Origin of the sequence: Mammaliicoccus sp. N-M50, assembly GCF_022386995.1 — a bacterium.
Taxonomy (GTDB): domain Bacteria; phylum Bacillota; class Bacilli; order Staphylococcales; family Staphylococcaceae; genus Mammaliicoccus; species Mammaliicoccus sciuri_A.
On sequence record NZ_JAJNJA010000009.1, the window covers coordinates 1 to 57,671 of the forward strand.

Genomic DNA, 57,671 nt, shown 5'->3' on the forward strand with positions numbered 1-57,671 from the left:
TAAGCTCATTTTTGATTGGTTAAGCCAATCACTCTGAAGTACTTTCAGTACTCAATTATTGGAATTAACGTTGACATATTGTCATTCAGTTTTCAATGTTCATCTAATTTGCGTCTAAACAATATTGTACTAAAAACAATGTTTGTTTTCAACTAATTTTGTTAACTTATTTTTAACACGTTTATAAATATATAACATTTATTTCGTATTAACAAGAGTCAATTTTACACTTTCAAGAAAAAGTTTTGATAACTTTTTTCGTTGTTGTGCTGTCGTTTTCAGCGACTTTTATATAATATCAAGTGAGGTTTTAAAAGTCAACACTATTTATCATCTTTTTTAACAAAAAATTAAAAAGCACAAGATTAAGGTGTAAATAGAATTTAATCTTGTGCTTTTTATCATTTCTTCAATGATTTACCGTCTTTATTCAACTTTGATTTTTTTGCTTTTCTCTCTTCAAGAGACAACGCATTATATTTAGGTAATGTAATTAATTGATAAGCATTACATAATAATAATCCAAAGATTGTAAGATAAATCCAACTTGTATCTTCTACTCTTAAAAATGGTATAAGTTCTACAGTTGTCATAACAACCATGAAAAACATAGATGGAATCCATAAATTCTTTTTAGATTGTTTGTTTTTTATATTACTTGTAATGATTGCAAAAATAACGACAACGATTGGTAGCCAAATAAATGATATGATTTGATCTGTTCCACCAAATCTTAAAAATCTAAAATACACTAAATCAAATATAGCAAATACTGTTACAACGATTTGTACATGTGGCCATATCTTACCAAAGATACCTATGCCTAATTGATTAATGAATAAATAGATGAAATATGCAAGCTGACTAATAGTTGCTACAAGTAGTCCTACAACTAAGAACCATATTGAAGCTGCTACAAACTCACCTATTTCTCCAGCAAATAAATATTTCGTTACTTTATCATATCCAAAGATAAGTGACGCAATATATGTCACAACTACACCTATCAACAGTGTATTTCTGTAAAATTGAATTAAATATTTTAAAGTCACTTGCTTACCTCCGCACTAATCTTCATCTGTTATATTAATGATATTCTTAGCAATTTGACTATAAACTTTACCTAAATCTTCATGTTCTTTATAGATAGAAGGTGAAAAGTTATTTTCATCCCACTCAGGTTGACTTAATGGAAGCTCACCTAATAACGTCGTTTGAAGTTCTTGTGCTAATTTAGCACCGCCGCCTTTACCGAATACATATTCTTTATTTCCTGTTTCTTTACTTTGGAAATAAGACATATTTTCGATTACACCTAAAATAGAATGTTCAGTATGTTTAGCCATTGCACCTGCTCTTGCTGCAACAAATGCTGCAGTTGGATGAGGTGTCGTTACAATAATTTCTTTACTTGAAGGTAACATTGTATGTACATCTAAAGCTACATCACCAGTACCTGGTGGTAAATCAAGTATTAAGTAATCTAATTCTCCCCATTTAACTTCTGTAAAGAAACTTGTGATCATTTTTCCTAACATTGGACCTCTCCAAATGACAGGTGCATTTTCTTCAACGAAAAATGCCATAGAAATAACTTTAACGCCTTCACGCTCAACAGGAATAATTTGTTCGCCTTCTACTTCTGGTTTTTCTTGTATACCCATCATATCTGGAACACTAAATCCATATATATCAGCATCAACGAGTCCTACTTTTTTACCTTCTCTAGCAAGAGATACTGCTAAGTTAACGGCTACTGTTGATTTACCAACACCGCCTTTACCTGAGGCAACTGCAATGAATTCAACTGGATTATCTTTAGATAATAGTCCTTCTATCGTTTGTTCTTCCATTATACCTTTGAATTTTTCTAATGCTTCATCAGATAATTCATCAAATCTTATCCCTACAGTTTTCGCACCATTTTCTTTTAATAGATCTACAATTTCCATTTGTAAATCTAGTTGTGGTTGTCCGCCAAGCTTAGCTATCGCAACTTTGACACTCACATGCTCTTTTTCTTCTTTGATGCTAACTTCAACTATGCCGCCTGTTTCTTTAAGTGGTACATCTACAATCGGATCATGTAACGCTCCCACAAGTTCTTTAACCTGTTCTACTGATAACAAAATCTACGACTCCCCTTCTAAAATAATTATCTACTTATCATTATATTCAGTGTAACAAAAAATTTAAACATACAGGTAGTTTATTGTTTAAAAAAGGGAGCGGGACAGAAATCTAATTTATATAAATAGATTTCGTAGTCCCACCCCGGCAAGGATGACTAGAGTTGAAAAAAGCTTGGTACAAGCGCATTTTCAATTCAGACATCTACTGCCAAGTTGTAAAAAGAGACTGAAACATTACATTATGTCTCAGTCTCTTTAAATCTTCTTATTTAGAATGGTTCGGTATTCTTGTATTACTATGTTTGTTTTCTGATTTAATAAATATAGATAATACAACTCCGAAAAATACAATAACAGTTAATACTAAGAAAGCAATATTAATACCGTGAATCATTGCTTCAGATTGTAATATCTTCGCAGTATTACCTGCATTGGCATGTTCTAATTGTGTCTTTGAAGGTTCAAAGTTCTTAGCACCAATCGACATAATCGTTACTAATATACCTGTACCAATTGAACCTGAGATTGTTCTTAGTGTATTCATCATTGCTGTACCATGGGATAATACTTCGTTTGGAATCGCATTTAATCCTGCAGTATTAACAGGCATCATTATCATAGAGACACCAAACATTCTAATTGAATAAACAACAATTAAATAAAGTAGTGATGTACTATCATTTAAGAATGCAAGCATGAGAGTTGTGACTGTAATGATTGTAAATCCGATGATTGCCAACCATTTCGCACCGTATTTGTCGAACAAACGACCTGTTACAAGTGACATAACACCTGTAATGATTGCACCTGGTAATAATAGTAAACCAGAAATTAATGCTGAATATCCTCTTGCATCTTGCATATACATTGGCATTAATAGTGATGGTCCAATTAAAGAAACCATTGAGAAAATACCTATGATTGTTGTTAATGCAAATGTTTTATATTTGAATACTCTTATATTCAATAATGGGGTTTCTAATTTCAACTGTCTTAATACGAAGATTACTAACGTTACGATACCTACAATTAATGTAACGATAACAATTGGTGATGTGAATCCTAGAGATCCTGCGCTACTGAATCCATATAATAAAGATCCAAAGCCTACTGTAGATAGAATAATAGATGGTACATCTAAGTGAACATCTTTTGGTTTAGAAATATTCGTTAAGTATTTCGCACCAAAAGCTAATGCTACAACCGCGAATGGAATGATTGTGTAGAATGGACTTCTCCAACTAAAGTTATCAACGAGATAACCAGATAACGTTGGACCTAATGCTGGGGCGAATGAGATAACGAGACCTGCCATACCCATCGCAAAACCACGTTTTTCTTTAGGGAATAAATTAAAGAGTACAAATTGCATAAGGGGCATCATAACACCTGCACCCATTGCTTGAAGTACTCTTGCTAACATTAATATTCCGAAGTTTGGCGATAAAGCGGCAACTAAAGTACCGATTGTAAATGATAACATCGCCATTAAATAAAGTGGTCTTGTATTAAATTTATCCATCAAAAATGCTGTAGCCGGTATCATAACACCGTTGACTAACATAAATCCTGTCATTAACCATTGACCTTGGTTGGCATCGATTTTTAAATGTACCATGATTTCAGGTATTGCTGTATTTAATAAAGTTTGGTTTAAAATCGCCACAAAGGCACTTACTAACATTACAGCTACTACTAAATTTCTTTGACCTTTTGAAATGTCCTGAACATTCATGGTTTCAACTCCTTCCAAATATACCTTTGCTATTATGCACTATTTTATTTCGGAAATCAAAATAAATGTTTCATCGGTTTAAATTTTTGCTATCTGGATAGAAAATTTCAGTACATATATATAAAACAGTGATAATCACTAAAATGACCCAAAAGTCAATTTTGATTTGTGAATAATATATATGTACTGTGAAATAAAACATAATCGTGCTAACAGTAATTGTTAATAAATGAAAAGTCATACCCTTGAAATACGGATTATCATTTAGTCTATTTTTAAATCTATCTAATAAAAATTCTATAGCGACAAGTGTAAAGTAGCCAAACAATATATAACTACCATAATAGAACAAGTTATCTATCATACTTTTATTGTAGTTGAATTCTGCTAAGCCATAATAAATTAAAATTCTGCTTAATCCAAACATACCAAAAGAAAGTAGTACAATAAAAATTGCACCAGACAATGTGAAAATACTTATAATAATCAATATGGACAATAAATGAAAAATATCAAAACGCTTATTTTTTCTTTTCATACATTGTGACTCCCTCTAAATATGTTTTACCTTTAAAAACTTTTTCTTCGCTTTTCTTTAAATACAATAGACCATACAATCGTCAATGTAACGACTACTAATATAATATACAACATAATATTTTGAACGCCGTAACTTAAAAATGAAATGTTTAATACATATATTGAAGAAACAATTAACGATCCAGTTGTACTACCTATTGTCTTAAATAATGTATAAATCGACATCATGGAACCTAATTGGTGATGCGGTGCTTCTTCTTGAACAACGACAACATCTTTCGTATATACCGTACCAAATGATACACCCATTACAAAAACAGCAAATGGGATGATTACAATCCATTCGACGCCTGTTAATATAGCAAAGCTACCAACAAACATTGCCAAGAAAGCTAACATATAAATGAATTTCAATTTAAGTTGATCTAATCTACCAAGTACAAACGTGATAAACAACCAACCTACCGACATTGGAAAAATGATTAAACCACTTTGTAACGGTGTAAAGCCTTGTTCATTTTGTAAATAGATTGGCATAAAAATAGTGTAGCCCATCAACATTGTTGAATAAATCATATCTGTAAACAACACGAGAATGATTTTTCTATTAAATGCTTCAACAGGTACAAACGGATTTCTCATACGCGTCTCAACTCTGTAGAGTAATACGACAAATCCAATTAATAATATGAAGCAAATCATACGTAAAATAAATGGTATATGTTCTGCAACAATTAGTAAAAAGCTTGCGACCACACCATAAAATATGAATAAGCCTTTATAATCTAATTTAGTTTTTTCTACTTTTTCTTGTTCGAAATTAAAATACTTTATAACCAACCACATAGATACTAAAGCTATAGGTACATTGATATAAAATAGAAAGCTCCAGTTTAAAGATTCTAATATTGCGCCACCTAACAGTGGTCCTACAATACTAGATATACCCCAAACACTTCCAACAATACCCATCACTTTATATCTTCTCGGAATTGGAAAAGCAAGTTTAGGTACAACTTGACCTAATGTCATCATGACACCTGCACCTAAACCTTGAACAATTCTAGAAATAACTAGCAATGGGAAACTATGTGTCATTTCACTTAACCCACAAAATACACTACCAATAATAAATACAGATATCCCTAGTAACACTACTAACTTAATATTAATTCTCTTTACAAGTTCACCAACGATTGGTGTCATAAACACAACCGCTATTAAATATACTGTAAAGATTAATGCAACTTCCGTATCAATATTAAAGTCTTTCTGCATCGTTGGTGTTGCTAAAGATACGATTGATGTTTCTATAGCACTCATAAACATAATAAGTACTAAAGCCAACACAATTCCTTTGTTCTTAGTCATAATTCACGCTCTTTCATATACAATATTTCCGTTAACAATTGTTAATTTAGCTTGAATTTGTGCTAAATCTTGACGGTTAACCTTAAATGGATCTTGATCTAACACAGTGAAATCCGCTTCATATCCTACTTTAATTCTTCCAGTACGGTCAGTCGTTTGACCAATCTCACTCGCAAGTGTTGTATATAAACGTAAAGCATCAAATACCGAAAGTGCTTCTTCAAAGAAATACGCACCTTCTTCACCATACGTTTGTCTATTAACTGCCGCATGAATACCTAGCATAGGATTCGGTGTTTCAATCGGTGCATCTGAACCCCCACCTATTATAATACCTAAGTCTAACATTGACTTGAATGGATATAAATATCTTGCTCTTTCTTCCCCTACTTTATCTTGAACCCACGGAAAATCACTTGTAATAAATTGTGGCTGAACATCACAAATCACAGGTAACTTCGCAACACGTTGTAACAGTTCTTCATTTAATGTACTAATGTGAATTAATCTATCTCTTAGTCCGTTTGGCACAGGATATTTTTCTATTGCATCTAATACCATTTCACAAGCTTTGTCACCAATCATATGAACAGCTATCGCACCATTATATTTTCTTGCGATTTTCACTTTTTCTTCGAGTTCTTCTTGTGTATATATCGCAAGTCCATAATTCGTTCCAGTAGGATCATTAGAATAAGGTTCTTTCAACAATGCTGTACTGCCACCAAAAGCACCATCTGCATAAAATTTCATAGCATCAGGTTCTATCCATTTATCAACAAAAGTCGCCTGTTCTTCCATCATTTGTTCATAAACACTAAAGTGTCGTAACAATCGTACTCTAAATGGCTTTTGATCTTCACCTGGTCCTACAACTGTTTTATAAGCATTTAAGACATCTTTATAATCTTCGTAGTAACCTAAATCTTCTGTATGCGATCCTGTTATACCATACTGATATAAATATGTAATCGCGTTATTTAAATGTTTAGTAAGAGACTGTTCATCTTCATTTGAAGCTAATTCTTCAAATGGTTCCATAGCTGTATCATATAACCAACCAGTCAGTTCACCTTCTTGTTTTTCATATGAACCACCGTCAGGATTTTCGACATCATTTGTCATACCTAAAATCTCTAACGCTTTCGAATTGACGATTGCTGCATGTCTACATACCCTTTTTACAATTACCGGATTATCTTTGCATAATTCATCTAAATCAAATTTATTAAGTCTAATGCCATTTAATAAATTTTCGTCATACCCTTCAGCAACTAACCATTCACCTGGTTGTAGCGTTTGTGCTTTTTGGCTAATTTTTTGTTTAACATTTTCGATATTTGTTTCACCATTTAAAATGACTGATGATAACCAAACACCAGTCCCCATAACATGAATATGTGTTTCAACAAAACCCGGAAACATCGTCCCACCTTTTAAATCGATTGTTTCATAATCCGTTGTTTGAATTTGGTTTAAATCTTCTTTTGATAAAACAGCTTCTATCAAACCATTTTCTACAATTACCCCTGCATATGTATCATCTGGTCTTTCCATCGTATATATTGTTCCATTATGATATAACTTTTTCATCCGATTCAGCTCCCTTATACATTCAAGTTTATTCTAATTCTACATATTTAATAGTAAAAAAGACACCGATAAAATCGATGTCTCCTATTTTAATTTTATAAAGTTCATTTTTATAGTATGACATGCTTAACGGCAGTAATTAATGCTTCCGTTCTTTCTTCACCAAAATATGCTTTATATCTATTATCCGCTTCATACATATTAATAATTTCTAAGTGTTTATCTTCTGTATAATTTGGCCAACTGAATGTTAACCATTCTCTGTGTAACTGAGTGACTTCTTCTTGTTTTTCTAATGTTGCCCCTTGTTCAACAATATTATCCAGTTTTTCTACGAGTTTCTTTTCAATTTGATTTTTACTTTTAATTTCATCTTTTGTCATATCAAGAAACTGATCATCAGTCTGGTCAATCTTATGGCCGCTTCTATCTTCTACTGTTTCTCCCTGAAGCTCTTCATTAACATTTAGTTTGTCACGATCGAATGTTTCAAAATCTCTTTTTTCTGACATTATGATTTCCCCCTATTCATATCGTATAACATTTAATATTATCTATTTACCCGTTTTGCAAAAAAATAACAAAAAGAGCAGGATAGAAACCTCAATATTCTAAAGAGATTACATATCCTGCTCACTAACTTTATTTCAATCGTCTTTGTTCACCTTTTTTAAGATGTTCATTAAACGTTTGTTTATTATTTCTGCGTTGGTGTTTAATCAATAATACTAGTGCATAAACTAATATTAGACCGAATATAAGTGAAACAATACCCATAAACTGCAAACCACTTTGTTTGCCGTCACTAAATACAAAGTAATAAAAGAAATAGCCTTGAATTAAAATAATAATTGTAAGAACCGTATAATACAAACGATAGTTCATCTTATCCTCCTACATAAAGTACATAATTGCTAGAAAATGAAAAATAGAAGCAATCAAAATGAAGAAGTGCCAAATCATATGGAAGTATTTTTTATCTTTTTGAGCATAGAACCATGCTCCTACTGTATAACTAAGACCTCCAAATAAAATAAACAACATAAATATTAACGATGTCTTATTGATAACTGTTGGTAACATGAGAACACCCATCCAACCCATAATTAAATACATCGCTAAACTTAATTTATGATTAACGTTCTTAGCTGTTGATTTATATATAATGCCCCAAATTGTAATTCCCCATTGGACTGCCATAATTAGCCAACCTAACCAGCCGCCAACTAACGATAATGCAATCGGCGTGTACGTTCCACAAATTGCGATATAAATCATACTATGATCAATAATTCTCATAATGTATTTCTGAGGTGATGAAGATGACATTGAGTGATAAATCGCAGATGATAAAAACATCAGCATAATACTTATAATATAAATAGAGACACTCGTCGATTTAAGTGCGCCATCACTAATATAACTTTCTACTGCTGCGTATGGTAAGAAGAATAATAGAAAGAAAGCAGGGACACCATGTGATACTGCATTACCAACTTCCTCACCGAAGGAAAGTGGCATAATATCTTTAAATGCTTCTTTAACTTTCCCGTTTTTTCTAGGATGAGACTTTGTATGATTGATTTGTTCCATTCATATACCTCTTTTTATAATAGTTGATTGTTCTCTAAATCTCTTTGCGCTGTTTCGATACTGTCTTGTCCTTCTTTGTTCTTTAAAGGGCTAAATTCTTTCGTTCTATCTACTTGTAGTGTAGCAAATGATTCTGCATATTTGAAAATATCAAAATAAAACAATTCGAATTTCAATGACTCTTCTTCTACAACACTGAAGTCTTCATCTAATTGTTTTAACTTCTTAACTGCTAAATGATACGGCAATGGTTTAGAAGCCGCTTCTATAAGAAAATCTAATTTAAATACATGAATACCAATGTTAGCATTCTCTAGTTTATCAACATCATCTTCAGATAGCTCAGAATACTCTAATACACGTTTTTTACCATCAATTGATACAAGACGACCAACTTTTTCGCCACTATGCGCTTTAATAGATTTAGTTGTCACATCACTATTATGTTCAACTGTAAATCCAACAAATTCAGGATCCAGAACTTTTACGAGCGCATTATCAATGTTGTTTAAGAATAAGTATTCCACACCATTTTCTTTCATTTCAGCAAGTAACTTTGTCTTCTCTAGAGATTTGAATACACCACCATTACCATTAGGTGTGCGCATGACTCTTCTATTTGTATCTAAAATTAATTGACCGTCCGTCGTTAAAGATACAATGTGGTCTTGCTTAAAGAAATGAATATAATTTTCATCGTAATCAAAGTATTTGTTTTCTAAGAAAAATGACAATGTATCTTTATGATTCACGTCACTTGTCATGATATACCAATGAATTGGCGTACCCACTTCTTCTGTTAATTGCTTTAATTGCTCTGCTTGTCTTTCAAATAAACTTTTGTTATTGAATGAGAATGTACCTTTTGGTCCTTTATGACCTAATCTTGTACCTTGCCCACCAGCCATTAATAATACAGCAAATTTACCATCTTTAATCGCTTGTATACCAAGTGAACGGTAAGATTTCAGTTGTTCTTCTGAAAGTTGATCTTTAACTTCAAACTCAACTTGTTCTATATTATCTGCAACATCTATTGTTTTTCTATTTATGTATACATCTTGATATAGCTTATCTATTTCATCTAAATCTAATTGATTGATATCAGATTCTAATTGTTCTTTCTCACTTTGGCTCATCACTTTAGTATATTCTAAAATGTGATGTTGACCATGTTCTTTCAGGTTTGTTTCATCTAGCATTATAATACCTCCGAAAATTTGACTCATTCTTATTATACGACTTTAGAATGATTTGTCTAAAAATATCACAAAAAATTTATAATTAAAATGATTATTTTAAAATTAAATGGGTATTTATAATAATGTGTTGCTTTAAGCACAAAATATTCCTATATATAATAGGCCAAGGAGGATTTTATTATGAGTTTAGGAGATAAGTTTAACGATGCAAAAGACAAAGCAGTTGAAAAAGGTAAGGATCATTTAGAAGAGAATAAAGACGAATATACTGAAAAAGGTAAAGACTTTGCTAAAGAAAAAGGCGAAGATTTAAAAGGTAAATTCGGAAAATAACATAATGTTTAATGAAAGCTAAGACACTACCTTTGGTCTTAGCTTCTTTTTTTATATAAACAATCGATAAATATCTTTCCACCATAAAATGACTGTGATAATGGTAAATGCAGATGATAAGCTTAAATCCATAACACCGCCCGTTCTAAATACAATGGGTAATTTAACCGAGACATTTAAAGGATAAAATAGTTTGACCCCTCTTGGTGTTAACATATCTAAAATGATATGCGATAACATACCCAATATAATCGAAACTAAATATGGTTCTGGTGCGGATATTGTTCTCAATCCCCAAAATATTAAAAATAGAAATAATAATGAATGGGTAAACGTTCGGTGTCCAAAAATTAACCTAATAACAAAACTAATCGGAAATATTTTCTTACCTAGATTACTTTTGAAATGACAAATATCTGGGACCAAACTCGCTACACCACATAAACTTACAATCGTAAATGATGTAAAAATATCTTCTCCATAATAAATACTTAATGATGACCCGATGAATATACCGCATGAGAGATGTGTTTTTCCTGTCATATTAATGTTTCCTCTTTTCAATTACTTTATTCTATTTTACCACAAAATACCGAACAAGTATACGAACACTTTGTGACTTTATAGTGATATACCTCACATAAATGTAGTTCAAATGACAAAATTGTGAAAACAATCACATAAGTATTGATTTGTTATTAATCCCTGTTAAACTATAGTTGTAAGTCATATTAAACATAACCCTATACCATTGTTGAAATAACCCCCTTATTTCACAATTAAAAAACGTTCATCGCATTAGATGAACGTTTTTTATTTAGCTTGCTTTGTTTAATTGTGTTTCTTGCTGATGATCACTTTGAGTGGATTCATTGTTGCTTGATTGTTGAGAGCGATTTTGACTTTGCCCTTCTCTATTTGTATTCTCGTCTTGTTGATTCGTGTTTCGAGATGGATCAGCTTGATTATTATCCTCTTCGTAGGGTTCATTACTTTGTTCATTTGATCCTTGGTTTGAATCTTGGTTAGAATCTTCATTTGTATTTGAGTGATGTTGATCTTGATGACCTTGATTATTCTGATCATTTTCTTTAGGTAATGTACAGCCATCATCATTACATAAATAACCATCACGAGATAAATTTTGCCAAGCTCTCGTAAATTCGATTGTATTTTCTGCTTTATCACATTCTGCTTGAGAGTTACCTTGATTTAACAAACAATTTCTAGCTACTGTATAAGCTTCTGTATCAAAGTTTTCAGTTTCATTATGATTGTTCGGTTTAACACCATTTACATTTTCTTCTACTGGAATTTCATCTGAAGATTGTTGATTGTTATTGCCATTTTGATTGTTATCATTATTATTTGTTTTTGATTTTTCTTCTTTAGTTTTAACATCTTCACCTGTCGATTCTGAAGTTGTTTTTTTCTCAGTAGTCGTTTCAGATGATTTTTCGTTATCATTATGTTCATTATTCTTAGAAGTTTGGTTGTCACATGCTACTAGAAATAATAAGCAAACTGTTAAGAGACCATAAATCCATTTCATAGAATCACTCCTCGGCCTTTTTGCTTTTTCTTTCTTACTATTCATTAAAGACACTTCTTTCTTATAAAATAATTAAGCATTTAATAAAACATAAGAATATCATACATGATAAACTAACATTAGTAAAAACTATTGTAACATTTAGGGGGTATTAAATATGTATAGAAGTGTTAAAAAGGATGAGTGGACAGGTAGAACAGATAGCACAACATTGCGTTCTGCCTTTAGATTCCATCAAATCGTTGACTCAATTCATATTGAGAAAGAAGACATTACACCAAAGAAAGAATTCGAACATCAAGTTAATATGGCACTTATAGGTTTTGAATGCGATGAAGGTGTTTCTAGAAATAATGGTCGACCAGGTGCTGTAGATGGTCCTAAACATTTTAGAAAAGCTTTAAGTCCTTTGCCAATACATAATGAGTATTTACATTTAACTGACTACGGAGATGTCATTTGCCACAAAAATAAAATGGAAGAAGCGCAATCAGAACTTGGAGATAAAATCTCAAACATATTATTGCATAATGACTTTACAGTTATTATTGGTGGCGGTCATGAAGTCTTATATGGCCATTATTTAGGTGTAAGAAAAGCCAACAAAGACAAAAAAATTGGCATCATCAACATAGACGCACATTTTGATATGAGAGATTACGACGAAAAAACATCTTCTGGCACAATGTTTAAACAGATTTTAGATCAAGATGATCAAGTTGGTTATTTTGTGTTAGGTATTCAGAAAAATGGTAATACTAAAGCACTCTTCGAAAGAGCTGATGAATATGGTGTCCAATACATTCGTGAAGATGAGCTTCGTAGCCATTTATCGATAGAAACAATTACTTCTATTAATTCATTTATTGAAGGCTATGATGAAATCCTCATTACATTATGTACTGATTCTATAGATGTAAGTTATGCACCTGCAGTAAGTGCACCTTGTATTATGGGATTACAACCTCAAATTGTTCAAACAATTTTACAATTAGTTACAAACTCAAACAAAAGTTCAAGCATTAGTATTGCTGAGCTATCACCAAGATTCGATATAGATAATCGAACTGCAAGATTACTTGCGAATATCGCATCGAATATTTATCACGATCAAGCAGAAGTCATTCAATCACAGTGGGAGTCCTAAATCATGTCAGAATTTAAAAAAGGTATTATATATGCAATATTTGCATATGTTATTTGGGGTGTCCTACCAATTTATTGGAACCTCGTAAGTGAAATTGGACCATTCGAAATTTTAGCACATCGTATTATATGGTCAGCAGTATTCATGTTATTACTGTTATTATTTACAAAACAATTTCCAATGTTCAAAGCAGCAACAATTAAGTTATTTAAACAAAAGAAAATGCTATTCGCTATTATCATCGCTGGTTATATAATTACAGTGAACTGGGGTACATTTATTTGGGCGGTTAATAACCACCATGTACTACAAGCAAGTCTTGGTTATTACATCAATCCTTTAATGAGTATATTCCTAGCCTTTATTTTCCTAGGCGAACGATTCTCAAAAGCTCAATGGGTAGCTATTCTATTAGCATTTGTTGGTGTTATTTATATGACTTTTCAAGTCGGAGAATTTCCATTCGTATCAATATTACTTGCAACATCATTTGCGCTTTATGGATTGATCAAGAAAGTTGTAGATATCGATGCATTTAGTAGTATTACGATAGAATGTATCGTGACATTACCAGCAGCACTTATTTATATATTCTACTTATCACAACATAATGCCGTTACATTTGGTATGAACAGTTCAAGCGGATGGTTATTACTTTCTGGTGCTGTTACAGCTGTTCCACTTATTTTATTTAGTGCTGGCGCAAGAAGAATACCTCTATCTTTAACAGGCTTTATTCAATATATTGGTCCAACTATCATGTTCTTTATTGGTATATTCTTATTGAACGAACATTTCGATGTTGATCAATTTATTACATTCATATTTATTTGGGCAGGTATTATCATTTATAGCTACAGTAAATATGTAGAACTTAATCGCAATAGAAAAAAATTAACTAAAGAAGCTCGTTAACAATAAAAGGCTGAGACATTCATGGATGTCTCAGCCTTTATTTATTAATATATATCGCCACAAGTTGTAGCTAATAAAGCTTTAATTGTATGCATTCTATTTTCTGCTTGTTGGAATACTTTTGAATAAACTGATCTAAATACGTCATCTGTCACTTCCATACATGTTACACCAAACTTTTCGAAGCATAGCGCACCCATTTCAGTATTCAAATCATGAATAGCTGGTAAGCAATGTAAAAATAAAGTTTCATTTTTACCTGTTAAATTAATTAAGTTTTGATTTACTTGGTAATCTTTAAGTAATTCAAAGCGTTCTTCTAATTGTTGTTCCTCACCCATTGAACACCAAACATCTGTATATATGATATCACTGCCGTAAATACCTTCTTGGATATTATCTGTAATTAATATTTCACTTCCAGATTCTTTACTAAATGACAATGCCATATTTTGAACTTCTTCATTTGGTTGAAGTGATGATGGTGCAACAATATGAATATTCACACCTAAAATTGCACTCGTAACGAGCAATGAGTTTGCAACATTATTGCGTCCATCTCCTATAAATGTCAAAGTCTTTCCTTCGTATGTACCAAAGTATTCTTTAATTGTCATAAAGTCCGCTAACATTTGTGTAGGATGCCACTCATTTGTTAAGCCATTCCATACGGGTACGTTGGAATATTGAGCTAAGTCTTCTACTGTCTTTTGTTCAAATCCTCTAAAAGCAATTCCATCAAACATAGATCCAAGTACGACTGCTGTATCTTCTACAGATTCTTTCTTACCTAGCTGTAAATCCTCTTTACCTAAATATGACACACTTGCACCCATTTTAGTTGCAGCTACTGTGAAAGCTGAACGTGTTCTTGTAGATTGCTTTTCAAATAATAAAGCGATATGTTTCCCGTTTAAATAACGATGTGGGATCTGATGCTTTTCTTTGAATTTTAATTCCATTGCCAAATCAATAAGTGATTCTAATTCTGCTTTAGAAAAATCAACTTCTTTTAAAAAACTTGTCTTGTTTAATTCTTTTAACATAGATAACTTCGTCCCAATGAAACCAGCTCCTTATTTATTTATAAAGATAATATTACAACATACAATTCCATTTGTAAATAGTTATTCAATATATTGCATAAAAATACTTATTTTAATTAGTATGACATAATAAATAAAAAATATAACACATTTTCTCGCTTTTCTATTGAAAACGGATACATAATGCGTTATGATGTAGTCATCAAACAAAAGGATGTGTTTAGATATGGCAATGAGAGTATCAAAGGACAATAATCAAGTTCATATTCAATGGAGAGTAGCGGACATTACAATTCCAAATAATGAAATTAAAAACATTAAAGAGGATCAAGATATTCACGCTTTGTCTAATGAAGCCCAAGATCATATCGTAAGAATTGGCTCAACTTTTGGCAAAACAAATCGTGTGATTATCGAAACAAATGATAAAGAATACATTATTTATACACATGCTGATAAGAAAGTTTACAACGAGCTTACTAAAGAAGCTTAAGTTCAAACTTTCAGGCATTTTAAATAAACACCGCGAAGTCATATTACATTGACTTCGTGGTGTTATTTATATGGCATTTTCAAATTGAATTATTATGATACATTTTTAAAGCATGCTAACATATAAGAAAGGAGTGATGTTCAATATGTTAAGAGACTTAAAAGGGCTCAATGCAGTCATTACAGGTGGCTCTAAAGGTATCGGTAAATCAATCGCGATTGCATTAGCTCACGAAGGCGTTAATGTCGCTATTGCAAGTAGAAATATTGATACTTTAAAAGCAACAGCCGATGAACTTAAACAATATGACGTCAAAGTATTTTATAAAGAAACCAATATTGCGCACCAAAAAGATGTGCAACGTTTCATAGAAGATTCATACCATGCATTAGGCTCAATAGATATCGTGATTAATAATGCAGGTATTATGAAGAATAATTCATTTTTAGAAGTAAGTGAATCTGAGTTCGATCAATTATTTGAAACAAATGTTAAAGGTATATACTACGTCTTACAAGAAGCATTACCACATCTCGTAAGACAAAAAAGCGGAGATGTTATTAATATCGCCTCAATGTCTGGATTAAAAGCCAGTGCAACAAGCAGTATCTATTCTGCTACTAAATATGCGGTAATTGGTATGACTGAAGGTATTATGCAAGAAATGAGAAAACATAACATTCGAGTATCATATTTAACCCCTTCTGCCGTCTTAACAGATTTAATAGGAGAAACACAATTACAAGAAGATACGATGACGCATCCAGAAGATATAGCAGACGTAGTTGTATCACAACTGAAACTACAACCGAGAACATTTATGAAGACAGCACAAATCTGGGCTACTAACCCAACACCAAAAGAATAGGAGAGATCACTATGTATGTTGTAACAAATAGAATTAAAATGAAAAAAGGTTATGCAGAAAAATTAGCACCAATGTTTACTAAAGGTGGCGCACTACAAGAAATGAAAGGTTTCATTAAAGTTGAAACTTGGAATATGCAAGACATTGAAGACAATGACGAATTACATGTCAATATGTGGTGGGAAGAACTAGAAGACTTCGAAGCATGGAAAACGAGCGATGCATTTAAACAAGCACATAGTCGCGGCGGAGACAGTAATAAAGACAAAGGCGAATCACCAATGTTAGGATCTGAAATCGCAATCGCTAAAGTCGAAACAACAATTGACCCAAAATAATATAAATATGGACAAACTGAACTTATCTAGTTCAGTTTGTTTTTGTTATGAGGGTGGAATGAGGAAGATGTGAGTTTATTTGGTGCTTAAGCTATAATTTGGACAATCTCTTGGCTTTACTCAGACATTAAGCCATGACTTTAGCGATCTCTTGGCTTTATTCAGACATTAAGCCATGACTTTAGCGATCTCTTGGCTTTACTCACCCATTAAGCCATGACTTGGACGATCTCTTGGCTTTACTCAGACATTAAGCCATGATTTTAGCAATCTCTTGGCTTTACTCAGCACTTAAGCTAAGACTTAGACGATCTCTTGGCTTTACTCAGCACTTAAGCCAAGACTTGGACGATCTCTTGGCTTTATTCGGACATTAAGCCACGACTTAAGCTATCTCTTGGCTTTACTCACCCATTAAGCCAAGACTTGGACGATCTCTTGGCTTTATTCAAGACTTAAGCCATGACTTGAGCTATCTCTTGGCTTTACTCAGCACTTAAGCCAAGACTTGAGCTATCTCTTGGCTTTACTCAGACATAAAGCCATGACTTGGGCTATCTCTTGGCTTTATTCGGACATTAAGCCACGACTTGAGCTATCTCTTGGCTTTACTCAGCACTTAAGCCACGACTCAAAACCTCCTCATCTCCCCCAACCATTCCCATACATAAAAAACGACAGGGGCACATCATGCCTCTGTCGCTATTTTAAATTTAGAAGAATATATGAGCTAATATAACGATTATCGGTAGAGCTATGATTGTACGTATAATATAAATCATAAATAGTTTCCCTAGGCTTACTGGTATTTTCGAACCGAGTATAACGCCCCCTACTTCTGATAAATATATTAATTGTGAAATACTTAAAGCACCTACGATAAATCTTGTCATATCACTTGGTACATTACTAATCAGTAATGATGGTAAGAACATATCTGCGAAACCGATTAATAATGTTTCAGACATTTCTTTTGCATATGGTATTTGCATTAATTCTAATAATGGTACAAATGGTGCTCCTAATATACTAAATGTTGGTGTATATTCAGCAACTATAGTGGCTAAAGTACCGATTGTCATAACGACTGGTAGTACTGCTAACCACATATCCAACACAGTCTTCACACCGTTAATAATGAATTGTTTAAGGTCAGGTGATTTTACAGCTTTTTGAGTTGCTTGTTCAAATCCCCATGATATTGGATTATGTGTTTTAGGAATTGATTCATTTAATTGCTCAGTGCTTCCGTTTGAATACTTATCTGGAATTTGTTTAAGTGGCCAAATTCTAGGCATTATAAAAGCTGCTACAACACAAGCTAAAATAACGGATAAATAAAATTTAAAGAAATAATCCATTAAGCCGATTGTTTGAGCAATGACAATTGCAAATGTGATTGATACAACAGAGAATGTTGTCGCAATAACTGTTGCTTCTCGACGTGTATAAAATCCTTGTTCATATTGTTGACTTGTAATCATAACGCCAACTGTACCATCACCAATAAATGATGCTAGATTATCAACAGTTGATCTACCTGGTAATTTAAACATTGGTCTCATAATTGGAGCAAACATTGGTCCTAAAAATTCTAATAAACCAAAGTCCATTAATAATGGTAAGAACAAACCTGCAAAGAAAAATACGGCAAGTAATGTTGGTAATAAATCATTGTATACCATTAATCCGGTATTTTCATTTACAACTACACCTGGTCCGAAATCGAAATAAATAAATATTGCAAATATCGCACCTATTATTCTAATGACGACCCAAATCCAATTGACGTTAAATAATTCATTCGTTATAGATCTCTTTGTAGAAGTACTGAATATCGTAGAATAGATTAATGTCATTACTGCAGAGAAACTAATTAAAAGCATAATAATTAGCCCATCATAGTCACCTATCCAATCTAAAGCTGTATTTGCAAGGTATGCAACAGGTAAACTTGTTTCCTTCTCCCCTTTATCGTCAGTTACCGTTACAGGCACTAAAAATAAATATATTCCTAACAGTGATAATATAATAAACTTTAACCTTCCTACTAAAACGCTCGTCTCTTTCATACTTTCTCTCCTTTACGCAAGACTAACTATACACAATAATTAATAAATATTCAATACTATTCATCTCTAATTTTATTATATATTTTTATGTAAGCGCTGTCATTATTTTTAGTAAAAATAAAAGAATTATTAATCATAATATACCAATGTATTTATTATATTTTTTCTTTAAATATTTTTAATTTTCAAACAACTATTTATTATCCGTATAATATATAGAACAATTCCAATTAATTCTTTCAATTTATACCTTAAAAACACCTTACATTTCTGATTGTTCGGGTATTAAATTTTATCTGTATTTTTACAAATCACACTGTTATAATCATGATTATATGTCAAAGAGAAGGAGTAATATGATGTCGAAACCTCGATTAATTACATTTATGTTAAGCGTATTTGTTGTGGGAATGGTTGAATTAATGATTGCAGGTATACTTACTTTAATGAGTAAAGATTTGAATGTATCAGAAGCAATTGTAGGACAACTTGTAACAGTTTATGCATTAACATTCGCAATTAGCGGACCCATACTTGTTAAACTGACTAAGAATGTCTCACCAAAGACTGTATTATTAGTGAGTATGGCTATATTTATTTTAGGAAACGGGATTATTGCGATTTCACCTAACTTTACAATACTTGTAATAGGTCGAATATTATCTTCAGCCGCTGCAGCAATTATTGTCGTGAAAATCTTATCTTTAACTGTTGTGTATTCAAAACCAAGTGAACGTGGGAAAATGATTGGGCTTGTTTATACTGGTTTCAGTGCAGCGAACGTACTTGGTGTTCCTCTAGGTACTAAAATAGGAGACTTAGTAGGTTGGAGAATGTCATTTGTATTTATTTCTACAGTTGGTATTATTGCGCTTATACTTATTATTTTTAATGTCGCAAGCAATAAAATTGATACGTTAGAATCTTCTAGCCAAAGTCAAGATTACAAAGTCGTTCATCCTTTAGAAATTGTAAAATATTTAAGCATTACTTTCCTTATATTAGCGGCAAATTATGTTGTCGTAACGTATATTAGTCCATTATTATCTGTGTATGGATATGATTTAAATATTGTATCACTGGTACTACTTGTTGCAGGTATCGGTGCAATTATCGGTACGTCATTAGGTGGATATATTACAGATGCATTAGGTAGTAAAAAGTGGCTATTAATTTCATTAAGTACTTATACAGTACTGATGCTTGTATTTGAACAATTCTTACCGATACTTGTTATTACATTAATTGGTGTATTTGCTTGGAATATTGTTCAATGGGGATCAAATCCACCTATCCAAATCGGTATTATCTCTCAAATTGAAGGAGATACAAGTGCAGCAATGAGTTGGAACATGTCAAGTTTAAATGCAGGAATAGGTGCTGGTTCATTATTAGGTGGTATATTCGTATCATACTTTAATGTCGTATCTAGTTTATATGTAGCAGGTGCATTAAGCTTTATTGCATTCCTTATTTGTTTAACGATTAAGAAACAACCAAAGGCGCAGAAATCATAAAAAAAAGCGAGTGAGATTAGATAATCTCACTCGTCTTTTTTATAGATTATTGTAATTCTTTATTGCCTTTTGATTGGCCTTCATCATCAGATGATGAATTTTTTTGTTCGTATTCTTTTCTACTCATTACATCATCAACATGCATATTTACTTCAACAACTTCAAGTCCAGTCATATGTTTAACTTGTTCTTTAACTAAGTCTGCAACTTTTTTGAAGATTTTAGGAGCTGATTCGCCATATTCTAAAATAACTTTTAAATCTACAGCTGCTTGTTTTTCTCCTACTTCAACAGAAACCCCTTGTGTTACGTTATTTCCAGATGTGAAACGATCAGTTAAGCTAGAAGCAAAGCCGCCTTTCATATCTAAAATACCTCTAACTTCTCTTGCAGCAATACCAGCAATTTTTTCTACTACTTCATCTGAAAATGATAATGTATTTGAAAATTGTTGCTCTTGAGCTTGAGCTTGTTGTTGTTGAGCTTCGCGCTCTTGTTCATTTACCCCTGTTTGTTCATTGTAACTACTTTTTGCTTTGTTGTTGTCTACGTTTGCCATAATAGATTCTCTCCCTTTAATTTATAATTTGTTTGTTTTCTTTATTTATATTGTAAGCAGTCTAACTTATTCTATTTAGGAAATTTAAGAACTGCTGTGTACAATCTTTAATATACCCCAATCCTACACCTATTAAACATAGGACTAGGATTAAAACTGTTTTCCAAAAACCAATTGTTAAAAATAGTACTGCTAATATTAACATTGCGATAAAACCAATAATTCTCCATTTATATTCTTTAATAAAATTAATGAATTGATTTGGATCTTGATTTTCATTTGGCATAATCGGAACCTCCTATCCTTAGTCTTATAAAACTCTTGTGTCACTCGATTTTTGATCTCTGACATTAATCTCAATATTTTTTACAGGTATTTCTGAGAAATGCTCTACATTTTGTTTGATATCAGATTTAATTCGATCTGTTAATGTTTGAATTTGACCTGTATCTGAAACAACAAAGAAATCAGCTTTGATTGTTGCATAAGATTTATTTTTCTTATTATACAGTTTCGCAATAACATTTGGTTGACGTACTTCATCGTATTTTTGAATAGTACGATAAATACATTTTTCAACTGAATTTCTCGTAATATAAATGTGACCATCCTCATAGTCACGATGTAAGCCTGGCTTTTTATGTGTTGGTTTAAATGTTGCAAAGAACATCAATATACCAAAGAATATTAATACGCCTGCACAAGCAATCAACGTTGGTTCAAACCAATTATATTTTAATAATTCTTGTTGATAGCTCTTAATTTGGCTAATATCCAAATACATAAAAAGAAGCGTGCCTACAACTACTATTATGAATAAGCCTAGGAAAAAATTTTTTAATCTTCTCACTGGCAACTGCACCTCCTATGTAAAGTTCTATTACTACTCCTTGTTATACCCCTAAAATGATTTTGAAAACAAAATTTTATAATTTATGTATACTTTTTTGAGAAATTTTAATAATTCTTAGAATGTGTCGTGATTATAAGCACGAAAAAACTCTCTTTCATTATAGAAAGAGAGTTCACTATTATATATGCGTTGATTTTTGCATTAAGTATAAGAAATACGGCGCACCAACTATTGCAACGATAATACCTGCTGGAAGTCCGTTAGGTTCTAATACAATTTTACCAATTGTATCTGCTACAACAAGTAAAATCGCACCATTTAACACTGCAATTGGTAAGTATAATTGATGTCTTGGTCCAACAATACTTCTTGCGATATGTGGTCCCATTAAGCCAACGAAACCAATTCCGCCTGCTACTGAAACTGCAGCTGATGATAATACAACAGCTAAAAATACGAGTAGAATTCTTTCTCTATTATTATTAATACCGAAAGAAACGGAAATTTGTTCATTCGTACTTAATACATTTAATACATTTGCTTTATAGAACAAGAATGGCATAACAATCGCCAACCATGGGATAAATGCGAACACGAATGGCCATTCATCTCCCCATATGTTACCTGCGAACCATCTTGCGATAAATTCCATTTGATCTTGATCAAATGTAGACATAATTGTTATAGATGCTCCACTCAGAGCAGTAGATAAACCTACACCTATTAAGACCATTCTTACAGGGTTTATGCCTTCACCACGTTTATGACTGAATATGAAAATAACCATTGCAGTTGCTAAACCACCGAGCATACTTACAAGTGGTAATACATATACAAAATCTCCTGCTTTAATCGTACCAACAACAAGAAATAGCGTAATCATAAATCCGCTTCCTGCATTAATACCAAGAATACCTGGTTCTGCTAAAGGATTCTTCGTAATACTTTGAAGGATTGCACCACTTAACGCTAAACTTGCACCAGCAAGTATTGTGATGAGCATTCTAGGCATTCTAAATTCAAATAATACCATTGTATCTAACTCATTACCTTGTCCAAATATCGTTTTGAAAAATTGCGTAAAGGACATATTAAACTCACCAGTTGTCATGGCAAATCCCATTGAAGCAATAAGTGCGATAACTAATATAATAAATGTAATACGTTGTTTTTTAATAACTTTAGGATGTATCATAGTATTTTACCGTCCCTTCTAACAAGATAAAGGAAGAACGGCACACCGATAATTGAGATAACAGCTCCAATAGGTGCTTCTCCTAACATTCTTGCAATCATATCTGCAAATAACAGAATAAAGCCTCCGAGTACTGCTGATAAAGGTATTACACGTTTATAATCTGTTCCAATCATAAATCGAACAATATGTGGCACCATTAAGCCGACAAATGCGATTTGTCCAACGATTGAAACTGCTATACCTGCTAGGAACATTGTAGCAATTAAACTTGTGTATCTTACAAATGTACTATTTTGGCCTAATCCTTTAGAAAGTGTATCACCTAAACTAAGTATAGTAAGTTGTCTACTCATAAAAATAAGAACAATTAAAATAACAATAACAACTGGTGTAGAGATCATAAGTTGTTTCCAAGTTGTACCACTTACACCACCAACACTCCAGAATGTTAATGTTTGATTTAATCTAAATATTAAAGCAATTCCTTCACTTGCAGCTGTTAAAAGCGCAGATACTGCAGCACCAGCAAGTACTAACCTCATTGGGCTGAATCCACCTCGTTTAGATGAGCCAACACTCATAACAAGTATCCCACCTATAGCTGCACCTACGAATCCTGCAAGCATCAATGTGAAATAACCTGCATTAGGTATAACGGCTAAAGTTAACGCAAGCATCATACTCGCACCAGCATTAAGACCTAATAAACCAGGGTCAGCTAAGCCATTACGTGTAACGCCTTGCATGACAGCACCGGATACAGCAAGTGCCATACCTACAATAACAGCACCTATTTCTCTTGGAATTCTTATTTCTCTTAATATATTATGTTCTTCTATTTTAGGATTATAATGAAAAATCGCATCATAAACCATTTGTATTGAAGTCGTCTTTGCACCAAATAAAAATGACAGAAGTAAAACAGCTACAAGTAAAATGATTGTAACTGTTAATATAATTGGATAGCGATTAGCTTTTAATGTTTTAGTCTGATTCATTGGGTTGCCATCCTTTTATAACTTCGTATAGTGCTTACATAATAAATTATATGTTACAAGCATTGGTTTTCCAGTACGTGGATCTGTAGAAAGCTCTGCATCAATATTGAAGACTTCTTCCAATATTTCATTTGTTAGAACTTCTTCAGTTTGACCTTGTGCAACAATTTTACCAGACTTCATAGCAATTAAATGATCTGAGAAACGGATTGCTTGGTTAATATCATGTAAGACCATAATAATCGTACAACCTTGTTCTCTATTTAATTCCTGTACAAGTTCTAAAATTTCTAATTGGTGTGAAATATCTAAATAAGTAGTTGGTTCGTCTAAGAAAATGATGTCTGTTTTTTGAGCGAGCGCCATTGCAATCCAAACACGTTGTCTTTGACCACCACTTAAATCGTTAATTGATCTATATTTAAATTCATGCGTACCTGTTACATTTAAAGCCCATTCAATTTCCTCTTTATCTTGTTTAGATAATCTACCGAAACCTTTTTGATGAGGAAATCTACCATAAGATACGAGTTCTCCAACTGTTAATCCATCTGCAACATCAGGAGATTGGGGCAAAATTGCAATCTTTTTAGCTATTTCTTTAGTTGAAGTTGAATGCAAATTCTTACCGTCTAACAACACTTGACCTGTTTGTACATTTAAAATACGGCTTAAAGCTTTTAATAAAGTAGACTTACCGCAACCATTTGGTCCGATGATAGAAGTCACTTTGCCATCTGGTACTTCAAGATTCAATTCATTAACTATTAATTTGTCTCCATAACCTATTGAAATAGCTTCTCCCGTTAAACGATTCATAAAGAACCCTCTTTCCATTAAAATAAACTCTATTTATATGATATTTTCATTAATTGTATATATTTGTAAATGATAATCATTATCATCATTCACATTCATGTATTATAGCATTTAATAGTAGCTTTTTCTATCATTTTCTGAATATTTTCGTATTCCGTTCACAAAAAGAGGTTGGCACAATTAATGTGTACCAACCTCTTAAACATTATTATTCATCTACTAAAAAGCCATTTCCAAGAACGTCTCTTACGTCATGGACAACGACAAATGCATTTTCATCGAACTTTCTAATCATGCGTTTTGTTCTAGAAAGTTGTGTCTTCGCAATAACTACATATAAGACATCTGTGTCTTTCTTAGAATAATAGCCTCTACCATTTAGAATCGTACAACCACGACCAATTTGTTCATCAATCATTTTGGCGATTTGATCGGGATTTTGAGAAATAATTGTAACGGCTTTTTTAGGATTGAGACCTTCAATTACAAAGTCCATCACTTTTGTTCCTACATATAATGAAATCACTGTAAGTAACGCTTTTTCTAAAGGCATTACAGTAAGTGAGAACATCACGACGATAAGGTCAAAGAATAGTAGAGCATATGATGTATTTACGTCTAAATATTTATGCGCTATTCGGGCAAGAATCGTCGTCCCAGCAGTCGTACCACCAGACAATACAATGAGTCCTATACCTAGACCAACCATGAAACCACCAAAGATTGTGTTAATTAAAATTTCGTTCGTATGCACAACCCAAGATTCAGTCAGACCTAGAAATACAGAAATAGCAATAACCGCTATTATCGTATATACAGTACTTCTCTTGCTTAAAAATTTATAACCTAACGCAATTAAAATAGCATTTAAAATAAACGTAGACCATGCAGGTGAAATATCGAATGCATAAAGTAAGATTAAAGAAACCCCAGTTACGCCACCTTCACCTAAATTAGCAGAAATGATAAAGGCATTAACACCCGTAGCAAAAATAAAAGATCCTGCCAAAATTAATATCATATCTCGTAAAATTCTATTTTTCATGACCTTACCTCCTCTATATTTTTTAACAGACATATTGATACTACCACAATCCTCAAATCCCCTCAACATGCCGATTTTAAATAGAAGACGAATCATATAATGGATGAGGAATGATGATGTGAAAAAAAGTGATTTGAATTAAAGGAACTGATGGAGGTGCGAGAAATAGATGATGTCTTGGCTTAGTTAGAGCGTTAAGCCATGACTTGGACGATCTCTTGGCTTTATTCAGACATTAAGCCACGACTTAGACGATCTCTTGGCTTTATTCAGACATTAAGCCATGACTTGCGCTATCTCTTGGCTTTATTCAGACATTAAGCCATGACTTGGCTCATCTCTTGGCTTTATTCAGACATTAAGCCATGACTTGGCTCATCTCTTGGCTTTATTAGGACGTTAAGCCATGACTTAGACAATCTCTTGGCTTTATTCGGACATTAAGCCATGACTTAGACGATCTCTTGGCTTTACTCTGGACTTAAGCCATGACTTATGAGTTTATTCCGCCTTTAACTCACGTCTTCCATCATCTTCCGCCTTCAATCCCACTCATTTTCACATTCCCCCCTTAATTCAAACAGTCACCACAAAAAATACCGACAAAATCTTTTCTAGACTTTGTCGGTACTACTAAAATCTTCATATATTAAATCCCTGATATATCTTACTATTAAAATTCTTTTTCAAATGGTGCTTGTATATCTTTCAACACTTTAACAGAGTTATCGAATAATGATTTTTCTTCTTCATCTAATGGCATTTCGATGACTTCTCTAATGCCTGATCTGTTTATAAGTGCTGGTACGCCTATATACACGCCTTCATGTCCGTACTCGCCTTCTAAATATGCAGAAACTGTCAACACCACATCTTGGTTATTTAAAATGGCTTTTGTAATACGCATTAACCCCATTGCTACTCCGTAATAAGTTGCGCCTTTTGCTTCTATAATTTCATATGCTGCATCTCGAGTTTGTACAAATATTTCTTCTACTCTATGTTTACGTGATTCGTCTTTTTCAATAATACTTCTTAATGGTTTACCTGCAATATTAGCATGAGACCATACTGGTAATTCTGAATCACCATGTTCACCGATAATGTTTGCATGTACACTTTGTGGTGCTACATCGAATTCTTCACTTAATAAATATCTAAATCTTGCTGTATCTAATATAGTACCTGATCCGATTACACGTTCTTTTGGTAAACCAGAGAATTTCATAGTTGCATAAGTTAATACATCTACTGGGTTAGTTGCAATTAAGAATATACCATCAAATCCTGAGTCCATAATTTCAGTAACGATTGATTTGAAAATTTTCATATTTTTTGCTACTAAATCTAGTCTTGTTTCACCTGGTTTTTGTGCTGCACCTGCACAAATAACTACTAAGTCTGCATCATGACAATCTTTATAGTCACCTGATTTAACTTTAATTGGTGATGGTCCGTATACTGTACCATGATTTAAATCCATGACATCCCCGATTACTTTCTTTTTATCTAAATCTATGATGACAAATTCATCACAAATACCTTGGTTTATCATTGAAAATGCATAACTTGAACCTACTGCACCATTACCTACTAATACGACTTTTTTACCTTTGAATTGTTTCATTATATTCGCTCCTCAATTTATATTTATAAAATTATTGTTAAAATAAATGTCCATACACAGATGAATATTAAGAATCCGACACTATATTTCAAAGTCATTTTGAGCAATTCAGACTCTTTACCAACTTCTCTAACAGCAGCTGTTGCAATCGCGATAGATTGTGGTGAGATTAATTTAGCTGCTACACCACCTGCTGTATTTGCTGCAACTAACAATGGTCCGCTTGTACCAATTTGACTTGCTACTGACGCTTGAATTGGTGCAAATAATGTGTTGTTATTAACGACTGAACCAGTCATGAATACACCTATCCAACCTAATACTGGAGATAGTATTGGGAAGATGTTACCAGCTTTTGCAATACCTTGACCCATTGCAGCTGTTAGTCCGCCATAAGTTGTGATTTTAGCAATAGCTAAAATAAAACAGATTGTCAAAATTGGTAACCACAATTCTTTAATTGTTACGCCTAGTAAATTGAATGCGTCACTAAATTTAAAGTGTTTCGAAATTAATATTGTAATCACAACTGAGATTAATATTGCTGTACCAGTTGCGCTAAAGATGTCGATTTTTAATGTGATCAGTTTATTAGTAATTTCATTAAATGTTCCCGGAATACTTATATTCCATACTAATGAAGAAAGTAAACCACCTTCAGCAAATAAAGCTTTGAAAAACGGTGCACTCCATATCATGACGAAAATCGTTAAAATATAGAATGGACTCCATGCATACATAATGGATTTAACAGAATGTTTCTTTGTTTCCAATACTTCTTGATCTGAAATTCTGAAAATATTTTTTGGTTGATAATATTTTGAGAAAATTGCTAATGCAACCATAGATAATAATGGTGGAATAATATCAGCCAATTCTGGACCTTGGAAATACGTAATCAATATTTGTAAGCCAGTGTATGTTGTACTTACAACAAGAATCATCGGTAAAATTTCTTTCACACCTTTAAACCCATCCAATATCATGACTAGTAAAAATGGAATAAAGAAGTTCAGGATTGGAAGTGTAAGTGTTGAAATCTGTGATACTTCAAGCGCTGAAATATTACCGTGAAGACCTAAACTATCTATAATGCCAACTGGAATACCTATCGCACCAAAAGCGCCCGCTGCTCCGTTAGCAATTAAGCAAAGCATTGCTGCCTGTAAAGGTTTAAAACCAATTTGAATTAACAATACACTACATATTGCGATAGGAACACCAAACCCAGCAGCACCTTCTAAAAATGCATTAAAACTAAAACCTATTAATAATAATTGGATACGTTGGTCTTGAGAAATACCTGAAATACTATCTTGAATGATACTAAATTGTCCTGTACCAATTGAAACTTTGTATAACCATACTGCCATTACGACGATATAGCCTATTGGAAGAATACCTTGAAAGAACCCTTCTGTTATAGCACCAGTCGCTACAGTATGTGGTAATTCGAAGATAAATGATGCAATGACTAAAGTTACAATAAGTGTTGTAATAGATGCATAAATACCTTTCATTTTAAAAACTGTTAAACATAATAGAAATAATATAATCGGTATACTAGCAACAACTGCTGATAGTGTAACGTTGTCTAATGGATTTATATTATTTAGTAGCACAATGAACAACTTCTTTCTTAATTTTATTTTTTCAAGATGCGCATCTTTAACGTTTGTGATGTTTTTCACAATGTAAATATAGCATCTCAATCCCCTGAGGTCAATAGGTTTGACACATATTTTGTGAAAAAATTCACGAATTATTTTTGACTCGTTTTTTGATTTTTATTGAATCCTTTGCCCCATCTAAATGGTTGCGTTTTCATTATTTCTCATATTTTTTAAATTTTTTTATAATAAAAAACAAGATCCTGAAATATTTTTCTAGGATCTTGTTCAATTCACTTCTATATTATTCTGTTAAACTTTGTGTATTTACAAAATGTCTATACTTATCATGAGATGCTAATAATTCTTGATGGGTACCTACGCCTGTGATTTCACCCTTATCTAAAAATACAATTTGATTCGCTTTTTTAATCGTAGCAAGTCTATGAGCAATCACAATAGTTGTACGATCTTTCATTAATTCATTCAACGCTTGTTGAATGTAGAATTCACTTTCACTATCTAAATTAGCTGTCGCTTCATCTAGTAGTAGAATATCTGGATTCTTAATGAAACTTCGCGCGATATCTATACGTTGTCTTTGCCCACCAGATAATTTGGTGCCTCTCTCACCGATTTCTGTATCAAAGCCTTGTGGAAATGCCATTATAAAATCATAACAACGTGCCATCTTCGTATAATGTATGAGTGTTTCTTCATCTACTTCTGAATAGACACCATATGTTAAATTATCGCGTATTGTCCCGGACATCATCGCATTAGATTGCATAACATATCCAATTTTCTGTCGCCAATATTTTAAAGATATATCATCTATTGGTTGGTTTCCATATAATATTTGGCCATGATCGATTGGATAAAGTCTTTCTATTAAACTAAACAATGTACTTTTTCCTGAACCTGAAGGACCTACAAATGCTGTCACTTCTCCAGAACGAATGGATAAAGATAAATCTTTAATGACCGGATTATCTTCGTATCCAAATGAAACATTGTCAAATGTGATATCTTGATGATTCGTAATCGGTTGATTATGATCATCACCTCTTTTTTCCGCTTCTTCTTGATAAATCTCATAGATACGTTCACTTGCGCCGACAGCTTTCTTATAATCCGTTAAAAACATAGAAAAATTCAAAATTGGCGCTGATAATTGCACAACATAGAATATCATTGCGACTAATGTCCCTGCAGTAATCGCACCACTCGAAACTCTAATACCACCAAATCCAAGTATGACAGCTACGGTTAACGTCATAATAACGCCTGAAAGTGGAGATATGATTGCTCTAATTTTCGCTTCCTTTAATCCTAGATCATATATACCTAGTAAAGTACCTTTTGTTTTTTCTAGTTCTTTTTCTTCTGACGTTGTCACTTTTACTAATTTCATTTCTGTCAGTACTCTTCCTAATATACCGCTGAACCTAGAAATCTCAGTTTGTGTGTCTTTTGAGATTTTACCCATTTTTCGTCCTAATGGTACCATTATCCCGATAAATATAGGTAAGATCAGAAATGTCATGAGTGTCATTTGCCAATCTAAAATAAATAACATCACAATCGAACCAATAAGTGTTAACAATGATGGTAATACACTTGGTGCTTTTTCAGAGATAAATAAGTTAATCACATTTGTATCATCTGTAATTCTACTCATCAATTGACCACTTTCGTTTTTGTCAAAGAAACTCATTTTCAAATTGATTAAATGCTTCCATAACTTTTCTCTAATTGAATAAATTGTTTTTTCACCAATCTTGCTTAGTAAATATGTCCCGATACCGCTCAAGACTGCATTTACCAAAAATACGCCTATAAATAGCCAAACCATTCTTAAATCCAAATTTTCTGCATTAAATGTATCTACTAATTTCCCAGTAAATAATGGTACAAGCAAACCACTAAGACTACCTAAAATAGAAAGTGTCATAGCCGTAAACACTAATTTTTTAGGCCAGTCTACCTTTTTTAATAAATAAAGCAGAGGATTTTGTTTTGTCATTTTAATAACCTCTTTACTAAAATTAATGATATAGTATATTTTACAGCATTGAGATTATACATACCAAATTTAAAATATGTTCACAAAAAATTAACGTTCATTTGTTATCTTATTGTAGGGTAGTTAATTAATATATGTTAGAATGATATAGTTAATTTTAAAAATAAATGAAGAGGTCTTATTCATGAAAAAAAGTCTATTATTATTTTTTGCATTACTTTTATTAAGCATACCAGTAACTCAAAGTGCTTATGCAGCGGATAATCCGAAATCACCAACACAAGTAGCCAATGAAGATGGATACTCACTCGGTGAAATCTATGAACCTGAAGGCGCTATTAACTATAGTTCTGATACTGGTCAAATTTTGTATGAATATAAAATAGATGCTAAATGGTATCCAGCTAGTATGTCTAAATTAATGACATTATATTTAACTGAGAAAGCAATCAATAGTGGCAAACTTGATAAAAATGCTAAAGTTAAAATGACAAACGAAGAATATCGTTTATCTACATTACCAGAATTAAGTAATACAAAATTGTATCCAGGAGATGTTTATACAATTTCTGAACTCATGCAAATTACCGTTTCTAACTCTTCTAATGCAGGTGCGATGATTTTAGGAAGAGAAACGATGAAAGCTGAGAACTTAGCTTCTGCTAAAAAGATAGATAAAAAAGATAAAGACTCTAATAAAAATACAGCATCAAAACAACAAAAAAAGGATTTAGATTCTGACTTTGTTGACTACATGAATGAGACAGCTAAGAAATTAGGCATGGAACATACGAAGTTCTACAATGCTAATGGTGCTTCTAATAATTTATTACTAGAATATAAAGCTAAACGTTACCAATCAGATGAAGATAACTATACAACAGCTAGAGATTTTGCCATTTTAACGCAACATCTTGTAAAACAGTATCCTGACATTTTAGAATACACTAAAAAAGTTGCCCCTACTGTTCACTACGTTACATATTATACGTATAATCATTCACTTGAAGGTGCAGATATGTCACTTAAAGGTACTGATGGTCTAAAAACGGGTTCTAGTGACACTGCCGACTATAACCACAGTCTTTCTACTAAAAGAGATGGATTAAGAATTAACCAAGTTCTTTTAGGTGCAGGAGATTACAACAGTGTTGGTGGAGAGAAAGAACGTAATATGATGGGTAATAGCTTGATGGAAAAATCATTCAAAGAATATGAATGGAAAAAAGTATTATCTAAAGGTACTCAAAAAATTAATGGCAAAAAATACTACGTTACAGAAGACTTATATGATGTCGTACGTAAAGGCGAAGATTATAAAGTCGTACTTAAAGATGGACGTGCAAGCATTGATTATAACCGTTCTTATATCAATGATAGTTATGGTCCACCATCTGTAAAAGTAGAAACACCAAGTAAACATAAATTTAACGAAACAAAGAAAAAAGTAACAAGTACGGATAATAGACCTATTATTATGACAGCGTCAATCTTACTTATTGCTGGAATCATTCTTTTATTAACTTGGTTAATTAAGCGTAAGAAAAAATAATAACGGATATTAAGTCTTAAGTCCGACAACAAAAACGTCACTTTAGTGTAGAATAGTCTTAAACTATTCAATACGAGGTGACGTTTTTTTGATTCAATTTTTACCGAATTTCCTATCAGAACCAATAAATTTATCCTTAACAATGATAACGATCATCGCGCTTATATATGTATTTGTTCATCATAGAAGACAACAGCCCATTTTAAGTTTAATTGATATCATTTTAGGTTATTTTCCAATACTCATCCATGAGATGGGTCATGTTATAGCAAATAAACTATCAGGTGGTAAACCTAAAGACCTCGTAGTTGTTTGGCGTCGTAAAGAGCGCATGGAAACCGGTAGACAAGGTTATGCCGTTACTGGTTCCAAATCACGTTTAAATCAATTTATAACGACTTTATTCGGTTATATCATGCCGCCGATAATGTTGATTTTAGGTGTATGGCTAAAACATCACACATTCGGACCAATTTTCTTAATCATTCTTCTGATCATGTTTTTATTCTATGTCATATTAACATCTAGGAAATTTATCCCAAGTATCATTCTCGTCATTATTGCAGTAGCTTTATATGAAGTACTATCTGCACCAAATATACATGACTTTGGACAAATCATTACGTATATTTATCACATTAGTTTAGGAACATTATTAGGTGAAGTCGCACAATCAAGTATTACAATATTCCTATTAACATTCTCACGTTCAAGACAAGAATGGGATGGTAGTCAGTTAAGACAACTCACTAAAATTCCAACTATTTTCTTTAGTGTTATATGGATAGCGATTAATGTATATGCGGTTATGTATACATTCAATATTTTATGGCCATAGATATTGGAACTTTAAATATGGAGTCTTCGCGTAGTATAATTCGACTTTATACTTTAGCGCACGATATCTTGAAGTCTTCGTGCGTTACACCCTGATTTTGTACCTTATCGCACGATATCTCATAGTCTTCGTGCGTTACACCCTGATTTTTTACCTTAGCGCACGATATCTCGTAGTCTTCGTGCGTTACACCCTGATTTTGTACCTTAGCGCACGATATCTTATAGTCTTCGTGCGTTACACCCTGATTTTTTACCTTAGCGCACGATATCTCGTAGTCTTCGTGCGTTACACCCTGATTTTGTACCTTAGCGCACGATATCTCGTAGTCTTCGTGCGTTATTTTAATCCATTAACAAAAAACCAGCAGAAATTCATTCGCTTGAATTTCTGCTGGTTTTTATTTATTAAGCTGTTTTTATACCAAACAAATATGATGCATTTGTTTCACTTATCATAATTGTTTTATCTTTTAGTTTAAGTTCTATGAGCTGGTTTAAGCTATCTTTATTGCTAATTGTTACTACATCGCCAATATGCAATTCTTGATTACTTAAATAATCTAAGAGATTCACGTAATCCATTACACGTTTAATTTCAACGTCATCTCCAATTTCAAACTCATTTAATGATGTGTTATAAATTTCCTCTATTTGATTCTCTCTTGGAATAATACCACCATGCGGACAAGTTGTTGGGTAACCCATTAACTTATCTATCTTATCTATAAAACGGTCAGATACACGATGTTCTAATATTTCTGCCTCTTCGTGAACTTCATCCCAAGTATATTCAAGTTCTTCTATTAAGAATCGCTCTATGAGTCTATGTCTTTTAATAATATTAGTTGTATGATCTAACCCCTTCTGAGTTAATTTCACACCTTTATAAGGACGAATATCTACGTAGTCATCCTTTTTCAAACGTAACATCATTTCACTAACTGATGAAGGTTTAATATTTAAATCTTGCGCTAAATTCTTATTGGATACGTAATCTGTTGTGCCATTTAATCCAAAAATCGCTTTTAAGTAGTCTTCTTGTTCTTCAGTCAACATCTACTCTGACCTCACTTTTATTATCATATATTTATTGTACCACGATTTATTTTTACAGGCTATCTCTTGACTTTAGATAATTTTCTAATATAATCGAATTATAGTTTAGGTTAGCCTAAAATTATTTTTAGAAAAGGTGATAACATGTTGCAGGTAAAAAATTTGAATCTATATTTAGGTCAACAGCACATATTGCATGATATTAATTTAACCATTGAATCTACAGGTGAATTAATTGGCATTATGGGACCGAATGGTGCAGGAAAATCTTCATTTATTAAATCGATTTTGGGTGAATTTAAGGCATCAGGAGAAGTTTATTGGCATGATAAACCGATAAACCAACAGTTGAAACAATTAACGTATATTCCTCAAAGAAATCAATTAGATTTAGATTTCCCTATCACTGTTCAAGATAGTTTATTAACAGGCTATTATGCTACATCAGGTTGGTTTAGGCCATTAAAAAAAGAAGCGTATCAAAAAAGGGATCAATTAATGTCAGAGTTACAACTAACTGAATTAAAAGACAAGACATTAAATCAATTAAGTGGTGGTCAATTACAACGTGTTCTTTTAGCAAAATCTTTAATGAAAGACAGTGATTTATTATGTCTCGATGAACCATTTGTCGGTATTGATTTTAAAAGTGAAGAAATCATGATAAACATGCTTAGAAGATTAAAGTCAGAAGGAAAACTCATCATTATTGTTCATCATGATATTCAAAAAGCCAAATTATATTTCGATAGAATCATCCTCCTCAATCGAACTATTAAATTTTTTGGCACAGCATCTGAAGCTTTAACAGAACACAATATTAAAGAAGTATTTCTAAAGGAAGGCGTTACACCATGATTAATGAATTTATCTCATCCCTTATACAATATAATTTCTTAAGTCGAGCGCTGATTACTGCTATTGTAGTTGGTGTTGTTTGTGGCATTGTAGGTAGCCTCATTATATTAAGAGGTTTGTCTTTAATGGGTGATGCTATGAGCCACGCTGTACTGCCTGGTGTTGCTATAAGTTACGTATTGAACATCCCGATGTTTATAGGTGCGCTTGTTACCGGTATGTTAACGAGCTTTCTGATTGGTTACATTGCCCAACACTCAAAAACTAAAAATGACGCAGCTATCGGTATTATCTTTACTGCATTCTTTTCCCTTGGAATTATTATCATAAGTCAAATTAACTCCTCTACTGATTTATATCATATTTTATTTGGGAACATATTAGCAGTAACTTCAAGTGCATTTTATACAACGAGTATAGTTAGTCTAATCGTTATCGCTTGTGTCATATTATTTTACAAACCCTTGCATTTATCAACGTTTGACCCTATTGCAGCTAGAATGAGCGGTTTAAATGTAAAAGTCATTCATTATTTTGTCATGATGCTATTAGCACTCGTTACAGTTGCTAGTTTACAAACAGTGGGCATTATACTTGTCGTTGCACTTCTTATTACACCGAGTTCAGCCGCATTTTTAATTACAAAATCATTAAAATCAATGATGATTGTCGCAAGTGTTATCAGTGCAATATGTGCGGCCTGTGGCATGTATATTAGTTACCTTTATAACTTACCAAGTGGCGCGTGTATCGTATTAGTCTGCTGCTTAGTGTACATGATTACATTCACCATACATAAAATGAAATTAAAATTTGCTTAGGAGGTTAAACATGAAGAAATTATTTATGCCATTACTCGCTATCATTGTTTTACTATGTGCTTGTAATGCAACATCATCTAATGAAGACAAACATTTAAAAATAGTAACAACAAATTCAATATTAGCGGACATGACTAAAGAAGTAACAAAGTCTGATGCAAAAGTTACAAGCATCGTCCCTATCGGACAAGACCCTCACGAATATGAAATTAAACCTAAAGACGTCAAAGCATTAACAGATGCAGATGTTATTATATATAATGGTTTTAACCTTGAAAGTGGAAATGGTTGGTTTGAAAAAGCATTAGAACAAGCAGGTAAAAAAGTCTCAGACAAAAATGTTATTCAAGCAACTGAAGACGTTACACCTATCTATTTAAAAGGTGGAGAAGGCGATAAAAATAAAATCGATCCACACGCTTGGTTAAGTATTGAAAATGGTATAAAATACGTCAATACAATTGAAAAGCACTTAAGTGATATTGATAAAGATCACAGCAAACAATTTAAAGATAATGCTGAAAAATACACGAATAAATTAGATAAACTACATCATAAAATGATGACAGCATTCAATGATATTCCTGAAGATAAACGTGCTTTTATAACAAGTGAAGGTGCATTTAAATACTTTGCGAAAAGCTATCATATAACACCAGGATATATTTGGGAGATTAATACAGAAAAACAAGGTACACCAGATCAAATGAAGCAAGCCATTAAATTTGTGAAAGACCATGACCTAAAATCATTAGTCGTCGAAACAAGTGTTGATAAGAAAAGTATGCAAACATTAGCAGAAGAAACAAACCTCAACATTAAAGATGAAGTATTTACAGATTCAATTGGTAAAAAAGATTCTAAAGGTAACTCATATTACAATATGATGGAACACAATGCAGAAGCTATTCATAATAGTATGAAATAATGAAAAAAGAGGCCGAGATGATGAAATCTCGGCCTCTTTTTTGTGTATTTAACTTCCATTTTTCTGAATTGTGGTAATTAGAACGCTGTAACTATCATTATTCCGAATTCTGGTAATTAGAACGCTGTAACTATCATTATTTCGAATTCTGTCCCTAACAGCACCTCTTACGGACATTTCTCGGAATTCTGTCCCTAACGACACCTCTTAGAGACATTTCTCGGAATTCTGTCCCTAACGACATCCCATAACATACACTTCTCAAATAAATTCTATTATTTTAATGTTGGATCATCTTTTTTCATGACTTGTTTATATTTACTAAATGTTTCTTTATCATTTTTAGAAAATGCTTCGTTCATCATTTGTCTTTTTTCGGCTCTTCTTCTTCTATCTTTCTTTGTTTCTTTACGATCATATCTAAAGTTTAACGAAGTACCTTTTTTAGTAAATTCTTTCATATACATATATGACCCTGAATTATAAGCTGCTCTAATAATCATATGTCCTGCTACTGGAGATGTTAAATATAAGAACAGTATTGTTAATAATGTTCGGACACTAAAGTATTCTTGTGTCACTAAGAAATATATAAACACACCTGTCAAAGTAAGCAACACAGATAATGTAGAACTTTTAGTAGCGGCATGACTTCGAAGAAATGTATCTCTAAAACGTACAATTCCTATCGCACTGATGAGCGCTGCTATTGAACCTAACAATATTGATAAAGCGGCAATTAAACTAACGATCTCGCTTAGATTCAAAGACACGACCCCCTTCTATGAAACGCGAAATACCTACTGTACTCAAGAAAGAAAGTATTGCGATAATCAAACTCGCTTCTAAATAACTGAATGTATCATAAATAATGCTTAATACCCCTACTACGGAAACTAAAATCGCACCGATTGCATCAAAAGCAATGACTCTATCCGCAGTAGTTGGACCTATGATCGTTCTGAGAAGTACGACAACAATGGAAATACCATATATAACAAGCGCTGTTTTGATAATTGCTAATATGATAAATGACATTATTTAAGCACCTCCCAGATTAGTTTTTCATATTTCTTAATTTGCTTCGTTAAAATTTCTTTTTCTTTATCTGATATATCAATTGCATGTATAAAGAATCTTCTACCATCAGGTGAAAGTCTAAGCACGACGGAACCTGGTGTAAGCATAATAAGCAATGTTAACAATGTAATCGCCCAATCTTGTTTTAATGTTGTTTCATAAGTTACAAGACCTGGATTAACTTTGTTTGTTTTAAATAAAATATAATTGATTGTTGTCATACTTGAAGTCACAAGTTGATAGTTATAAACACATATAAACTTGAAGATTACCCAAACCTTTTTCAAGTAGAAGACATGTCCAAAGAATCTATGCATTAAATAAACAATAACAATACCAATGAGATATCCACCTACAAAGGTTGATAAATGAAATTTATCTTCATCTTGGAATAACGTCCATAAGAAGGCGATTAAAATATTTAATAACAACTGTGCCATTATTACTTCGCCTCCACTTCTACGTTTGGAATAATTTCTTTAATATATGACTGTTCATGTATGTTAAATTGTGCTGCCAATTCTGAAATGTTCAATACATATTGTGATGCTATACCTAATGCGATAGTAGCTACTGTTAATATGATCATCGCATATAATTTATGTTTAGAAAGTGGTACCCTTTCAACTTTAGGAATATCGTTTCTACCAAAGTACATCACTAAGAATATTCTTAGTAAACTGTACATTGCGATAACACTTGTAATCACCATCACGATGACACCTATTGTATAACCATTATCTAAAGCACCTTTAATAATTAATAATTTCCCAGGAAATCCACTAAAGGGTGGTACACCACCGATTGATAATATCGTGATAAAGAATATAATCCCTAGACTCGGATAATATTTAATTAATCCACCAAATTGATCATAATATCTCGTGCCTGATAATAATACGAAAGTACCGATGATTAAGAATAATAATGTTTTAATGATCATATCGTGACTGACATAGAATATTGCCCCTGTAATACCATCGCTATTATTCGCACTTAAACCGAGGACAGCAAATCCTATTGATAAAATAACTTGGTAAGCTGCAATCTTTTTAATATCTTTAAATCCTAATACACCGATACTACCGATGATCATTGTGATGATAGCCATAATATATAATAGGAAATGTGTAACTTCTGGCTTTTCATCGAACATCAACACCATAACTCTTATCAATGCATAGACACCGACTTTAGTCATAAGGCTGGCAAACAATGCTGCTAACTCAGTGTTTAAAGCTGCATATGCTTTCGGCAACCACATAAACATAACTAAGGCTGCTTTACCACCAAAGACGAAAATCATAATAACTGCTACTAAAGTAACGGTCGTTGGTTGATTACTTTCAGTTATGCGCATTGCGATATGTCCAAAGTTCAAAGTACCTAGCGTTCCATATAAATATGCTACACCCATTAAGAAGAACCAAGAACTGACAACGTTAATAACAACATAAATAACACTCGCTCTTAATTGTTCAATAGATTGTCCCAGTGTTAATAATACAAATGATGCTAATAACATAATTTCAAACATAACGTATAAATTGAAGATATCTGCCGTTAAGAAGCTTCCGTTAACACCTGTTAATAAAAATAGTATAAAAGATGGTAAGAAATATCTATTTGCTACTCTTTCTCGTTTACCAAAACCAAAATATATAATAACTGTTACAACAAAACAAGAAACAGACGTAAATAGAAGTGCTAATTCATCTCCGACAAACTGTATACCATATGGCGGTTGCCAATCTCCAAAGTTAATAACAAGTACTTTATTTAAACTAACTTCTATAAGTAGCCATACCGAAATGATTGTTGTAATTGATAAACTCGTTATCGCGATACGTCTTGTTAAAGCTAAACGTTCTTTAAAGAAGAACAATATTAATCCAGTAATTAAAGGTACGAGTAATGGTACTAATATTAAATTATTCATCTACATCTTCATCCTCACCGCGTAACGCCTCTATTCTATTTACTTTCGTCAACTTAAATGTTCTATATATAAGTACGAGTAAAAATGCTGTAACAGCAAAACCAATTACGATAGCTGTTAAGATCAATGCTTGAGGTAAAGGATCGACATAATCTTTTCCTTCTCCATTAATAAGTGGAACATTCTTTCCACCAAACTCGCTCATGGATAAAATCATTAAGTTTGCTACGTGTGTATAAATTGCTGTACCAATAACAATTCGAATTAAGTTTTTAGACAAAATCATATATGTTCCTACAAATGTGAGTACGCCTATTATAATAACTAGTATTAAATTCAACTGTTATCACCACTTATCGCAAGCATGATTGTTACAACTGCCCCTACTACAGTAAGTAGTATGCCGAGCTCAAAAAGTGTAACGCTTGATAAATGAATCTCACCTAACAACGGCCATGTCATATAGCCATCCTCATGTGTTAACATCGGATGTCCAAAGAACATTGGAATAATACCTGTACCAATTGAAATGAGACATCCAATAATCGTAACTGCTCTAAAGTCTAATGGCATTGATTGAACGACTGTTTCCACATCAAAAGCTAAAAACATTAAGATAAAGGCTGAGCTAAAGACGAGTCCACCAATAAACCCACCACCTGGGTTATCGTGACCAGCAAGAAAAATATAAAATCCAAACGTCAATATTATGAATATAGCAATTTTGGATATCGTTTCTAATACAACATCATTTTCTTTCATTTGGCTCATCCTTTCTTATCTTAAATTTAACTAATGTAAATATACCTAATCCTGCAATTAATATAACGATTCCTTCAAGCATTGTATCTAACGCTCTAAAGTCTCCGAGAATACCGTTAACGATATTTTTAACACCTGCTAATTCGTATGCATTATCATAGTAGAATGAAATTTTGTCGAACAGACTATCTTGTTGCATCATAATGACAAAGACCACAACAAATACTGCCATTAATAAAGCAATTGTTAGTTTCACAATTTCACTCATAACGTTTGGTGTATCTTTCTGAACGTTTGGTAAATGATAGAACACTAATAAGAATAATACTGTCGTAATCGTTTCTATCACAAGTTGCGTTAAAGCTAAATCAGGTGCTTTCATAAATATGAATACGACCGCGATCGAATATCCGATGACACCATTTAAAATCGTCATTGTCATTCTCTCACGTATAAACATTAACGCTGTTGCTGTAATCACAATATTAATTAATATAATGATTTCAAATGTTGTCGCTTCAGTAATATGGTAATAAGCAATATCATATATACCAACTTGATAAATACCATATCCCATAATGACAAAGAAGATTACATAAATAATGTGTAAATATTGGTTCAGTTTATTATTCATAATACCTTGAATTGAAAACGTACTGATACGATCTAATGCATCCATACCTTTTGTATATAGCGTATTGATTTCTAAGTTTTTAGAAATCTTACTATAAATAACATCCCATTTTGGCACGAGTATAAGAAGTGTCCCAATAATGTATATACCAAGTGTTAAGAATAATTCTACTGTAAATCCGTGCCATGCTTTAATATGTGGTAAATGAGCCATAATCTCGCTATCGTGGAATATATCTCTTAATGCTGGACCAATTAAATATTCTCCTAATACATTCGGTACAAAGAAAATGATTGGAACAAACAATACGATAATCATTGGTGAGATTAATAATCCGCCACCATCATGACGTGGTACTTTCGGTAATTGTTCTTTTTTAAGCTTACCGAAAAATGGTTCTTTAATGAGTTTAATACAATATACAAATGTAAATATACTGCCGACAAACCCAGCTAATATCATCACGGTAGACATCGTTTGATTAAAGATTTCTGTATGACCTGTTTCTACTAAACTCGTAAAGAACTTTTCTTTACTTAAGAAACCATTAAATAACGGAATACCTGCCATAGATAGTGCACTGATTGTCATGACAACTGCTGTTATTGGCATGATTGTTCTTAATCCACCAAGCTTTTTAACATCTCTTGTTCCTGTTTCATGGTCGATAATACCGACACCCATAAATAGAACACTTTTGAAAATCGCATGGTTAATTAAATGGAATAATGCTGCAAATAAACTCGCTAAAAAGATTTCATTATCAGCTTTAAAATTACTATTTAATGCTAATAGCCCTAAACCGATCATCGTCATAATCATACCGAGCTGACTGATTGTTGAATAGGCAAGCATTGCTTTTAAATCTTTCTTGTTAACTGCAAAGAATGAACCGACTAATAACGTCACTAAACCGATAGTAACAACTGTATAAACGACCCATGTACTTTGACCGATAATTGGTGTAAATCTTAATAATAAATATAATCCTGCTTTAACCATTGTTGCTGAATGTAAATAAGCACTGACAGGCGTTGGTGCTTCCATTGCATCTGGCAACCAAATATGAAATGGAAATTGTGCAGATTTCGTGAATGCTCCGAGTAAGATTAAAATGACTGCAAGTACAAACCATGGTGATTCATAAATTTTATCAATCATACCGACTTGTTCAGTAATTGTATTCGTACCCGTAATGCTGTATAGCAAAATCAATCCTACTAACATTGCCATACCGCCAAACACTGTAATTAAAAATGATTTCAAAGCACCGTCTTGACTCTTTCTACGTTGATACCAATATGAAATGAGCAAGAATGAAGAAATACTTGTTAACTCCCAAAATGTATATAACAATATCGTATTATTTGAAAGTACGACACCTAACATTGCTAACATAAACATTAACAAATACGTATAAAATCTTGGAAGATTCTCTTTTTCATGGGAAAGATAATAAATGGCATATAAGAAGACACCTGCACCAATTAATGAAATAAGTAGTGCAAAAATTAAAGATAGACCATCTAAACGTAAATCTAAATTAACATCGACAAGTGGAATCCACTCTTGGAAATAAGTAATACTTTGGCCAGCATATATCGTCTTAATTTGACTTAAGAAATATATGGAACTTAGAACTGGCGCAATTAAACTTAGCCATCCAGCAAATCGGCTAAACTTTGTATTCATCGTCATGAGCACGATAGACATCACAACGATAATCATTAAAAACAGCCATATTAAAGCCATACATTAACCCCTTTCTCTATATATTAAGTTCAATTGTCGTTTCTTTTTTTATAGTTGTGACATCAATAAATTTTAATGTTTCTATTAAAGACTGATGTCCAAGGTATTTTTGAATAATCGAAACTGATACCCCTGATTTGAAGGCATGATATGCAAAAGTCTTCCTTAATGAGTACAACCCGATATTCTTCAACCCTACTTCTTCAGCTGCAACATGTATAATTCGATAAGCTTGTTGTCTTGATAATTGTTTTTTTGTTTTGATGGACATAAAAACAAAGTCATCTCTTTTTAATCCTTCTTCATAAATAAAAGTAGATAAACTCGATCTCAAATGTAACGGTATCACAACTTTAATTAAATCTTGTTCATCATTGATCCAATCTTGCTTTATATCATTGTCCTCATCAAATAAATCTTGGACTGTTAAATTAAGTAACTGGTTTACTTTCATACCCGTATGAATAGCTAAGCTAAACAATAAATAGTCTCGTTCACTATGTGATTTCAATACTTCATACATCGCTCTAATGTCATCTTTATTCTTAATTGGAGATACTTGTTGCATAAATTTGGTCCATCCTTCCTAATTAAGGTACATATTAATAATAATATATATTTGAGTAACATGAAAGTAATTTATACATTTTTTTGTCGTTTTTACATACTTATTTCGATATATAAAGTGAAAGGAGGTTTTAATTATGGAAACAGTTAAAGACATCAACATCATTTTATTGCATCAGTATTTAGATGAAGCTTCTAAAGTAAAAACTGTTCAACGTAAATTTAACGCAATTAATTTAAACGTTACACCAGAACAAGTTAAAACTTTTAAAGGCATTATCGAAACATTAAGTGACGAGAAATTTAAAGATGCGTATATCGTCAAAACAATACAGATAGAAAATTAATGCTATCTAAAAAATATTTAGGAGGTGAAAATATGAAAAGAGTATTGGAGTTAACATTCAAAACATCATTAGATAAGACATTTACATTACAAATTCAAAATCCAAAAGCAAACTTAACAAGCGACATCGTTGAAGATGCGATGAATAAAATTATGAAGCTTAACTTATTTAACTTAAACAAAGGTGAGCTCGTATCAATCCATTCTGCACAATATATCGAGCGCAGCACACGTCAATTGATTAAATAAGTATTCTAGAATAGCAGAAAAGGCAAGGACATAAATTTTGTCCTTGCCTTTTTTCTTATATATCTTTAACGAGTGTTTCGTATTTTTCTTTATGTTCTGCATCCATAAAGTAGTAAACTTTTCTTTCGTCGAGATTACTTCTATATTTATCGATTAAACCTTTTCTATATAATTTTGCTAAGTTTGTACCAATATTAGAAGGTCTTGTTTTTAATTCTAAAAGCTTTCCACTTAGAATTTCTTTGATTGTAATTTCTTTTGCAGTGTATATTTCTTCTAAAATAATGAAGTCAACGAGTGATAATTTCTTTTCATTTTTTAAAGTTGTTACTTTATTTTCATAGTCGATCATTTGTTGAATAGTTTTGTTGAATGTTTCTATCAAGTAAAGCCCTCCCAATTTAATTTTTCCCGATTTTTAATAGTTCACAACACACAAATTTCATTAATTATTATTTTAACGCGTTTTAAATTCATATTTTGATTAAATCGATTAACATATTTGATTTATTATAAAGTATCTTCTCCATTTTATTAAATTAGGTAACATTTACATACGATTTTTGATATCATATTGTTAAATAAATAAATATAATGACAGATTTTGATGTTTTATTCCATAATTTGTCTTTATTGAGAGGTGATTATTTGTACAACTATAAGATTTCACTACATAAAGAAAGTATCATTAATCCGAAATTACTCGGATATGGCGCTTTATGTTTCGTTTTAGAAGGTCATACAGAACTTACTTTAAATCATACGACTTATGAGTATAATGTTGGTGATTTATTTTATCTTCAAGATAACGATAATTATTTACCTATTATTAATAATGGGTTGGTCGCTATACTTCATATTAGTTATGCCATGATGGAAAATTTAAGTGGAGAAGAGGCATTTGTCTTTAGAATCCCCCGTACTTCGAAGACTAATGAATTAGATAGATATAAACATGAAATTAAAGATTTATATATTAGGGCTATTCTCGCAAACTTAACAAACGTTAAAATTAGATGTAGTAATTATGTTGTTGAGATTTATAAAATTATGTTTGAACGCTTTCAAGTGGATACTAAAAATTATGGTCATATTGAAATAGAACTCAGCAGCCTTATTTATAAAGTAAAACAATATATTGATCAAAATTATCACGAAAGATTATCACTTAATAGTGTCGCGAGTCATTTTTATATTTCTCCTGAACATTTATCTAGAGAATTCTCTAAACAAATGGGGACAACATTCATTCAATATTTAAAAGAAACAAGACTTTTTCAAGCGACATATGCATTACTGTTCACGCAGTTTAAAACCGAGCAAATTGCAAACAGTCATGGTTTTTCTAGTTATCATAACTTTAATAGACAATTTAAAGAGCAGTTTCATGTAACGCCTAATCAATACCGACTACAATATAGACGTCATAAAAAAGATAAAGAAAATGCAGTGATTTCTAACGAAGAAAAAGCTTCATTGATTTCTAAATTACAAAAATTGATGCATAATAAATCGTTTGTTCATGAATATAAAAGAATGGCCTTTAGTGATGTACCTTTTAAGACCCTCTCAGCAAACCATAAGACATATTTACATGTCGGTGATGTTCATGATTTCTATACACCTTTTCTTGGGGAAATTTTAGAAAATGTAGAGAAAATGACGGATATGCCAATCATTGTTATTCACTGTTCTATGAAGACTTTCTTTGATACAGAACAACAAAATCATTATAAACAAAATTTAGCATTTTGTTTAAGTATGTTTTCAGATACGAGAATCATACCAGCCATAAAAATATATGATATTGATTATGACGACGACAACTTTAAAAACAACTGGCATGAATTAATAGATGCCATTTACAATTATTTTTATAACAAGAATGGAGAAATATTCTTTGATGTAGATTTTAGCGATATTCATCATGTTAAAAAGCAAATTAGAGAAACAAAGATAAAGTTACCTGATATACAAATTGGAATAAATGCGCCAAATCCATTTATGCATATATATGAAGAATTAGAGATTGATTTCTCGCAATATGAAGACATTGATGCTTTTGCATTAAGTTATAACTTTAACGACTTGTATAACTTAGATGAAATAAACAATTATGATATCGCAGACATTACAAACCAACATACGAAACAACTCATTCAAAATATGGCTTATTTAAAATCAAAAAATAAACATGTTGTCCCAATGGAATGGAATATATTAAACGGTGATACGTATACTAGTAAAAGCTTTTATTTTAATGCGGCCATTATGTTAAAGCATTTAATGAGTATTACGAATTACATATCTGGTATAGGATTTTGGTTAATGGAAGAAGCTTCTGCTAAATATTCAGCTATCGAACAACCATTATCTTTGTATTTAAAATATCACTGTAAAAGTCCGACGAATTATTTATTATCTATTCTGAGTCATTTTAACGGTCATGAATTTTATGAAGGGCCAAACTATATTAAATTTGAAATTCACAATAAAATATTCTATTTATTATTTAACTATGAACTGTATCATCCCCATGATATCAACTATCAAAATAATATCGGGATTATCTTATCTTATCGAGACATTCCATTTGATAAATTCAGAGTCACGAAAATTACTTTCGACCAAGACAACGGAAATATCTTTAAAGCGATTAGAAAATTAGATCATACTCATGGTAATTTGGATTTCTTAAATACAGTATTATTAGATAGATATTGTTCACCCGATATAGAAATGGCAGATTATAATACAAATAAAATTGATGAAACTTATTTCTTAAAGACGAACGCTGTTCAATTATTGATCGTACAGAATAGAGGATAGAGAAACACATATTCAAACAAACTTAATAAAAATCCATAAAAAATCTTGGGCATCGTTTGATGTCCAAGATTTTATATTTAATCTAATTCTAAATTAGTACGATAGTTATCTACGACTTCTTTCTTGCTTGAATCGCTAGGTACGAAATAATACAATCCATCATCTAGAATTGTATCTTGGCCTTCTAATTGATTTCTATCAACATTATCTAATGCGTCACTATATTTAGATCTTAAACTATTGATTTGTGAAATTTTTAAATCTGTTTGAACATTATCACCTAATGTATCAAAGATTTGGTTGATTTTCGGTAATGAACCGATACTTACTAATTCATTTGCTAATGCTTGAATAACAAGTTGTTGTCTTTCTTGTCTACCAAAGTCTCCACCAGCACCATCTTCTTTTCTACTTCTAATAAATGCTAAAGCTTCGTCTCCATCAAGCTTGTACTTTTGACCTTTAACATATGAATTACCTTTAACGGTAAATGTTGCATTACTTTTAACGGTTACGCCACCTGCTTGGTCAACTAATTCTTTAACACCATCCATATTAATCGTCGCATAATGGTCAATTGGTACATTCATTAATTTCTCTAAAGAATTAATGGCCATCTTCGGTCCACCGTATGCATATGCATGGTTAATTTTCTCGACAGAATCTCTACCTACGATTTGAGCTCTCGTATCTCTAGGTACACTTACCATAACAGTCTTTTTCTTATCAGGATTGATAGATAATAATAAGATTGAGTCTGATCTTTCTCCTCCACCGGCTGCTGCTCTTGTTGAATCTGAATCTATTCCGAATAATGCGATAGATATCGGATCACCATTTGTATCTACTGCTTTCTTTCGTAATTCTGATTTATCTCTGTCTAATGGATTATGTATTGAATTACCTAATGCGAAGAATTTATAGACAAAAAATGCGATCACTAATAAAAATACGAGTAATAAAATAATGACGATTGTCGTTACTATTTTGAATGCTGTTGACTTCTTTTTCTTTGCAGAACGCTCATATTGGTTTGCCACGTGTTCTCAGTCCATTCTATTTTTTTCTTTATTATACATTTATTTATCTCATATTTCCATATTGAACCTGATTCTGTACACAATTTAAATTTTATTTTAATAATTTTAAAATTTATACAAAGATTTCCTACTTATTTCTGGAAAATCTATACATTATATGATAGAGTATTCTTGTAAATCTACAACGTTACTTGTTTTTTAATTTTAATGACATATTAAACGGGAAAGAGGATGAGATTCGGCGATCTCATCCTCTCTTTTTACGTCTTTTTCTATTTGTTTTTGATTTAATAACTTTTGTTTCTATATTAAACGCATCTGGATATCTAATTCTTACAACTTCACCATAAAATAACCTTTGTTCTCCGTATCTTGTACATAAAGATAACTCTGGATAAACTTCTTCTACTTTTGCAATATAATTATATGACTTATCCCTTTTCAATACATCAATATAATAACCAGGTTTAATACCCTTATTTGTTCCTGCATTAATAATAAATGACGTATCATCTAATATTCTTATAATTTCCACTTGTTTCATAACTTCACGCTAACTTTCTTTAATTCTTAATATATGAAATGTGATGATAAGTGCTTAGAGGACTGTTATGTTCGTTTCATAGAGTTGAAGAATATTTATATAATTTGTCTTATGCCATTTCTTTTTCTTTAGGATATTTAAACTTTTTTGAAATTATTAATATCATTACATTACATATTTTGGCAATAGGTTTATTAGTTAAATTGTACTATTTTTTTATTATTTTTTCAATATAATACTTAATAGAAAGAGCATGGACAAATGTCCATGCTCTTAACCATACTATTCAAGATACAATTCCACTGCATCTCTTGTTTTACTCATCGTTACAACGTGTTCATCATAATTTCTTGATAAATAACTATAGAAAAGAATATCTATTGTCATAAGTTGAGAGATAAGAGAACTTGTCGCTGCTAATCTTAAACTTTTTTCTGAACTTGCATCATGAATTAAATATATATCAGATTTTTTTGCTAATGTAGACTGTTCTGACTGTGTTAAACCAACTATTTTTACGCCATATTTTCGAGCTACTTTGGCTAAAGATACCGTCTCATGATTCTCTCCTGAATTAGATATACCGATGAGCACACAACTATCACTATGTGAAGCAATGGCTGTAGCTAAAAAGTGTGTATCTAAAGAATGAATCACTTGTTTACCTATTCTAGTGAACTTCTGATACAAATCTTGAGCAACCAAACTTGAAGCACCGACACCAAATACGATAATCGTATCTGTATCGTATAATTGATCAACGACCCGCTCAATATGTTTACTCGAAATATTCTTTTCGGTCATTTCAAGTGTATGAGAAGCTCTTGTGATGAGCTTCTTACTAATTGAGTCGACTGTTTCATCTTGTTTAATTTCTTGATAAATACTTTGTTCATGTTGCGGTAAATATCTAGAAATTGCTAATTTCAAGTCTGTGAACCCTTTAAATTCAAGTTTATGGGTACATCTAATGACAGAAGCCGCACTTGTATTCGTTAATTTGCCTAGTTCTTTAGCGCTCAAGTTAATTGTTTTTTCTGGATGTTCAATAAAATATTCTGCAATACGTTTTTCATGTTTTGTTAAACGTGGCATTTGTTCTTTTATAAATATGAGTAAATGTTGATGTTCCATATAATTTAATCCTCTTCTAATTCTTGTGGTGCCGTCATTTCTTTATTTGTTCCAAATAAATATGTGGCAATGAATCCGCCAAGATATGCCGCTAGCAATCCTGCGATATATCCTAAATACATATTATCAGAAATAAGTGGAATAAGTGAAACGCCACTTGGTCCAATTGCTGACGCACCGATATGACCAATGCCCCCGATAACTGCACCACCAACACCGCCACCGATACATGCTGTGATAAATGGTCTACCTAAAGGAAGAGTTACACCGTAAATCAACGGTTCTCCAATGCCTAAAATACCAACTGGTAATGCACCTTTAAGTAAGTTGATAATCTTTTTATTTTTTCTACATTTAAACCATAATGCAAATGCTGCACCTACTTGACCTGCGCCAGCCATAGCTAGAATTGGTAAGAGGTAAGTTGCACCAGATTGATTAATCATTTCAATATGAATTGGTGTTAATACTTGATGTAAGCCAAACATGACAAGTGGTAAGAACGTTGCACCTAGTACAAATCCACTAAATGCACCACCGATATTTAGAACCCAATCTATTACGCCTAATAAGCCATTTGAAATAAAGCCAGCAATTGGCATGATTAAGAATATTGTTCCTAGCCCCATAATAAATAGTGTAATCGTTGGCGTAACAATGATATCTACCGCACTCGGAACGACTTTGTGTAATCTTTTTTCAATTAAAGATAAAATCCAAACTGCAATGATAACACCAATGACACCACCTTGACCGGCAGCTAATGGTTCTCCATTAAAAATATTTTTAAGTGGACTTTCTGGATCCATACCCGTTAGCATGGTTGTACCACCAATAACACCTCCTAAACCTGGTGTTGCGCCAAATTCTTTTGCCGCATTAATACCCACATAAATCACGAGATATGCGAAAATACCATTTTTAATGATATCGAATATTAATACGAACTGTTCCCATGTCGCACCATCTATCGTACCTGCTGTTAACATATTAGATAGTACTGCAGAAATACCACCAATTAAACCTGCACCAACAAAGGCTGGAATTAATGGTACAAATATATTAGCAATAGATCTTAATACTTTTTTAAATGGTGTTTGATTCTTCTTATTAATACTTTGCTTAAATAAATCCGCTTCTTTTTCAACTTGTTCTTTATTAGATGCTTTATGCTTTATATCTTCACCTAAAGGAACCCCTATAATTGAACTCATTTCATTAGCTACTTTATTAACAGTACCTGGTCCAATCACAACTTGAAGCATGTCATCTTCTACTACACCCATTACGCCCTTGATATTCTTTAAACCTTCGACATCGACCTTACTGTAATCAACGATATTCATTCTGACACGCGTCATACAATGTATCACTTTGTCTAAATTATCTCTTCCCCCGACTTCTTTGAGAATATTTTGTGCAATCTCTCTTTCTTTTGTCATAGCCTACACACCCCTTAATTTACGTATTTCTCACAAACCCTTTAGCTTGTTTAAGTCTTTCTAATGCTTCCTCTTTAGAAATTCCATGCATCCCCATTACTATTGCTACTTTCACTTGCTCATCACTTTGTTTGAATAATTTCTCACTATCTTCATCCGTTGTTTGTAATACTTCTTGAATCATGTTTACGGCTCTTTGCTTTAGTTTTTTATTAGTTGGTTTAACATCAATCATTAAATTCTCGTATACTTTTCCTATACCAACCATTGCCCCTGTTGATATCATATTAAGAATTAATTTTTGAGCAGTACCTGCTTTCAATCTCGTTGAACCTGTCAATACTTCAGGGCCGACATCTACTTGGACCGGATAATCTGCATGTTTACCAACTTCAGATGCTTTATTGCATGTCACACAGCCAGTAGGTACATTTATACTTTGTGCGTATCTTAAACCACCTATTACATATGGTGTTCTACCACTAGCAGCTATCCCGATAACCGTATCATGTTCATTAATATTTAAATCTCTTAAATCTTGTTCGCCTAGACTTTCATCATCTTCTGCACCCTCAACAGCTACAGTCATCGCACTTGGACCACCAGCAATAAGTCCAACGACAACATCAGGTGTTACACCAAATGTTGGTACACATTCAGCTGCGTCTAATACACCTAATCGACCACTTGTACCTGCGCCCATATAAATCAATCTTCCACCATTGTTTAATCCTTTAATAACTTGCCTAATTAATTGAGCAATTGCATGATTTTCTTCTTTAATAAACTGAGCCACTTTTTGATCTTCGTTATTCATAACATCAACAAATTGCTCAGGTGTTAATGTGTCTAACTTAGACGAGTGCTCATTTCTTGATTCTGTCGTTAAACGACTAATATCCATTTATTCTTCCCCCTTAACAAACTGAAAAGCTGTACCTGCATCAATTAAATCTATGCATGGTATATCATGTTGGCATATATGTCCAATAACATTAACAGCTTCATGACGTTTTAAATCTTTATTGACGATTTGTAATTCATTCATATAGCGACCATACTTTTTATTATCTAAAGTGATCGCACCCCTTGTTCTTGCAACCGTGTTCTCAGGCAATATTTCAGATTGAAACATTTGCCGTCCTTCTTCCGCTCTAATCACATCTCTAGCTTTGTCTTTTCTATTATGAAAAATTCTCCCAATATAACTTTCTAAATGCTTTGTTTCAGATTGCACTTGAAGTGACACGATTCCTTTATGAAAGAAGTTGTTGAATTGATCGATCGTTGTTGTATCGATACCTGTATCCCCTATACAAATATCACCTACTCCTAAAGCTGCTAATTCATGAGCAGCAACTAATGGGTGGCAATATCTATGATCTTCTAATGTAGGTAAGCCTTCATATACCGGACCTCTATATACCGTACCTGGTACAAAAGCCATAATTGAAATATCCGGGAATGATGTCTTTAATTTTGTATTTTGCTTTATAAAGTAAGCTTTATCTAGTCCAGTTTCAGGACGAGGATAATAATTATGCGCAACCATAATACGAGACATATCAATATCTTGATCTTTAAGTTCATCCAATAAACTTATCGCATCCGTACTCGCATTACAGACAATTTTAACTTCACTTAATAAAGAAATAATATCCGGAATCGCTAGCGAAATATCCAACCTTATATAATCAATACCTAAACCTTTTAATACTTCCGGTTGCTTATAAGAAAGCCCAAGATTTTGAAAAGCATGCGGACTCGCATCAGCTATAATTTCAGCTTTATCACCAATAAGTAGCTTCAATTCCTTTAACCTATCAAAATACAATTCCGAATCCTCTTCAGGAATTTGAAGAGAAGTAAACACATACTTGAAACCATGATTGAGCATCGTCTCAATATATAATTCATCAAACGCTTCACCTAAATATACCGAAAAACCTAACATATCAACACACCCTTATTGGAATCGTTTACATTATCTCATTTTTGAAACAATATTTCAATGGTTAAAAGTTTTTACGAATATTTGTGAAATGGCGTTACAGAATGTGGGGGATTGTAGGTAAATAATGTATTTATATAGAATAAACTCACATCTTTTGCGATCTTGTGAGTTTACTACTCCTTTAACTCACATGTTTCGCAATCTTGTGAGTTTATTACCTCTTTAACTCACATCTTTTTCAATCTTGTGTGTTTATTCCACCTTTAACTCACATGTTTCGCAATCTTGTGAGTTTATTACCTCTTTAACTCACATCTTTTGCGATCTTGTGAGTTTACTACTCCTTTAACTCACATGTTTTTCAATCTCGTGTGTTTATTCAACCTTTAACTCACATGTTTCGCAATCTTGTGAGTTTATTACCTCTTTAACTCACATCTTTTTCAATCTTGTGTGTTTACTCCGCCTTTAACTCACATCTTTTTCAATCTCGTGAGTTTACTACCTCTTTAACTCACACGTTTTTCAATCTCGTGTGTTTACTCCGTCTTTAACTCACATCTTTTTCAATCTTGTGTGTTTACTCCGTCTTTAACTCACATCTTTTGCGATCTCGTGTGTTTACTCCACCTTTAACTCACATGTTTCGCAATCTTGTGAGTTTATTACCTCTTTAACTCACATCTTTTTCAATCTCGTGTGTTTATTCCACCTTTAACTCACATGTTTCGCAATCTTGTGAGTTTATTACCTCTTTAACTCACATCTTTTTCAATCTCGTGTGTTTACTCCACCTTTAACTCACATCTTTTTCAATCTCGTGTGTTTACTCCACCTTTAACTCACATCTTTTTCAATCTTGTGAGTTTATTACCTCTTTAACTCACATCTTTTTCAATCTCGTGTGTTTACTCCACCTTTAACTCACATCTTTTATAAAAAATTCTCCCCCCAAAAAAACGCCGGGACTTCTGCAGTTCCGGCGTTTTTCCTTATTCTATTATTTCTTATTTATCAAACGTTCTACTAATTGGTTTACTTGTTCGATATTTTTAGTTTGTTGATTCAATATTTCTATAATTTCTTGGTTGTCAGTGCTCGTTTTAATATCTTCTTGAGTATTATGTTCTTGCTTACGACTATGTTGACGCAATGCTTCATATAATACTTCATCTTTATTTGTATCATCTATCTTATCATACAATGCTTTTGTTTTTGAACTTACTTCTATTGTTGTCGCATGTGTATTGTTTGTACCTGCTTCTTCTGCAACGTGATTATTCTCACTTAATGCATGACCTTCAATATCGATTTTAGGTAAAATTGCATTTAACCAATTTGGAATATACCATGATGCTCTACCAAATAGTTTCGTCAATGCTGGAATAATTGTCATTCTTACAATAAATGCATCGAATAATACTCCGAATGCCAATGCTATACCCATCGATTTAATCATCACATCATCTTGGAATACGAAGCTGATGAATACACTAAACATAATGAGTGCTGCTGCGACAATAACTGGTCCACTTTCTTTAAGACCGACTTTAATGGACTTCGTATTATTCATTGTACGTACATACTCTTCATGTACACGCGACATAAGGAATACTTCGTAATCCATAGCTAAACCAAATAACAGCCCTATTGTGATAACAGGTAAGAATGCTAATAATGGACCTGTTGTATCTACGCCAAACAAGCTACTCATAAAGCCATCTTGCATGATAAGTGTTGTAAATCCTAAAGTCGCTGCTAATGATAATACAAATCCTAGTACTGCTTTTAAAGGAATAATAATTGATCTAAATACAACCATTAATAATATGAAGGCTAATAATATAATAACCCCTGCAAATAACGGTATCGCATCGTTAAGTTTTTCAGACATATCTATATTAATAACACTTTGACCTGATATTTCTGTATCTAAATCATATTTGTCTTTAGCATCTTTATTATAATCTCTTAAATCATGAACTAAATCATATGTTGATTCTGCATTTGGACCTTTTTCAGGAAGAACAGTCACAAGTGCATAGTCTTGATCTTTGTTCAATTGAGGCGGTGTGACAGTTTCAACATTTTTAATATCGCCTACATCTTTCATCAAATCTTGTAAATCTTTTTGTAATGCTTTAGGATTATCTTTTTTATCAGAAGTATCCACAAGCATGACGATTGGACCATTAAAGCCTTCTCCAAAATCGTCAGAAATTATATCATATGCTTTCTTCTCTGTAGAATCATTTGGTTTCATACCATTATCAGGTATACCTAAACGCATATGTGTCACTGGTAAAGCTGCTGCGATTAAAATAACAAATCCAATGATTAATGCTATCCATGGTTTACCTACTACAAATTTTGACCATGGTGTATCCAGACTTTCATTTGAATGTATTTTACGTTTTTTCGGATGAATTTGTTTGTGGAAGACACTAATCAATGCTGGTAGTAATGTAATGGCACTGAGTACAGCAAAGATAACACTTAGCGCTGATGCAAATCCCATCGTAGCTAAGAAATCGATACCCACTAATGCTAAACCACAGACAGCAATGACAACCGTAACCCCTGCAAAGATAACGGCACTTCCGGCTGTACCTAATGCTAATCCAATTGCTTTAATATGATTTTTCTCAGTCTTAATAATTTGTCTATATCTAAATAAAATGAATAAAGCATAATCAATACCTAACGCTAATCCAATCATAACTGCTAATGATAGCGTAACGTTTGGAATATCAAATGAATACGTAAGTAAAGCGATTGTACCAATACTAGAACCAAGTCCGATAACCGCACTTAATATTGGCATGCCTGCTGCAATAAATGATCCGAAAGTTACAAGTAACACAACGAAAGCAATTACGATACCAATAGCTTCAGAAGCGCCACCGATTTCAGTATTCGCAGTTAAAGCATTACCTGTTAATTCAGTTTGAATATCGTCATCATCTTCTAAAGATTTAACAGCATCTTTAACTTTATCAACGGAATCCGATTTAATAGAAGTTTGAGATACTTTATAATTGATATCTGCAAAAGCAGTTGTTTGCTCTTTATTAATTTGTTTATTCTTATAAGGATCTGTCACTTCTTTAATATCATCATCTTTATCTTTTACATCTTTTAAAGCTTTTTGAATATCTTGCATAACCTTTTGATCCGTTATGCCTTTTTTATCTTCACTTTTAAAGACAACTCTTATATTTGCCTTTTCACTATCTTGATTAAATTCTTTCTCAATCTTTTCATTCGTGTCGATTGATTTAATACCACTCATTGTAATATCGTTGTCAAATGTGGGTTTATTAATCGTTAATGGCGTTACGATTCCAGCTAATAAGATGACCCATATAAATATAGTTAACCACTTATGTTTAGCAATAGAAGAACCCAATTTGTATAAAAAGTTCGCCAAAAATATTTCCTCCCTTAAATCTACTATATAGTTTATGCATACAGTGTATACAACATAACGCTTATACTAACACCTGTAATATTCCCTAAAAAGAGATAAAATCCCAAATGTGTATACTTTGTCTACACTTTTCAAAAATTGTAGAAAAGCTGTTAACAAAACGTTCACATTTGGGATTTCTTATTTCTATATTAATAGTAGAATTAATGCAATAATTGCTGGTCCACCTTGTTTTAAAATAATAGACTTTGAGCTTGTAAGACTGCCATATATAGCCGCTAATATAATGAATATTAACAGAACTGCTACAAATTCTTTAGGACTACTTGATAAAAAGGCACCATAAAATAATGATAATGCCAGTAAACCATTATAAATACCTTGGTTTTTAAGAAGTGTTTGAATATTTTTATCTTTTAACTCTTGTTGCTTTAAATTAAATGTTTCTGCCGTTTTTTTAGAAGTCGTAGCGATTGTTTCTAAATACATAATGTACAAATGTTCAACTGCGACAATCACGACAAAAATCGTTGCTAGAATACTCATCTCTGGTCACCTCTATAGAATTATTTGACTTTCTTTTTCATGAATCATTTCAATAATTTCATTCTTCTCATTCATCACTGCTACTTTCGGTGCATGTGATCTCGCTTCTTCATCCGTTACTTGAACATAGTTCATAATAATAATCACATCATCTACTTGTACAAGTCTTGCGGCAGCACCATTAAG

At 32.4% G+C, this 57,671-nt stretch carries 58 protein-coding genes (1 of these 58 running past the window's edge); 15 read left to right on the forward strand and 43 right to left on the reverse strand.

All coding sequences use genetic code 11. The features are described from left to right. Positions 1–401: 401 nt before the first annotated feature. The 10 genes from LQ622_RS12580 to LQ622_RS12625 form a co-directional block, all read right to left on the reverse strand. Entirely contained in the window at positions 402–1,052 is a 651-nt protein-coding gene (locus LQ622_RS12580; protein ID WP_159316331.1) for a KinB-signaling pathway activation protein, read from the reverse strand. 15 nt (positions 1,053–1,067) lie between these two features. Further along, positions 1,068–2,129 carry an Mrp/NBP35 family ATP-binding protein gene (locus LQ622_RS12585; RefSeq protein ID WP_037590437.1) on the reverse strand — a complete coding sequence of 354 codons (1,062 nt, stop codon included), beginning with the start codon at positions 2,127–2,129 and terminating at the stop codon, positions 1,068–1,070. Positions 2,130–2,397: 268 nt separating this feature from the next. Beyond that, positions 2,398–3,867 (reverse strand): MDR family MFS transporter, encoded by a 1,470-nt coding sequence (locus LQ622_RS12590; RefSeq protein WP_037590435.1) that lies wholly within the window; start codon positions 3,865–3,867, stop codon positions 2,398–2,400. A 70-nt stretch (positions 3,868–3,937) separates the two neighbouring features. Further along, on the reverse strand, positions 3,938–4,405 hold the full coding sequence (locus tag LQ622_RS12595) for a SepA family multidrug efflux transporter (protein WP_037590433.1): 468 nt from the start codon (positions 4,403–4,405) through the stop codon (positions 3,938–3,940). A gap of 32 nt (positions 4,406–4,437) precedes the next feature. Continuing rightward, positions 4,438–5,778 (reverse strand): multidrug efflux MFS transporter SdrM, encoded by a 1,341-nt coding sequence (gene sdrM / locus LQ622_RS12600; protein ID WP_204168542.1) that lies wholly within the window; start codon positions 5,776–5,778, stop codon positions 4,438–4,440. A 3-nt stretch (positions 5,779–5,781) separates the two neighbouring features. Continuing rightward, positions 5,782–7,371, reverse strand: coding sequence for an amidohydrolase (locus LQ622_RS12605; RefSeq protein WP_037590429.1), 1,590 nt, complete (start codon positions 7,369–7,371; stop codon positions 5,782–5,784). Between the two features lie 110 nt (positions 7,372–7,481). Beyond that, positions 7,482–7,883: a TipAS antibiotic-recognition domain-containing protein gene (locus LQ622_RS12610; RefSeq protein WP_239763287.1), complete on the reverse strand. Its 402-nt coding sequence runs from the start codon at positions 7,881–7,883 to the stop codon at positions 7,482–7,484. Positions 7,884–8,013: 130 nt separating this feature from the next. Further along, the gene (locus tag LQ622_RS12615; RefSeq protein WP_037590426.1) at positions 8,014–8,256 is read right to left on the reverse strand and encodes a hypothetical protein; all 243 of its coding nucleotides are present in this window, start codon (positions 8,254–8,256) and stop codon (positions 8,014–8,016) included. A gap of 9 nt (positions 8,257–8,265) precedes the next feature. After that, positions 8,266–8,964, reverse strand: a complete 699-nt coding sequence (gene trhA / locus LQ622_RS12620) for a PAQR family membrane homeostasis protein TrhA (protein WP_051575476.1) — start codon at positions 8,962–8,964, stop codon at positions 8,266–8,268. A 14-nt stretch (positions 8,965–8,978) separates the two neighbouring features. Beyond that, positions 8,979–10,166: a UTP--glucose-1-phosphate uridylyltransferase gene (locus LQ622_RS12625; protein WP_204188298.1), complete on the reverse strand. Its 1,188-nt coding sequence runs from the start codon at positions 10,164–10,166 to the stop codon at positions 8,979–8,981. A 180-nt stretch (positions 10,167–10,346) separates the two neighbouring features. Between LQ622_RS12625 and LQ622_RS12630 the strand changes: the two genes are divergently transcribed. Further along, complete coding sequence (locus LQ622_RS12630) at positions 10,347–10,499, forward strand: hypothetical protein (protein WP_162841906.1); 153 nt, start codon at positions 10,347–10,349, stop codon at positions 10,497–10,499. 51 nt (positions 10,500–10,550) lie between these two features. Here LQ622_RS12630 and LQ622_RS12635 read toward each other — a convergent pair whose 3' ends face one another. Then, positions 10,551–11,042 carry a metal-dependent hydrolase gene (locus LQ622_RS12635; RefSeq protein WP_037590422.1) on the reverse strand — a complete coding sequence of 164 codons (492 nt, stop codon included), beginning with the start codon at positions 11,040–11,042 and terminating at the stop codon, positions 10,551–10,553. 274 nt (positions 11,043–11,316) lie between these two features. After that, a complete protein-coding gene (locus LQ622_RS12640) occupies positions 11,317–12,051 on the reverse strand; it encodes a hypothetical protein (RefSeq protein ID WP_191835692.1) in 735 nt (244 codons plus the stop codon). A 157-nt stretch (positions 12,052–12,208) separates the two neighbouring features. Between LQ622_RS12640 and hutG the strand changes: the two genes are divergently transcribed. Together hutG and rarD are read left to right on the forward strand one after the other, a co-directional pair. Further along, positions 12,209–13,198 (forward strand): formimidoylglutamase, encoded by a 990-nt coding sequence (gene hutG / locus LQ622_RS12645; RefSeq protein ID WP_037590419.1) that lies wholly within the window; start codon positions 12,209–12,211, stop codon positions 13,196–13,198. 3 nt (positions 13,199–13,201) lie between these two features. Continuing rightward, the gene (gene rarD, locus LQ622_RS12650) at positions 13,202–14,113 is read left to right on the forward strand and encodes an EamA family transporter RarD (protein WP_103361308.1); all 912 of its coding nucleotides are present in this window, start codon (positions 13,202–13,204) and stop codon (positions 14,111–14,113) included. Positions 14,114–14,157: 44 nt separating this feature from the next. On the opposite strand, the gene argF is transcribed toward rarD, so the two are convergent. Then, positions 14,158–15,159, reverse strand: a complete 1,002-nt coding sequence (argF, locus tag LQ622_RS12655) for an ornithine carbamoyltransferase (protein WP_204255353.1) — start codon at positions 15,157–15,159, stop codon at positions 14,158–14,160. 226 nt (positions 15,160–15,385) lie between these two features. Between argF and LQ622_RS12660 the strand changes: the two genes are divergently transcribed. The 3 genes from LQ622_RS12660 (at position 15,386) to LQ622_RS12670 (ending at position 16,858) form a co-directional block, all read left to right on the forward strand. Next, positions 15,386–15,652 (forward strand): SunI/YnzG family protein, encoded by a 267-nt coding sequence (locus LQ622_RS12660; protein WP_025904965.1) that lies wholly within the window; start codon positions 15,386–15,388, stop codon positions 15,650–15,652. Between the two features lie 145 nt (positions 15,653–15,797). After that, positions 15,798–16,520, forward strand: coding sequence for an SDR family NAD(P)-dependent oxidoreductase (locus LQ622_RS12665; RefSeq protein ID WP_025904966.1), 723 nt, complete (start codon positions 15,798–15,800; stop codon positions 16,518–16,520). An 11-nt stretch (positions 16,521–16,531) separates the two neighbouring features. Next, on the forward strand, positions 16,532–16,858 hold the full coding sequence (locus tag LQ622_RS12670; RefSeq protein WP_037590416.1) for a heme oxygenase: 327 nt from the start codon (positions 16,532–16,534) through the stop codon (positions 16,856–16,858). A gap of 713 nt (positions 16,859–17,571) precedes the next feature. On the opposite strand, the gene LQ622_RS12675 is transcribed toward LQ622_RS12670, so the two are convergent. Beyond that, positions 17,572–18,930, reverse strand: a complete 1,359-nt coding sequence (locus LQ622_RS12675) for a YjiH family protein (protein ID WP_239763288.1) — start codon at positions 18,928–18,930, stop codon at positions 17,572–17,574. A gap of 359 nt (positions 18,931–19,289) precedes the next feature. Here LQ622_RS12675 and LQ622_RS12680 point away from each other — a divergent pair, with 359 nt between their 5' ends. After that, positions 19,290–20,447 carry an MFS transporter gene (locus LQ622_RS12680; protein ID WP_191835703.1) on the forward strand — a complete coding sequence of 386 codons (1,158 nt, stop codon included), beginning with the start codon at positions 19,290–19,292 and terminating at the stop codon, positions 20,445–20,447. A gap of 46 nt (positions 20,448–20,493) precedes the next feature. Here LQ622_RS12680 and LQ622_RS12685 read toward each other — a convergent pair whose 3' ends face one another. From LQ622_RS12685 to LQ622_RS12730, 10 genes are all read right to left on the reverse strand, one after another. Beyond that, positions 20,494–21,006, reverse strand: coding sequence for an Asp23/Gls24 family envelope stress response protein (locus LQ622_RS12685; RefSeq protein WP_204173708.1), 513 nt, complete (start codon positions 21,004–21,006; stop codon positions 20,494–20,496). 61 nt (positions 21,007–21,067) lie between these two features. Next, positions 21,068–21,295: a DUF2273 domain-containing protein gene (locus LQ622_RS12690; RefSeq protein WP_369919472.1), complete on the reverse strand. Its 228-nt coding sequence runs from the start codon at positions 21,293–21,295 to the stop codon at positions 21,068–21,070. 21 nt (positions 21,296–21,316) lie between these two features. Beyond that, positions 21,317–21,856: an alkaline shock response membrane anchor protein AmaP gene (amaP, locus tag LQ622_RS12695; protein ID WP_025906320.1), complete on the reverse strand. Its 540-nt coding sequence runs from the start codon at positions 21,854–21,856 to the stop codon at positions 21,317–21,319. Positions 21,857–22,037: 181 nt separating this feature from the next. Then, positions 22,038–23,054 (reverse strand): FecCD family ABC transporter permease, encoded by a 1,017-nt coding sequence (locus tag LQ622_RS12700; protein ID WP_126477902.1) that lies wholly within the window; start codon positions 23,052–23,054, stop codon positions 22,038–22,040. Then, positions 23,051–24,055, reverse strand: a complete 1,005-nt coding sequence (locus tag LQ622_RS12705; RefSeq protein ID WP_239763290.1) for a FecCD family ABC transporter permease — start codon at positions 24,053–24,055, stop codon at positions 23,051–23,053. The genes LQ622_RS12700 and LQ622_RS12705 overlap by 4 nt, the downstream gene beginning before the upstream one ends. Positions 24,056–24,070: 15 nt before the next feature. After that, positions 24,071–24,874, reverse strand: coding sequence for an ABC transporter ATP-binding protein (locus LQ622_RS12710; protein WP_025906315.1), 804 nt, complete (start codon positions 24,872–24,874; stop codon positions 24,071–24,073). Between the two features lie 208 nt (positions 24,875–25,082). Continuing rightward, positions 25,083–25,919 carry a YitT family protein gene (locus LQ622_RS12715; RefSeq protein WP_025906313.1) on the reverse strand — a complete coding sequence of 279 codons (837 nt, stop codon included), beginning with the start codon at positions 25,917–25,919 and terminating at the stop codon, positions 25,083–25,085. Positions 25,920–26,592: 673 nt separating this feature from the next. Next, on the reverse strand, positions 26,593–27,546 hold the full coding sequence (locus LQ622_RS12720) for an L-lactate dehydrogenase (RefSeq protein ID WP_159316342.1): 954 nt from the start codon (positions 27,544–27,546) through the stop codon (positions 26,593–26,595). A gap of 23 nt (positions 27,547–27,569) precedes the next feature. Then, positions 27,570–29,168, reverse strand: a complete 1,599-nt coding sequence (locus LQ622_RS12725) for an L-lactate permease (RefSeq protein WP_126477900.1) — start codon at positions 29,166–29,168, stop codon at positions 27,570–27,572. Between the two features lie 292 nt (positions 29,169–29,460). Beyond that, on the reverse strand, positions 29,461–31,182 hold the full coding sequence (locus tag LQ622_RS12730; protein WP_126477899.1) for an ABC transporter ATP-binding protein: 1,722 nt from the start codon (positions 31,180–31,182) through the stop codon (positions 29,461–29,463). 184 nt (positions 31,183–31,366) lie between these two features. Between LQ622_RS12730 and pbp4 the strand changes: the two genes are divergently transcribed. Both pbp4 and LQ622_RS12740 read left to right on the forward strand, forming a co-directional pair. After that, on the forward strand, positions 31,367–32,734 hold the full coding sequence (pbp4, locus tag LQ622_RS12735; RefSeq protein ID WP_204188294.1) for a penicillin-binding protein PBP4: 1,368 nt from the start codon (positions 31,367–31,369) through the stop codon (positions 32,732–32,734). 88 nt (positions 32,735–32,822) lie between these two features. Continuing rightward, entirely contained in the window at positions 32,823–33,572 is a 750-nt protein-coding gene (locus tag LQ622_RS12740) for a M50 family metallopeptidase (RefSeq protein WP_051575454.1), read from the forward strand. A gap of 407 nt (positions 33,573–33,979) precedes the next feature. On the opposite strand, the gene LQ622_RS12745 is transcribed toward LQ622_RS12740, so the two are convergent. Next, complete coding sequence (locus LQ622_RS12745; RefSeq protein WP_025905995.1) at positions 33,980–34,630, reverse strand: metal-dependent transcriptional regulator; 651 nt, start codon at positions 34,628–34,630, stop codon at positions 33,980–33,982. A gap of 144 nt (positions 34,631–34,774) precedes the next feature. On the opposite strand from LQ622_RS12745, the gene LQ622_RS12750 reads away from it, so the two are divergent. Genes LQ622_RS12750 through mntC form a run of 3 tightly spaced genes read left to right on the forward strand, consistent with a single transcriptional unit; the run spans position 34,775 to position 37,237 of the window. Next, positions 34,775–35,488, forward strand: coding sequence for a metal ABC transporter ATP-binding protein (locus LQ622_RS12750; RefSeq protein ID WP_025905997.1), 714 nt, complete (start codon positions 34,775–34,777; stop codon positions 35,486–35,488). After that, positions 35,485–36,309 carry a metal ABC transporter permease gene (locus LQ622_RS12755; protein WP_159316346.1) on the forward strand — a complete coding sequence of 275 codons (825 nt, stop codon included), beginning with the start codon at positions 35,485–35,487 and terminating at the stop codon, positions 36,307–36,309. The genes LQ622_RS12750 and LQ622_RS12755 overlap by 4 nt, the downstream gene beginning before the upstream one ends. A 10-nt stretch (positions 36,310–36,319) precedes the next feature. Further along, positions 36,320–37,237, forward strand: a complete 918-nt coding sequence (gene mntC / locus LQ622_RS12760) for a manganese ABC transporter substrate-binding lipoprotein MntC (protein ID WP_159316347.1) — start codon at positions 36,320–36,322, stop codon at positions 37,235–37,237. Between the two features lie 275 nt (positions 37,238–37,512). On the opposite strand, the gene LQ622_RS12765 is transcribed toward mntC, so the two are convergent. The 8 genes from LQ622_RS12765 to LQ622_RS12800 are packed head-to-tail and all read right to left on the reverse strand — an operon-like array spanning position 37,513 to position 43,972. Next, entirely contained in the window at positions 37,513–38,004 is a 492-nt protein-coding gene (locus LQ622_RS12765) for a Na+/H+ antiporter subunit G (protein ID WP_025906003.1), read from the reverse strand. Next, a complete protein-coding gene (locus tag LQ622_RS12770; protein WP_049320936.1) occupies positions 37,982–38,275 on the reverse strand; it encodes a monovalent cation/H+ antiporter complex subunit F in 294 nt (97 codons plus the stop codon). The genes LQ622_RS12765 and LQ622_RS12770 overlap by 23 nt, the downstream gene beginning before the upstream one ends. Beyond that, positions 38,275–38,757, reverse strand: a complete 483-nt coding sequence (locus tag LQ622_RS12775) for a Na+/H+ antiporter subunit E (RefSeq protein ID WP_025906008.1) — start codon at positions 38,755–38,757, stop codon at positions 38,275–38,277. Before LQ622_RS12775 ends, LQ622_RS12770 begins: the two co-directional genes overlap by 1 nt. Before the next feature lie 2 nt (positions 38,758–38,759). Then, entirely contained in the window at positions 38,760–40,256 is a 1,497-nt protein-coding gene (locus LQ622_RS12780; protein WP_159316348.1) for a Na+/H+ antiporter subunit D, read from the reverse strand. Continuing rightward, complete coding sequence (locus LQ622_RS12785; RefSeq protein WP_025906012.1) at positions 40,249–40,596, reverse strand: Na(+)/H(+) antiporter subunit C; 348 nt, start codon at positions 40,594–40,596, stop codon at positions 40,249–40,251. Before LQ622_RS12785 ends, LQ622_RS12780 begins: the two co-directional genes overlap by 8 nt. Continuing rightward, the gene (locus LQ622_RS12790) at positions 40,593–41,018 is read right to left on the reverse strand and encodes a monovalent cation/H+ antiporter subunit B (RefSeq protein ID WP_025906014.1); all 426 of its coding nucleotides are present in this window, start codon (positions 41,016–41,018) and stop codon (positions 40,593–40,595) included. The genes LQ622_RS12785 and LQ622_RS12790 overlap by 4 nt, the downstream gene beginning before the upstream one ends. Further along, complete coding sequence (locus LQ622_RS12795) at positions 41,005–43,404, reverse strand: DUF4040 family protein (protein WP_126477894.1); 2,400 nt, start codon at positions 43,402–43,404, stop codon at positions 41,005–41,007. The genes LQ622_RS12790 and LQ622_RS12795 overlap by 14 nt, the downstream gene beginning before the upstream one ends. 16 nt (positions 43,405–43,420) lie before the next feature. Further along, positions 43,421–43,972, reverse strand: coding sequence for a tyrosine-type recombinase/integrase (locus tag LQ622_RS12800; RefSeq protein ID WP_048540039.1), 552 nt, complete (start codon positions 43,970–43,972; stop codon positions 43,421–43,423). Positions 43,973–44,108: 136 nt separating this feature from the next. On the opposite strand from LQ622_RS12800, the gene LQ622_RS12805 reads away from it, so the two are divergent. Together LQ622_RS12805 and LQ622_RS12810 are read left to right on the forward strand one after the other, a co-directional pair. Continuing rightward, positions 44,109–44,318, forward strand: a complete 210-nt coding sequence (locus LQ622_RS12805) for a DUF1659 domain-containing protein (RefSeq protein WP_025906021.1) — start codon at positions 44,109–44,111, stop codon at positions 44,316–44,318. 32 nt (positions 44,319–44,350) lie between these two features. Beyond that, complete coding sequence (locus LQ622_RS12810) at positions 44,351–44,566, forward strand: DUF2922 domain-containing protein (protein ID WP_037589835.1); 216 nt, start codon at positions 44,351–44,353, stop codon at positions 44,564–44,566. Positions 44,567–44,621: 55 nt separating this feature from the next. Here the strand turns inward: LQ622_RS12810 and LQ622_RS12815 are convergent, their stop codons facing one another. Continuing rightward, positions 44,622–44,951 carry a MarR family transcriptional regulator gene (locus tag LQ622_RS12815; protein WP_025906024.1) on the reverse strand — a complete coding sequence of 110 codons (330 nt, stop codon included), beginning with the start codon at positions 44,949–44,951 and terminating at the stop codon, positions 44,622–44,624. A gap of 263 nt (positions 44,952–45,214) precedes the next feature. On the opposite strand from LQ622_RS12815, the gene LQ622_RS12820 reads away from it, so the two are divergent. Then, the gene (locus LQ622_RS12820) at positions 45,215–47,395 is read left to right on the forward strand and encodes an AraC family transcriptional regulator (protein WP_239775336.1); all 2,181 of its coding nucleotides are present in this window, start codon (positions 45,215–45,217) and stop codon (positions 47,393–47,395) included. A 77-nt stretch (positions 47,396–47,472) separates the two neighbouring features. Here LQ622_RS12820 and LQ622_RS12825 read toward each other — a convergent pair whose 3' ends face one another. The 9 genes from LQ622_RS12825 to panD all read right to left on the reverse strand — a co-directional run. Continuing rightward, the gene (locus tag LQ622_RS12825) at positions 47,473–48,435 is read right to left on the reverse strand and encodes an LCP family protein (RefSeq protein WP_037589837.1); all 963 of its coding nucleotides are present in this window, start codon (positions 48,433–48,435) and stop codon (positions 47,473–47,475) included. A 247-nt stretch (positions 48,436–48,682) separates the two neighbouring features. Beyond that, a complete protein-coding gene (locus LQ622_RS12830) occupies positions 48,683–48,979 on the reverse strand; it encodes a hypothetical protein (protein ID WP_159316352.1) in 297 nt (98 codons plus the stop codon). Positions 48,980–49,261: 282 nt separating this feature from the next. After that, complete coding sequence (locus tag LQ622_RS12835; RefSeq protein ID WP_196308101.1) at positions 49,262–50,113, reverse strand: MurR/RpiR family transcriptional regulator; 852 nt, start codon at positions 50,111–50,113, stop codon at positions 49,262–49,264. Between the two features lie 5 nt (positions 50,114–50,118). Next, complete coding sequence (locus LQ622_RS12840; RefSeq protein ID WP_196308100.1) at positions 50,119–51,555, reverse strand: PTS transporter subunit EIIC; 1,437 nt, start codon at positions 51,553–51,555, stop codon at positions 50,119–50,121. A gap of 19 nt (positions 51,556–51,574) precedes the next feature. Beyond that, entirely contained in the window at positions 51,575–52,459 is an 885-nt protein-coding gene (gene murQ, locus LQ622_RS12845; RefSeq protein WP_037589842.1) for an N-acetylmuramic acid 6-phosphate etherase, read from the reverse strand. Continuing rightward, a complete protein-coding gene (locus LQ622_RS12850; protein WP_239775339.1) occupies positions 52,460–53,509 on the reverse strand; it encodes a MupG family TIM beta-alpha barrel fold protein in 1,050 nt (349 codons plus the stop codon). It abuts the gene before it with no gap. 1,000 nt (positions 53,510–54,509) lie between these two features. After that, positions 54,510–56,939: an MMPL family transporter gene (locus tag LQ622_RS12855; protein WP_239763312.1), complete on the reverse strand. Its 2,430-nt coding sequence runs from the start codon at positions 56,937–56,939 to the stop codon at positions 54,510–54,512. A 186-nt stretch (positions 56,940–57,125) separates the two neighbouring features. Continuing rightward, positions 57,126–57,485: a DUF1304 domain-containing protein gene (locus tag LQ622_RS12860; RefSeq protein WP_025905022.1), complete on the reverse strand. Its 360-nt coding sequence runs from the start codon at positions 57,483–57,485 to the stop codon at positions 57,126–57,128. A 12-nt stretch (positions 57,486–57,497) separates the two neighbouring features. Continuing rightward, positions 57,498–57,671, reverse strand: partial view of an aspartate 1-decarboxylase gene (panD, locus tag LQ622_RS12865; RefSeq protein ID WP_025905023.1) — the final stretch only. 210 nt of this gene lie beyond the right edge of the window; the window shows 174 of its 384 coding nt (coding positions 211–384); its start codon lies off the right edge, out of view; it ends in the stop codon at positions 57,498–57,500.

Bases quoted from the DNA above. Each gene is read 5' to 3' on its own strand.
- LQ622_RS12590 (WP_037590435.1), bottom strand. From the start codon at position 3,867: ATGAATGTTCAGGACATTTCAAAAGGTCAAAGAAATTTAGTAGTAGCT.
- LQ622_RS12595 (WP_037590433.1), bottom strand. From the start codon at position 4,405: ATGAAAAGAAAAAATAAGCGTTTTGATATTTTTCATTTATTGTCCATA.
- sdrM (WP_204168542.1), bottom strand. From the start codon at position 5,778: ATGACTAAGAACAAAGGAATTGTGTTGGCTTTAGTACTTATTATGTTT.
- LQ622_RS12605 (WP_037590429.1), bottom strand. From the start codon at position 7,371: ATGAAAAAGTTATATCATAATGGAACAATATATACGATGGAAAGACCA.
- LQ622_RS12610 (WP_239763287.1), bottom strand. From the start codon at position 7,883: ATGTCAGAAAAAAGAGATTTTGAAACATTCGATCGTGACAAACTAAAT.
- LQ622_RS12615 (WP_037590426.1), bottom strand. From the start codon at position 8,256: ATGAACTATCGTTTGTATTATACGGTTCTTACAATTATTATTTTAATT.
- trhA (WP_051575476.1), bottom strand. From the start codon at position 8,964: ATGGAACAAATCAATCATACAAAGTCTCATCCTAGAAAAAACGGGAAA.
- LQ622_RS12625 (WP_204188298.1), bottom strand. From the start codon at position 10,166: ATGCTAGATGAAACAAACCTGAAAGAACATGGTCAACATCACATTTTA.
- LQ622_RS12630 (WP_162841906.1), top strand. From the start codon at position 10,347: ATGAGTTTAGGAGATAAGTTTAACGATGCAAAAGACAAAGCAGTTGAA.
- LQ622_RS12635 (WP_037590422.1), bottom strand. From the start codon at position 11,042: ATGACAGGAAAAACACATCTCTCATGCGGTATATTCATCGGGTCATCA.
- LQ622_RS12640 (WP_191835692.1), bottom strand. From the start codon at position 12,051: ATGAAATGGATTTATGGTCTCTTAACAGTTTGCTTATTATTTCTAGTA.
- hutG (WP_037590419.1), top strand. From the start codon at position 12,209: ATGTATAGAAGTGTTAAAAAGGATGAGTGGACAGGTAGAACAGATAGC.
- rarD (WP_103361308.1), top strand. From the start codon at position 13,202: ATGTCAGAATTTAAAAAAGGTATTATATATGCAATATTTGCATATGTT.
- argF (WP_204255353.1), bottom strand. From the start codon at position 15,159: ATGTTAAAAGAATTAAACAAGACAAGTTTTTTAAAAGAAGTTGATTTT.
- LQ622_RS12660 (WP_025904965.1), top strand. From the start codon at position 15,386: ATGGCAATGAGAGTATCAAAGGACAATAATCAAGTTCATATTCAATGG.
- LQ622_RS12665 (WP_025904966.1), top strand. From the start codon at position 15,798: ATGTTAAGAGACTTAAAAGGGCTCAATGCAGTCATTACAGGTGGCTCT.
- LQ622_RS12670 (WP_037590416.1), top strand. From the start codon at position 16,532: ATGTATGTTGTAACAAATAGAATTAAAATGAAAAAAGGTTATGCAGAA.
- LQ622_RS12675 (WP_239763288.1), bottom strand. From the start codon at position 18,930: ATGAAAGAGACGAGCGTTTTAGTAGGAAGGTTAAAGTTTATTATATTA.
- LQ622_RS12680 (WP_191835703.1), top strand. From the start codon at position 19,290: ATGTCGAAACCTCGATTAATTACATTTATGTTAAGCGTATTTGTTGTG.
- LQ622_RS12685 (WP_204173708.1), bottom strand. From the start codon at position 21,006: ATGGCAAACGTAGACAACAACAAAGCAAAAAGTAGTTACAATGAACAA.
- LQ622_RS12700 (WP_126477902.1), bottom strand. From the start codon at position 23,054: ATGATACATCCTAAAGTTATTAAAAAACAACGTATTACATTTATTATA.
- LQ622_RS12705 (WP_239763290.1), bottom strand. From the start codon at position 24,055: ATGAATCAGACTAAAACATTAAAAGCTAATCGCTATCCAATTATATTA.
- LQ622_RS12710 (WP_025906315.1), bottom strand. From the start codon at position 24,874: ATGAATCGTTTAACGGGAGAAGCTATTTCAATAGGTTATGGAGACAAA.
- LQ622_RS12715 (WP_025906313.1), bottom strand. From the start codon at position 25,919: ATGAAAAATAGAATTTTACGAGATATGATATTAATTTTGGCAGGATCT.
- LQ622_RS12720 (WP_159316342.1), bottom strand. From the start codon at position 27,546: ATGAAACAATTCAAAGGTAAAAAAGTCGTATTAGTAGGTAATGGTGCA.
- LQ622_RS12730 (WP_126477899.1), bottom strand. From the start codon at position 31,182: ATGACAAAACAAAATCCTCTGCTTTATTTATTAAAAAAGGTAGACTGG.
- pbp4 (WP_204188294.1), top strand. From the start codon at position 31,367: ATGAAAAAAAGTCTATTATTATTTTTTGCATTACTTTTATTAAGCATA.
- LQ622_RS12745 (WP_025905995.1), bottom strand. From the start codon at position 34,630: ATGTTGACTGAAGAACAAGAAGACTACTTAAAAGCGATTTTTGGATTA.
- LQ622_RS12750 (WP_025905997.1), top strand. From the start codon at position 34,775: ATGTTGCAGGTAAAAAATTTGAATCTATATTTAGGTCAACAGCACATA.
- LQ622_RS12755 (WP_159316346.1), top strand. From the start codon at position 35,485: ATGATTAATGAATTTATCTCATCCCTTATACAATATAATTTCTTAAGT.
- mntC (WP_159316347.1), top strand. From the start codon at position 36,320: ATGAAGAAATTATTTATGCCATTACTCGCTATCATTGTTTTACTATGT.
- LQ622_RS12770 (WP_049320936.1), bottom strand. From the start codon at position 38,275: ATGTCATTTATCATATTAGCAATTATCAAAACAGCGCTTGTTATATAT.
- LQ622_RS12775 (WP_025906008.1), bottom strand. From the start codon at position 38,757: ATGGCACAGTTGTTATTAAATATTTTAATCGCCTTCTTATGGACGTTA.
- LQ622_RS12780 (WP_159316348.1), bottom strand. From the start codon at position 40,256: ATGAATAATTTAATATTAGTACCATTACTCGTACCTTTAATTACTGGA.
- LQ622_RS12790 (WP_025906014.1), bottom strand. From the start codon at position 41,018: ATGAAAGAAAATGATGTTGTATTAGAAACGATATCCAAAATTGCTATA.
- LQ622_RS12795 (WP_126477894.1), bottom strand. From the start codon at position 43,404: ATGGCTTTAATATGGCTGTTTTTAATGATTATCGTTGTGATGTCTATC.
- LQ622_RS12800 (WP_048540039.1), bottom strand. From the start codon at position 43,972: ATGCAACAAGTATCTCCAATTAAGAATAAAGATGACATTAGAGCGATG.
- LQ622_RS12805 (WP_025906021.1), top strand. From the start codon at position 44,109: ATGGAAACAGTTAAAGACATCAACATCATTTTATTGCATCAGTATTTA.
- LQ622_RS12810 (WP_037589835.1), top strand. From the start codon at position 44,351: ATGAAAAGAGTATTGGAGTTAACATTCAAAACATCATTAGATAAGACA.
- LQ622_RS12830 (WP_159316352.1), bottom strand. From the start codon at position 48,979: ATGAAACAAGTGGAAATTATAAGAATATTAGATGATACGTCATTTATT.
- LQ622_RS12835 (WP_196308101.1), bottom strand. From the start codon at position 50,113: ATGGAACATCAACATTTACTCATATTTATAAAAGAACAAATGCCACGT.
- LQ622_RS12840 (WP_196308100.1), bottom strand. From the start codon at position 51,555: ATGACAAAAGAAAGAGAGATTGCACAAAATATTCTCAAAGAAGTCGGG.
- murQ (WP_037589842.1), bottom strand. From the start codon at position 52,459: ATGGATATTAGTCGTTTAACGACAGAATCAAGAAATGAGCACTCGTCT.
- LQ622_RS12850 (WP_239775339.1), bottom strand. From the start codon at position 53,509: ATGTTAGGTTTTTCGGTATATTTAGGTGAAGCGTTTGATGAATTATAT.
- LQ622_RS12860 (WP_025905022.1), bottom strand. From the start codon at position 57,485: ATGAGTATTCTAGCAACGATTTTTGTCGTGATTGTCGCAGTTGAACAT.